The 57671-nt window shown below is 40.9% G+C and carries 63 protein-coding genes (2 of these 63 running past the window's edge); 55 read left to right on the top strand and 8 right to left on the bottom strand.

Annotated elements, in window-relative coordinates; all coding sequences use genetic code 11:
- The 13 genes from AC0VXY_RS16555 to AC0VXY_RS16495 form a co-directional block, all read left to right on the top strand.
- Window positions 1–348, top strand: the 3' portion of a protein-coding gene (locus AC0VXY_RS16555; RefSeq protein WP_475525910.1) for a hypothetical protein. Its footprint begins 48 nt before the window's first position; the window shows 348 of its 396 coding nt (coding positions 49–396); its start codon lies off the left edge, out of view; the stop codon is at window positions 346–348.
- A 249-nt stretch (window positions 349–597) separates the two neighbouring features.
- Window positions 598–879, top strand: coding sequence for a hypothetical protein (locus AC0VXY_RS16550; protein WP_475525909.1), 282 nt, complete (start codon window positions 598–600; stop codon window positions 877–879).
- Window positions 855–1055, top strand: coding sequence for a GNAT family N-acetyltransferase (locus AC0VXY_RS16545; RefSeq protein ID WP_475527887.1), 201 nt, complete (start codon window positions 855–857; stop codon window positions 1053–1055). The genes AC0VXY_RS16550 and AC0VXY_RS16545 overlap by 25 nt, the downstream gene beginning before the upstream one ends.
- 330 nt (window positions 1056–1385) lie before the next feature.
- A complete protein-coding gene (locus AC0VXY_RS16540) occupies window positions 1386–3086 on the top strand; it encodes a M3 family oligoendopeptidase (protein ID WP_475525908.1) in 1701 nt (566 codons plus the stop codon).
- A 90-nt stretch (window positions 3087–3176) separates the two neighbouring features.
- On the top strand, window positions 3177–3812 hold the full coding sequence (locus AC0VXY_RS16535; protein ID WP_475525907.1) for a hypothetical protein: 636 nt from the start codon (window positions 3177–3179) through the stop codon (window positions 3810–3812).
- 472 nt (window positions 3813–4284) lie between these two features.
- A complete protein-coding gene (locus tag AC0VXY_RS16530; protein WP_475525906.1) occupies window positions 4285–5211 on the top strand; it encodes an alpha/beta hydrolase in 927 nt (308 codons plus the stop codon).
- A gap of 76 nt (window positions 5212–5287) precedes the next feature.
- On the top strand, window positions 5288–6046 hold the full coding sequence (locus AC0VXY_RS16525) for a serine hydrolase (protein WP_475527886.1): 759 nt from the start codon (window positions 5288–5290) through the stop codon (window positions 6044–6046).
- 40 nt (window positions 6047–6086) lie between these two features.
- Entirely contained in the window at window positions 6087–6515 is a 429-nt protein-coding gene (locus AC0VXY_RS16520) for a hypothetical protein (RefSeq protein WP_475525905.1), read from the top strand.
- Between the two features lie 84 nt (window positions 6516–6599).
- Entirely contained in the window at window positions 6600–7127 is a 528-nt protein-coding gene (locus AC0VXY_RS16515) for a cysteine hydrolase family protein (protein WP_475525904.1), read from the top strand.
- A 48-nt stretch (window positions 7128–7175) separates the two neighbouring features.
- Window positions 7176–8165, top strand: a complete 990-nt coding sequence (locus AC0VXY_RS16510) for a S66 family peptidase (protein WP_475525903.1) — start codon at window positions 7176–7178, stop codon at window positions 8163–8165.
- 76 nt (window positions 8166–8241) lie between these two features.
- Window positions 8242–8763 carry a P-loop nucleotide/nucleoside kinase family protein gene (locus AC0VXY_RS16505; RefSeq protein WP_475525901.1) on the top strand — a complete coding sequence of 174 codons (522 nt, stop codon included), beginning with the start codon at window positions 8242–8244 and terminating at the stop codon, window positions 8761–8763.
- 472 nt (window positions 8764–9235) lie between these two features.
- Window positions 9236–10030, top strand: a complete 795-nt coding sequence (locus tag AC0VXY_RS16500) for an aminoglycoside adenylyltransferase domain-containing protein (protein ID WP_475525900.1) — start codon at window positions 9236–9238, stop codon at window positions 10028–10030.
- Between the two features lie 154 nt (window positions 10031–10184).
- On the top strand, window positions 10185–10652 hold the full coding sequence (locus AC0VXY_RS16495; RefSeq protein ID WP_475525899.1) for a GNAT family N-acetyltransferase: 468 nt from the start codon (window positions 10185–10187) through the stop codon (window positions 10650–10652).
- 74 nt (window positions 10653–10726) lie between these two features.
- On the opposite strand, the gene AC0VXY_RS16490 is transcribed toward AC0VXY_RS16495, so the two are convergent.
- Window positions 10727–11299 (bottom strand): dienelactone hydrolase family protein, encoded by a 573-nt coding sequence (locus AC0VXY_RS16490; RefSeq protein ID WP_475525898.1) that lies wholly within the window; start codon window positions 11297–11299, stop codon window positions 10727–10729.
- Between the two features lie 427 nt (window positions 11300–11726).
- On the opposite strand from AC0VXY_RS16490, the gene AC0VXY_RS16485 reads away from it, so the two are divergent.
- From AC0VXY_RS16485 to AC0VXY_RS16390, 20 genes are all read left to right on the top strand, one after another.
- Entirely contained in the window at window positions 11727–12221 is a 495-nt protein-coding gene (locus AC0VXY_RS16485) for an AAA family ATPase (RefSeq protein WP_475525897.1), read from the top strand.
- A gap of 148 nt (window positions 12222–12369) precedes the next feature.
- A complete protein-coding gene (locus AC0VXY_RS16480) occupies window positions 12370–12753 on the top strand; it encodes a hypothetical protein (protein WP_475525896.1) in 384 nt (127 codons plus the stop codon).
- Window positions 12675–13142, top strand: a complete 468-nt coding sequence (locus AC0VXY_RS16475; protein ID WP_475527885.1) for a DUF3108 domain-containing protein — start codon at window positions 12675–12677, stop codon at window positions 13140–13142. The genes AC0VXY_RS16480 and AC0VXY_RS16475 overlap by 79 nt, the downstream gene beginning before the upstream one ends.
- Window positions 13143–13160: 18 nt before the next feature.
- The gene (locus AC0VXY_RS16470) at window positions 13161–14051 is read left to right on the top strand and encodes a hypothetical protein (RefSeq protein ID WP_475525895.1); all 891 of its coding nucleotides are present in this window, start codon (window positions 13161–13163) and stop codon (window positions 14049–14051) included.
- 243 nt (window positions 14052–14294) lie between these two features.
- Window positions 14295–14666 (top strand): VOC family protein, encoded by a 372-nt coding sequence (locus tag AC0VXY_RS16465; RefSeq protein ID WP_475525894.1) that lies wholly within the window; start codon window positions 14295–14297, stop codon window positions 14664–14666.
- 138 nt (window positions 14667–14804) lie between these two features.
- On the top strand, window positions 14805–15122 hold the full coding sequence (locus tag AC0VXY_RS16460) for a PadR family transcriptional regulator (protein ID WP_475525893.1): 318 nt from the start codon (window positions 14805–14807) through the stop codon (window positions 15120–15122).
- The gene (locus AC0VXY_RS16455) at window positions 15109–15675 is read left to right on the top strand and encodes a DUF2812 domain-containing protein (protein ID WP_475525892.1); all 567 of its coding nucleotides are present in this window, start codon (window positions 15109–15111) and stop codon (window positions 15673–15675) included. Before AC0VXY_RS16460 ends, AC0VXY_RS16455 begins: the two co-directional genes overlap by 14 nt.
- Before the next feature lie 158 nt (window positions 15676–15833).
- On the top strand, window positions 15834–16025 hold the full coding sequence (locus tag AC0VXY_RS16450; RefSeq protein ID WP_475525891.1) for a hypothetical protein: 192 nt from the start codon (window positions 15834–15836) through the stop codon (window positions 16023–16025).
- A 23-nt stretch (window positions 16026–16048) separates the two neighbouring features.
- A complete protein-coding gene (locus AC0VXY_RS16445) occupies window positions 16049–16525 on the top strand; it encodes a hypothetical protein (protein ID WP_475525890.1) in 477 nt (158 codons plus the stop codon).
- A gap of 112 nt (window positions 16526–16637) precedes the next feature.
- A complete protein-coding gene (locus AC0VXY_RS16440; protein ID WP_475525889.1) occupies window positions 16638–17135 on the top strand; it encodes a hypothetical protein in 498 nt (165 codons plus the stop codon).
- Between the two features lie 306 nt (window positions 17136–17441).
- On the top strand, window positions 17442–18308 hold the full coding sequence (locus AC0VXY_RS16435; protein ID WP_475525888.1) for a GNAT family N-acetyltransferase: 867 nt from the start codon (window positions 17442–17444) through the stop codon (window positions 18306–18308).
- 59 nt (window positions 18309–18367) lie between these two features.
- On the top strand, window positions 18368–18853 hold the full coding sequence (locus AC0VXY_RS16430; protein WP_435989804.1) for an NUDIX hydrolase: 486 nt from the start codon (window positions 18368–18370) through the stop codon (window positions 18851–18853).
- A gap of 67 nt (window positions 18854–18920) precedes the next feature.
- Entirely contained in the window at window positions 18921–19739 is an 819-nt protein-coding gene (locus AC0VXY_RS16425; RefSeq protein ID WP_475525887.1) for an SDR family NAD(P)-dependent oxidoreductase, read from the top strand.
- Between the two features lie 90 nt (window positions 19740–19829).
- The gene (locus AC0VXY_RS16420) at window positions 19830–20363 is read left to right on the top strand and encodes an HAD-IIIA family hydrolase (protein WP_475525886.1); all 534 of its coding nucleotides are present in this window, start codon (window positions 19830–19832) and stop codon (window positions 20361–20363) included.
- A gap of 332 nt (window positions 20364–20695) precedes the next feature.
- The gene (locus tag AC0VXY_RS16415) at window positions 20696–20980 is read left to right on the top strand and encodes a hypothetical protein (RefSeq protein WP_475525885.1); all 285 of its coding nucleotides are present in this window, start codon (window positions 20696–20698) and stop codon (window positions 20978–20980) included.
- A 5-nt stretch (window positions 20981–20985) separates the two neighbouring features.
- A complete protein-coding gene (locus AC0VXY_RS16410) occupies window positions 20986–21408 on the top strand; it encodes a GNAT family N-acetyltransferase (protein WP_475525884.1) in 423 nt (140 codons plus the stop codon).
- Between the two features lie 330 nt (window positions 21409–21738).
- Complete coding sequence (locus AC0VXY_RS16405; RefSeq protein ID WP_475527884.1) at window positions 21739–22134, top strand: NUDIX hydrolase; 396 nt, start codon at window positions 21739–21741, stop codon at window positions 22132–22134.
- A 140-nt stretch (window positions 22135–22274) separates the two neighbouring features.
- A complete protein-coding gene (gene plsY / locus AC0VXY_RS16400; RefSeq protein WP_475525883.1) occupies window positions 22275–22847 on the top strand; it encodes a glycerol-3-phosphate 1-O-acyltransferase PlsY in 573 nt (190 codons plus the stop codon).
- Window positions 22848–23218: 371 nt separating this feature from the next.
- Window positions 23219–23641 (top strand): FosM family fosfomycin resistance protein, encoded by a 423-nt coding sequence (gene fosM, locus AC0VXY_RS16395; RefSeq protein WP_475525882.1) that lies wholly within the window; start codon window positions 23219–23221, stop codon window positions 23639–23641.
- Between the two features lie 11 nt (window positions 23642–23652).
- Window positions 23653–24762: a serine hydrolase domain-containing protein gene (locus AC0VXY_RS16390; RefSeq protein ID WP_475525881.1), complete on the top strand. Its 1110-nt coding sequence runs from the start codon at window positions 23653–23655 to the stop codon at window positions 24760–24762.
- A gap of 29 nt (window positions 24763–24791) precedes the next feature.
- On the opposite strand, the gene AC0VXY_RS16385 is transcribed toward AC0VXY_RS16390, so the two are convergent.
- The gene (locus AC0VXY_RS16385) at window positions 24792–25154 is read right to left on the bottom strand and encodes a hypothetical protein (RefSeq protein WP_475525880.1); all 363 of its coding nucleotides are present in this window, start codon (window positions 25152–25154) and stop codon (window positions 24792–24794) included.
- Between the two features lie 113 nt (window positions 25155–25267).
- Here AC0VXY_RS16385 and AC0VXY_RS16380 point away from each other — a divergent pair, with 113 nt between their 5' ends.
- From AC0VXY_RS16380 to AC0VXY_RS16370, 3 genes are read left to right on the top strand one after another with little or no spacing between them, the layout of a single operon-like run.
- Window positions 25268–25891: a class I SAM-dependent methyltransferase gene (locus AC0VXY_RS16380; protein WP_475525879.1), complete on the top strand. Its 624-nt coding sequence runs from the start codon at window positions 25268–25270 to the stop codon at window positions 25889–25891.
- Window positions 25892–25934: 43 nt separating this feature from the next.
- The gene (locus AC0VXY_RS16375; RefSeq protein ID WP_475525878.1) at window positions 25935–26666 is read left to right on the top strand and encodes a GNAT family N-acetyltransferase; all 732 of its coding nucleotides are present in this window, start codon (window positions 25935–25937) and stop codon (window positions 26664–26666) included.
- Between the two features lie 23 nt (window positions 26667–26689).
- Complete coding sequence (locus AC0VXY_RS16370) at window positions 26690–27229, top strand: GNAT family N-acetyltransferase (RefSeq protein ID WP_475525877.1); 540 nt, start codon at window positions 26690–26692, stop codon at window positions 27227–27229.
- A gap of 154 nt (window positions 27230–27383) precedes the next feature.
- Here the strand turns inward: AC0VXY_RS16370 and AC0VXY_RS16365 are convergent, their stop codons facing one another.
- Window positions 27384–28253 (bottom strand): DMT family transporter, encoded by an 870-nt coding sequence (locus AC0VXY_RS16365; RefSeq protein ID WP_475525876.1) that lies wholly within the window; start codon window positions 28251–28253, stop codon window positions 27384–27386.
- A 442-nt stretch (window positions 28254–28695) separates the two neighbouring features.
- On the opposite strand from AC0VXY_RS16365, the gene AC0VXY_RS16360 reads away from it, so the two are divergent.
- Window positions 28696–29028 (top strand): MazG nucleotide pyrophosphohydrolase domain-containing protein, encoded by a 333-nt coding sequence (locus AC0VXY_RS16360; protein WP_475525875.1) that lies wholly within the window; start codon window positions 28696–28698, stop codon window positions 29026–29028.
- Between the two features lie 358 nt (window positions 29029–29386).
- On the opposite strand, the gene AC0VXY_RS16355 is transcribed toward AC0VXY_RS16360, so the two are convergent.
- Window positions 29387–29860 (bottom strand): hypothetical protein, encoded by a 474-nt coding sequence (locus tag AC0VXY_RS16355; protein ID WP_475525874.1) that lies wholly within the window; start codon window positions 29858–29860, stop codon window positions 29387–29389.
- A 120-nt stretch (window positions 29861–29980) separates the two neighbouring features.
- Between AC0VXY_RS16355 and AC0VXY_RS16350 the strand changes: the two genes are divergently transcribed.
- From AC0VXY_RS16350 to AC0VXY_RS16300, 11 genes are all read left to right on the top strand, one after another.
- Complete coding sequence (locus tag AC0VXY_RS16350) at window positions 29981–30592, top strand: CGNR zinc finger domain-containing protein (RefSeq protein ID WP_475525873.1); 612 nt, start codon at window positions 29981–29983, stop codon at window positions 30590–30592.
- 76 nt (window positions 30593–30668) lie between these two features.
- Window positions 30669–31106, top strand: a complete 438-nt coding sequence (locus tag AC0VXY_RS16345) for an NUDIX hydrolase (RefSeq protein ID WP_475525872.1) — start codon at window positions 30669–30671, stop codon at window positions 31104–31106.
- A 400-nt stretch (window positions 31107–31506) separates the two neighbouring features.
- The gene (locus tag AC0VXY_RS16340; RefSeq protein WP_475525871.1) at window positions 31507–32361 is read left to right on the top strand and encodes a DUF2785 domain-containing protein; all 855 of its coding nucleotides are present in this window, start codon (window positions 31507–31509) and stop codon (window positions 32359–32361) included.
- A 12-nt stretch (window positions 32362–32373) separates the two neighbouring features.
- Complete coding sequence (locus AC0VXY_RS16335) at window positions 32374–32661, top strand: hypothetical protein (protein WP_475525870.1); 288 nt, start codon at window positions 32374–32376, stop codon at window positions 32659–32661.
- A gap of 36 nt (window positions 32662–32697) precedes the next feature.
- On the top strand, window positions 32698–33237 hold the full coding sequence (locus AC0VXY_RS16330; protein WP_475525869.1) for a DinB family protein: 540 nt from the start codon (window positions 32698–32700) through the stop codon (window positions 33235–33237).
- An 18-nt stretch (window positions 33238–33255) separates the two neighbouring features.
- Complete coding sequence (locus AC0VXY_RS16325; protein WP_475525868.1) at window positions 33256–34086, top strand: GNAT family N-acetyltransferase; 831 nt, start codon at window positions 33256–33258, stop codon at window positions 34084–34086.
- An 86-nt stretch (window positions 34087–34172) separates the two neighbouring features.
- The gene (locus AC0VXY_RS16320) at window positions 34173–34448 is read left to right on the top strand and encodes a hypothetical protein (RefSeq protein WP_475525867.1); all 276 of its coding nucleotides are present in this window, start codon (window positions 34173–34175) and stop codon (window positions 34446–34448) included.
- Window positions 34449–34516: 68 nt separating this feature from the next.
- The gene (locus tag AC0VXY_RS16315) at window positions 34517–35002 is read left to right on the top strand and encodes a GNAT family N-acetyltransferase (RefSeq protein WP_475525866.1); all 486 of its coding nucleotides are present in this window, start codon (window positions 34517–34519) and stop codon (window positions 35000–35002) included.
- A gap of 389 nt (window positions 35003–35391) precedes the next feature.
- Window positions 35392–35862, top strand: coding sequence for an N-acetyltransferase family protein (locus AC0VXY_RS16310; RefSeq protein ID WP_475525865.1), 471 nt, complete (start codon window positions 35392–35394; stop codon window positions 35860–35862).
- 40 nt (window positions 35863–35902) lie between these two features.
- The gene (locus AC0VXY_RS16305) at window positions 35903–37123 is read left to right on the top strand and encodes a GNAT family N-acetyltransferase (RefSeq protein ID WP_475525864.1); all 1221 of its coding nucleotides are present in this window, start codon (window positions 35903–35905) and stop codon (window positions 37121–37123) included.
- A 17-nt stretch (window positions 37124–37140) separates the two neighbouring features.
- Window positions 37141–39033, top strand: coding sequence for a S9 family peptidase (locus tag AC0VXY_RS16300; protein ID WP_475525863.1), 1893 nt, complete (start codon window positions 37141–37143; stop codon window positions 39031–39033).
- Between the two features lie 89 nt (window positions 39034–39122).
- Here the strand turns inward: AC0VXY_RS16300 and AC0VXY_RS16295 are convergent, their stop codons facing one another.
- Window positions 39123–39758 (bottom strand): class I SAM-dependent methyltransferase, encoded by a 636-nt coding sequence (locus AC0VXY_RS16295; RefSeq protein WP_475525862.1) that lies wholly within the window; start codon window positions 39756–39758, stop codon window positions 39123–39125.
- A gap of 116 nt (window positions 39759–39874) precedes the next feature.
- Here AC0VXY_RS16295 and AC0VXY_RS16290 point away from each other — a divergent pair, with 116 nt between their 5' ends.
- Window positions 39875–40771 carry a LysR family transcriptional regulator gene (locus AC0VXY_RS16290; RefSeq protein WP_475525861.1) on the top strand — a complete coding sequence of 299 codons (897 nt, stop codon included), beginning with the start codon at window positions 39875–39877 and terminating at the stop codon, window positions 40769–40771.
- Between the two features lie 25 nt (window positions 40772–40796).
- On the opposite strand, the gene AC0VXY_RS16285 is transcribed toward AC0VXY_RS16290, so the two are convergent.
- On the bottom strand, window positions 40797–41153 hold the full coding sequence (locus AC0VXY_RS16285; RefSeq protein WP_475525860.1) for a VOC family protein: 357 nt from the start codon (window positions 41151–41153) through the stop codon (window positions 40797–40799).
- A 312-nt stretch (window positions 41154–41465) separates the two neighbouring features.
- On the opposite strand from AC0VXY_RS16285, the gene AC0VXY_RS16280 reads away from it, so the two are divergent.
- Entirely contained in the window at window positions 41466–42308 is an 843-nt protein-coding gene (locus tag AC0VXY_RS16280) for an alpha/beta fold hydrolase (protein ID WP_475525859.1), read from the top strand.
- A gap of 373 nt (window positions 42309–42681) precedes the next feature.
- A complete protein-coding gene (locus AC0VXY_RS16275; RefSeq protein ID WP_475525858.1) occupies window positions 42682–50229 on the top strand; it encodes a carboxypeptidase regulatory-like domain-containing protein in 7548 nt (2515 codons plus the stop codon).
- Window positions 50230–50315: 86 nt separating this feature from the next.
- Here the strand turns inward: AC0VXY_RS16275 and mraY are convergent, their stop codons facing one another.
- Window positions 50316–51272 (bottom strand): phospho-N-acetylmuramoyl-pentapeptide-transferase, encoded by a 957-nt coding sequence (mraY, locus tag AC0VXY_RS16270; protein ID WP_475525857.1) that lies wholly within the window; start codon window positions 51270–51272, stop codon window positions 50316–50318.
- A 175-nt stretch (window positions 51273–51447) separates the two neighbouring features.
- Between mraY and AC0VXY_RS16265 the strand changes: the two genes are divergently transcribed.
- Window positions 51448–52257 carry a class I SAM-dependent methyltransferase gene (locus tag AC0VXY_RS16265; RefSeq protein ID WP_475527883.1) on the top strand — a complete coding sequence of 270 codons (810 nt, stop codon included), beginning with the start codon at window positions 51448–51450 and terminating at the stop codon, window positions 52255–52257.
- A 16-nt stretch (window positions 52258–52273) separates the two neighbouring features.
- Entirely contained in the window at window positions 52274–52699 is a 426-nt protein-coding gene (locus AC0VXY_RS16260; protein WP_475525856.1) for a VOC family protein, read from the top strand.
- 177 nt (window positions 52700–52876) lie between these two features.
- On the opposite strand, the gene AC0VXY_RS16255 is transcribed toward AC0VXY_RS16260, so the two are convergent.
- Entirely contained in the window at window positions 52877–55909 is a 3033-nt protein-coding gene (locus AC0VXY_RS16255; RefSeq protein WP_475525855.1) for an efflux RND transporter permease subunit, read from the bottom strand.
- 422 nt (window positions 55910–56331) lie between these two features.
- Here AC0VXY_RS16255 and AC0VXY_RS16250 point away from each other — a divergent pair, with 422 nt between their 5' ends.
- Window positions 56332–57000 (top strand): HAD family hydrolase, encoded by a 669-nt coding sequence (locus tag AC0VXY_RS16250; protein ID WP_475527882.1) that lies wholly within the window; start codon window positions 56332–56334, stop codon window positions 56998–57000.
- A 28-nt stretch (window positions 57001–57028) separates the two neighbouring features.
- Window positions 57029–57671 carry the 5' portion of an AraC family transcriptional regulator gene (locus AC0VXY_RS16245; protein ID WP_475525854.1) on the top strand. Its footprint extends 20 nt past the window's final position, so only the first 643 of its 663 coding nucleotides appear in the window; the start codon lies at window positions 57029–57031; its stop codon lies off the right edge, out of view.

Genomic DNA, 57671 nt, shown 5'->3' with positions numbered 1-57671 from the left:
GGGTTGGTCGGTACCTTTATCGGATCACATATGGCCGGGCAAATGGACTATGCTTTAAAACCAATTCATGCACACATTTTGCTGGTCGGCTGGCTTTCGGTATTCGCCTGGGGAATTTTTTACAAGGTCTATACAATAAAATACAAAAAGCTGGTAGCAGTTCATAGCATTTTGGGAATGGTGGGAGCACTGGGGCTGACAGTAGGCATGTGGATGTACAACTTAAATCCATTTCAACTAGATGAATCATTCGTCACCGTGTTTTTTATCGTTGGGGGAACCCTCCTGCTGCTGGCATTTTTGTTATTTGTGGTCATTACGTTCATGGTAGAAAGAAGGACAGTATAGGAGTTATTCCTATGCTGTTTTTTTTCGAAAGTGTCTTTCTTCGGTTCCTCTAACTATGTGAATGGAGAAAATGAATAGGATGAATTTAAAAACTATATGCGGGGGTCAACCTTGCCAGATGAAATCTTACTGCTTTGTTCCGTTATAGGAGACAATTACTTATGTTCAGCTAATGATCCGGCTATTGCTTTTCTTCAATTAAAGGAGCAGTATAGCCGAATAAGAAAAATATATAAGAGGTGAATTTAAGTGAATATTAGACTTGCTGAAGCAAAAGACATTAATCAATTAATTAAGATGAGATGGGATAATACCATTGAGTTTGATGAGAGCAAAAAAGACGAGTCCTATGAAGAATTTGAAAGGGAATGTCAAACGTTCTTAGAAAATGCACTAAAAAGTAGTCAGTGGTTTATTTGGGTTGCAGAGGATAAGGGGAAAATTGCTTCTCATATATATATAGAATTAATACAAAAAGTGCCAAGGCCTGGTAGGGTTACTCATCCATTTGCATATATGACCAACGTATAACCCTTCCAGAATATCGAAATGGAGGCGTTGGAAGTAAAGTATTAAGTACAATAAACGATTGGATAAGAGAGAAAAAATATGAATTTGTAATAGTATGGCCGAGTGATGAAGCTATTAATTATTACAAGAAAAATGGTTATGTTCATTGTACTGAGCCAATGGAATACTTTCCTTGATAGTAGGTGTGTTCTAAGTAGATTGCCTTGCACCTTTATTTATTGGGTTATTTAATGAGGATTCTGAAAAACAAGCACGTATTGAGTAGTAGTATATATGTTTGCTCGACAGAAGAGATTGAATTGTTGTCCAGTAACTAATCCATAGGAAAATAAAAAAGGGAACTTTCAGCTTAAGAAAGTTCCCTTTTGCGTTCAAAGAAATTATGGGTTGAATAAATATATTCCTTACCTTATATCGCTAGTATACCATTCAATTTTTTGAAATATAAGACTATTATTACACAAAATTGTCCATTACCATTAATTTGAAGAGATAGGGGGAGTAGAGTGGATTTTGATAATCTTAATTACGAAAGATCGGACATTGCAGAGTTTGAAGGAAAAGTACTTCAACTTTTAGAAAGGTTCAAAGCAAGTGATTCCCAGCTGGAACAGTTCGAAATAATAGATCACATCAATTCTCTTAGGAATGATGTGTTAACGATGCTTACTATAGCTCAAATCAGGAGTCACTTGAATACTTTAGATGTTACATATCAAAAAGAGCAGCAGTATATTAATGAAAATTGGCCAATCTATGAAAAAACAGTAGCTCTTTTTCATGAGCACGTTTTCTATTCTTCTTTCAAAGATGAAATCAAAGTGAAATTTGGTGAACAATTCGTTTGTCTAGCTGAGGCTTCTCAACATACAGTTAGTTCTGAAGTCATCGAGTACTTAATTAAGGAAAATAATCTCATAAGTGACTATACAAAATTGCTGGCTACATCAACCGTTGAATTCAGTGGAGAGAATAGAACCTTATCTCAATTAGACGCATTTTTGAATTCAGCCGATCGTTCAATTAGAAAGCAAGCTGGTGAAAAAAAGTACGAGTTACTCAGCCAGCTAGAAGATAAGATCGATCATATTTTTGATGAATTAATTAAAGTAAGAAACACCATGGCAATGAAGCTGGGACATGATTCCTTTGTGGAGCTTGGTTATGCCAGGTTATCAAGAGTCGGTTATGATCAAGCAGATGTAGCAGACTTCCGGAAGTTAATCTTAAAATACATCGTTCCCATTGTTGAAAAAGCGAGAGAGAAACAAAGGATCAGGTTAGGTCTGAATAAGTTAACCTTTTACGATGAGGACATTCGCTTCAGGACCGGCAATCCAAGCCCAAAAGGTGACGTTGAGTGGATGGTATCTAGTTTTAAAGAGATGCTTAATGACATGTCATTGGAAGCCGGGGAATTCTTTCATTCGTTGTGCACGAATCATCTACTCGATTTACTTCCTAAAGATGGCAAAGCAAGAGGTGCCTATGCTACATACTTATGTAATGAAAAAACACCCTATATTTTTGCGAATTTGAATGGTACAAGAAAAGATATCAAAGTGTTAAGTCATGAATTTGGACACGCCTGGCAAATGTATCTTTTTAATCAACGAAACAGTATTCCGGAATATATTCTGCCTACAAAAGAAGCTTGCGAAGTTCATTCCATATCAATGGAATTCCTTGTCTGGCCCTACATGGAGAAAATATTTGGTAAGGATGCTGATAAGTATCGATATGCTCATCTTGAAGATGCCTTATTCTCAATGCCTTATAGGGCAGCAATCGATGAGTTCCAGCATGTCATCTATCAAAACCCTTTATTATCCACTTCAGAGAGAAAAGAAAAGTGGAGTGAGATTGAGAGCAAATATATGCCTTATAAGGCAGATTACGAAAGCACCTATTTAAAGAGAGGGGCTTTCTGGCAGCAACAAGCACACATATTTACAACACCCTTTTACTATATAGACTATGCCCTTGCCCAAATGTGTTCTTTGCAGATCTGGAGCATGGCACAAACAGATGAATCGACGGCTTGGGAGAAATTTATGAATCTTTGTAGACTGGGTGGGAGCAAATCATTTCTCCAATTAATAGAGGAGAGTGGAATCACCTCTCCATTTAAAGAACAGGGGTTTACTTTTATAGTAGGTGAGATTGAAAAGTGGTTTGAGTTGAACGAGAAAATGATTGAAGAATGAGCCAATCAAAAAAGCGGCTATGTGGGACTCACATTTTTACTCAACAGAAATAAGGGTTTTAAGCACTACTATTATAGAGGATGTGTAACTATGTCAGTTGTCGGTATCTTAGGAATGACTCACGATGAAGAAATGCAAAAAAAGTACCATTTTCCGTTGTCACTGTTGGAAGAATTAATAGAAGAATTTCAGCCTGATGTCATTTGTGGAGAAGTTCACCCATCAAGCTGGGAGCTCTATTTAAATACAGGTGAACCATTTGGCATTCTCGGAGAGACACAAAACGAATATCCTAATTTGATATTCCCTGTATGTAAGAAAAAGGGTATTACGTTTGTTCCAGTGAATTGGTTTGAAGAGGATGTATTTGAAGAAGGTCCTTTTGATAAATATGACGCAGAAACTAAGAGTAAGTTGGAGCAAGAGTTAGGGAGTTGGAATGATAAAAAACTATCAGCATGGAATGAAGGGATTATCCCATTTAATTCTTTTGAATACGATGCGATTACAAATGAAATGTATAACTGGCTACATTCAGTTAATTCTGCCGTTCAGAATATTGTATGGAATGCACGACACTATATTATGACTGCACGGGTTAAAAAGGTTACCAAGACGTATGCTGATAAAAGAATTCTCTGCATCCATGGAGCCGACCATAATTACTGGTATTATCAATCGCTAAAGGATGAGGAAGGTATTGAGTTGGTATATCCACTGAAATAATATCTAATATTCTCTTCGTTAGCAATGAGGACAGGTCTCTTGTTTCTAAAATAGGGGTCGCGTACCTGTCCCTGTGGTGTCTAGGTACTCACAAATAAAGAGAATTCGACACTGCAGCTTGAATATCGGAAATCTCGCATGATTGTCTCTGAAACTGGCACGATTGTTATGTAAGCCGCATGATTAATTTATATCCAGCATGATATTTGTAAGTCCGGCATGAATCTACTCCATCCCTCTTTTAAGGGAATGAGAAGGAAAAGCTGAACGATTGAAAAGAGTATGTGATGGAGAAAACTTCAAAAAAACGTCCCTAAGGCTGACCAAGGAACGTTTTTTTTTATGAAAATGGGAACATTTCACCGATTAACTAATGTTCGGGAGAAAATCTAGTATGGGAACTTTAATAAAACCCGAGCATTGCTCAAAACTGCAAAATTTGAAATAATTAACATTAGAGATAGCGAAAGGATTGAGAGCTATTAACCAACTGATTAAAATCAACGACCACAAAACGGAAGTTCTTCTAAAAGGGAATAAAGGTCCGCTTGTTATTGTCCTTACAGGGATGGGCTGCTCATTTGAAGAGTGGCATGAGGTAATACAAACATTAAGTAGAACGTATAGAATCCTAACGTTTCACCGGCAGGGACTGGGGCAAAGTGAGATCGGGGCTGGGATTCAAAATACAGCATCGACCGTTCGTGATTTAGCAGAAATACTCAATCACTTTCAAATCGACGAGCCGGTTTACTTGATAGGGCATTCTTATGGTGGTCTATGTGTTCAACACTTCGCTAAAGTTCATCCTGATAAGGTAGCCGGAGTGATATTAGTAGACTCGACCTCTGTTGAATTGAAAGAATTAGAGAAGCTTGATCTACCTATTTTAAATCAAGAAACAGATCAATTATGGATTGAAAAAAGCTTGGAATATTCAATCAAAAGTGAACAAGAACTATTGGAAATACTGAAACCTTCACTTAATGAAAAACAACGTCAATTTCCAAAGGCCATTCAGCAAGAACTGTTGGACTTCCAGGTGAACCCATTACTCTATAAAGCGATGGCATCAGAGATCAAGGAATGGACGAAAGATGCAGAAGTAATCAGGAGTTTAGGAGATTTTCCTGATGTTCCAGTTATCGTAATAGGACGGGATAAGGAATATACGATTCAATCTGAATTGGAAAATGGCATACCTGAACGGGAGTTACGAGTATTTGAAGAGAAGTGGGAAGAGCTTATCACCAACCAGAGTAACTTGTCTTTACAGGGAGAATTAGTGTTTGCAAGTTATTCGGGCCATTCTGTGTTCCTTGATCGACCGGATTTGATTATTGAGTGTGTACATAAGCTGGTACAACGGGTGGAACATGTCAGGCTGATAAAAAACTAGATACTTAATTTCAATAAGGCTTTGATTGGATTCTACTAAGAAATATCTGTCCAAGAAAAACGAAGCAGGTGAAAAAGTGAATATAGCAATAGAAAAACTGAAAGAAATAGATGTAGGAGAAGTAGGAATAACGATCTATTCCACTAAAGAAAATAAAGAATGTATCTCTTTAAATAGCGAACTCACAATCCCCCTTGCTTCAGCAGCAAAAGTGGCAATAGCATTTTGTGTAGCGAAATGGGTAGAGGATGATGAGGTTAAGTGGGATTCCATTGTTGAAGAAGTATCCTTTAATCCAGAAGAAGATAGCAAAGAACTTTATCCACATCTACAAAATAGACAAACCCTTCCTTTAAGGGAGGCGGTTGAAGTAATGATTGCTTGTCACGATAGTTATATTGCTAGATGTATTGTGGATTTTTGTGGTGGTTGGGAAAAGGTAAATGAGTCTCTCCAGTCTTATTATCCCTCCATACAGGTTACTGAAAACCCAAGGGATATTAATAATATGGGTCAGCTTAACGAATTGCTAGATTTGATGATACATATTTATCAAGGGTACAAAATACAGCCTCTCTTGTGGACACCTATCATTAATGGCTTGGTGAGACAAAAGGGAGATATAAACCAAGTTCCACCACACCATTTAAACCATATGACAGGTGGACTGGAAAATGCAGCTGTTGATATCGGTATAATGGGTGACTTCAATGACAACCCTTATCTCTTTGCATTAGGGGCGATTAACTTACCTAATCGACTAAACAATCAGGATTCTGACGCTAAGGTTATTGAAGCGATGGAGTTGCTTTATGGTGAATATGTAAAGCAGTAAGTAGCTTTATTCAGCTATCTGGAATGATGGGGGAATGTCCGTGCATCCAATAACGATAATAGAAATAACAATGTGTGCTGCATTTATCCTGGTCCTCTTTGCAACTGCATTTGTATTGCATAAAAAGAGAAGAAAACTGAGTTTTATTATCACGTGCTCAATAACTGCATTAGTCCTTTCATTCTTCGTGATTCGACCCTATTGGATAGATTATCAAGTGTCAAATAAGACACAACAACTAGACCATTTTCTTGAGGAAAAATACCCCAATCAAAAGTGGGAAATTGATCATCAAACAGGGAGGCAATACAACCCTTATCATTTAAGAGTTGAGTTTGAAAACGAAAAAGGCTGGACTTACACATACTCAGTGGTAGATGAAAAGACTATTTGCCAAAATGCTTGGACACCGCCAGAGGGCAGTTTGCCGAAGGAAGGGAAGCATTATGAACGGGTTCAGTGTGAATAAGTATGGATTTAAGAAGGTCGAATGTAAAAGTCTCTTATTTTAAAAGAAGGCTAGTATCCAACGTACGCTTATTCAAGGAGGAAAATGATGAAGAATGCACTATTGATTATAGACGTTCAAAATGGGATGTTTCAGGAAGGTAATGTTGTTTACCAAGGAGGTAAGCTACTACAAACTGTAAAAGGTCTAATCGAAAAAGCACGCTCTAACGAGACAACGATATTCTTTATACAACATAATGCACCTGCAGGAAAACCATTAGAGCATGGGACAAAGGGTTGGGAGATTCATCCTAAAATCACTCCGCATCCTCAAGATGTCATCATTCAAAAAACGACTCCAGATTCATTTTATAATACTTCTTTAGATGATGAACTGAAAAAACAAGGGATCGAACATGTAGTCATTGCGGGAATTCAAACAGAAGCATGTGTGGATACAACGTGTAGAAGAGCCTTTAGTTTGGATTATAAGGTCACTTTAGCTTCAGACGCACACAGCACTTGGGATTCGCAAGATATTACGGCCCAACAAATTATAAACCATCATAATGGAGTGTTACGTTGGTTTGCAGATGTATACCCAAGTAATGAAATTACATTTGATAGTTGAGTATGCAACTATACAGGATTGTTTAAACAATAAAGGACGGTGGATTCCATGAATAAATTAAACCCAGGTGACAAAGTGGGGATCTTCACTCCATCATCACCAGCGACAGTTACAGCAAGAAAACGATATGAACGGGCAAAATCATTCCTGGAAAGCAAAGGTTTGTGTATAGTCGAAGGAAATTTGACTGGTAAGGCTGAAGGGTATCGCTCAGGTACCCCTAAAGAGCGAGCAAATGAGTTAAACGAGTTATTGCGAGATCCAGAAGTAAAAATGGTGATGTCCACGATAGGTGGCACCAATTCTAATAGCCTTTTACCATATATAGATTACGAAGCGTTGATAAATAATCCGAAGATCGTAGTAGGTTACTCAGATGCGACGGCTATACTTCTTGCTCTTTATCATAAAACGAATATCACTACTTATTATGGTCCTGCACTTATTCCTTCCTTTGGTGAATTTGAACCATTAGTTAATGATACGTACCAATACTTTGTTAACTATTTTATGACAGAAAGCAGTCTTCCTTATGAAGTTCCCATGCCTACATATTGGTCTGATGAACCTGTTAATTGGTTAGACAAAACAAAAGAAAAAACTTTATATAGAAATGAATGGATAACAAGAAACACCGGAGTCGCAGAAGGTCGATTAATAGGTGGAAATGTTAATGCGATGTATGGTTTTATTGGTACGGACTATTTCCCTCCTATAAAAAATGGGGATGTCTTACTGATAGAAGATTGTGCGAAAGATGCGTCGGTAGTGGAAAAGAACTTTGCAATGTTGAAAATGCACGGAATCTTTGAAAAGGTATCAGGAATCATTTTGGGGAAACATGAGGGATATGATGATTTAGGATCGGGTAAGAAGCCAATCGATATTCTTATGGAACAATTAGATGACAAAGAGATTCCTATTTTAGCTGAGTTTGATACATGCCATACTCATCCCATGCACCCTTTGGCTATAGGAAAGAAAGTGAAAGTAGATACAAAGACAAAGTCAGTCCATTGTATTGAAGCGTGGATCTAGATTATCTAGATTCATAAACTTTAATTAGTTATCTGGAATTTCAAATTAGATTACAATTATAGCGAGGGATTCAAGTATGTTTTTCATTCAGATGTCCGGTTTTCCAGGGTCAGGAAAGTCTACACTATCTAGACAGATTGCAAAGCGAACAGGAGCTGTACTCATTGATCACGATATTGTTAAATCAGCTTTATTAGAAGCCATTGAAGGCGAAATCGATAACAGCTTAGCTGGGAAGATTTCGTACAATATTGATTGGTCTTTAATTGAATTTCATTTATCCCAAGGTCACGATGTTATTTTTGATAGTCCTTGCTTATATGATGAATTGGTTAGTAAGGGCACGAACTTATCTACTAAATATAATGCTACGTACAAATATGTCGAATGTTATATCGATGATGTAAAGGAAGTTAATTTTCGATTAAAGAATCGAGAAAGAATGACCAGTCAAATAAAAGAAATTACTTCAGAAGAAGCATTTAGATATACAATCAATAACAGTAAAAAACCAACCGATATCAAATGCTTGTTAGTAGATACAAGTAAACCTCTGGAAAGCTATGTTGAGGATGTTTTGGAGTATGTGGAGGACTGACTTTCCTACTTGAATAAACTTGGTCAATAACTACAGTTCAATAACCGGTACGGCTATTGAACTTCTTGAATTAATGAGCAATTAACCTAACGAGTCTTCAACAAAATTTCCAATCAGGACCCATCATAAACCTGGTACGTTAGAAGAGGGAAGGATTTTTTATTTCGGGATCCTTCCAAGAGAAAGAGGGATAGGGAAAAGCAAACTTCTCCACCAACAATCACTAGAAATCTTAAAGAAAGACTTTAAAGCTTCTTATTACATTGGCTCAACTGGACACAATAACCTCCCGATGCTTAAGACATTCCAGAGTAATGGTTGCACGGTGATAGAACGAAATAAAGTGTTCAAAAGGAAGAATTGAAACATGGTGTCGAGTAGTCCTTAAAGTAGCGGGGACAAATACATAAGATGAGCTTCAACCAGGTATTGTCTTGTAATGGGTGGGATAACGAAAAAAGGAGAATAGTAAATGGGCTTAATGCAGTCTTTCCCAGCTGAAGTTGAAAGTATTATTGTAAGTATACAAGAAGAACTCACTACTATATTAAACGATGACCTTGCTGGATTGTATATTCACGGTTCCTTAGCAATGGGGGGATTTAATCCAGACAAAAGCGATATAGATTTATTGGTCGTCACGAAAAAAACGATTCCAGTTGAAACGAAAAGGAAGTTGGCTGAATTCTTTTTGAATTGTTCCAATTCCCCATACCCAGTCGAAATCAGTTTCATTAATAAGGAACAATTAAAAGATTGGCAGCACCCTTGTCCATTTGATTTCCATTATAGTGAGTTTTGGAGAAAGCGGTATGAACATGATTTGGTAAGGAATACACACGAGTTTTTAAGTGGAGGTAGTAGCACTGATCCGGATTTAGCAGCCCATATCACTATTTTGCATAAGAGGGGGATTTGTGTGGCAGGCGAACCTATAGCTGAAGTTTTCCCCATAGTTCCGCGTTCAGATTATCTATCGTCAATAGTCGGAGATTTCCAAGAATGTCTAGATCATATTCAAGAGGATCCTATTTATTGCACGCTAAATATGATTAGAGTGTTCTGGTTTGTAAAAGAAGGAGTCATATCTTCAAAGGAAGAAGCTGGGCGTTGGGGTTTAGCAACCTTGCCGAAAGAATTGAGCAGCACCGTCAATAAAATAATTGGTTGTTACTCGAGTGAAAAAGATGATTGTCAATTTGAGAATGATGAACTAATGAGGTTTAGAGATTATGTTGCTAATAATGTTCAGGTCATTTTAAGCTAAGCCTTTAATCACTTAAGATCAGCTAATTGTGCCATTACTCACCTTATTTAACAAATGGGTACGTTAGTGATAGAAAAAATACATTAAGTTCGAATTGAGATACCGATTCAGAAAGCACATAGAACAATGATTTTCTTATTTAACAGGAGGCATTATGACTTATAGATTTAATGTTATGACACAAGAACAGGCAGAAAATATTGCATTTAAATGGCACTATGATGGTGACTATTCATTTTACGATATGGAAGCTGATGCAGAAGATTTAGATGAATTTTTAAACCCGGAAGAACGAGGGAATACAACGTTTGCTGTTTCAAAAGATAAGGAACTGGTTGCCTTCTTCAGTGTTAATAAAATAGCTGAAGGAATTTTTGATATTGGGTTAGGGATGAGACCGGATTTAACTGGAAAGAGTAATGGGATCGAATTTCTAAGGGCAGGTATTAGCTTTGTACAATCAGAATTCAAATCTGAAAAAATCACATTATCAGTAGCAACCTTTAATCAAAGAGCAATAAAACTGTACAGAAAAGTTGGATTTAAAGATGTAGAGACTTTTATGCAAGATACAAATGGCAGCACATTTGAGTTTCTAAAGATGGAATATACATGTTATTAAAGCATGGGGACGGTTCTTCTGCCACCTTTTTATCGAAAAGGGAGCACAGGAACCGTCCCCGCGCTTCCTGATGATTATGCGAGAAACTCGAGAACCCTTTTGATCACAAGCTGCGTCGCGTCAGCATCGTAAGAGGGTATACTGCTGTCGGTGAAGAGGTGTTCCTTGCCCTCATATAGAAAAAGCTCAGCGTGATTTGCTGACTTCACTAGTTCACGTGCTGCATCGATGTCGCCGTCTTCCACGAAGAAAGGATCTTCATTCATGGCATGTATTTGCACAGGCAAGTCGGAGGGCCATGGAGATTCGAACTCCGAGGTCGGGAGGCAGGCATGGAAAAACAGTGCGCCTTTTGCGCCTTCGCGCGTTTGAGCGAGCTGCTGTGCTGCTGGAACCCCAAGTGAAAACCCAGCATAAACGACATCTCGCGATAGATCGCCGGCTGCCTGAATACCACGCGCCGTCACTTCTCCAAATCCGATTTCTTTCACAAATCCCAAGCCTTCTTCCAGCGAGGAAAATGTGCGGCCATCAAATAAATCCGGCACATGCACTGTATGCCCTGCATCTCTCAGCTGATCTGCGAATGCTTCGATCCCCTTCGTTTTGCCCAAAACATGGTGGAACAATAAAACTTCTGCCATCATTTACGCCCCCATTTAATACGTCTTATGTATAAATTTCGACATAAATACTGTTTGACCTGCCGGAGCCTTAACTTCTTCTCCAAGGTTATAGCCTTGGAAGCCATTGTTAAATTTTTCTTGCATTTTATAAGCTTCATTTGAAATAATTGGGATTAATAGTAGATGAACCTATTCTGGGTCGTGCTCTTCAAGAATACGAGCTTAGTCCAGAAATAGACATTACAGACAAAACAATCATAAATTCTTCTGCTTGTATTTACTTAACGAATGTGAAGCTAACACCCTTAGCATCACCGAATTCAACTATGTATCTAGAAGAGTCTATCTTGTTTTCAGATCATATATTAGGGTTATCAATTACATAAGATGTTCTACTGAAGGCGCATACCAAATCTGGAGAATATGTTTTTGAAAGGAGGCTTTAACAATGGGCGTTAAGAATTTTCTAATTGAAGGGGTTTCCTGCACCGGTAAAACTACCGTCTGTAATGAATTGCAGCGGCGCGGCTATCAAGCCATTCATGGTGACCGGGAATTGGCTTATCAGGGCGATCCAGAAACTGGTAATCGGACCCATACTGCCTCCCATGAGAACCATATATGGGATGTAGAGAAAGTGAAAGACTTGATCAATAACAAGAGTGAACCAGTAACATTTTTCTGTGGTGGGTCTAGGAACTTCTCGAAATTTATCGATCTATTTGATGGTGTGTTTGTTCTCCAAGTCGATATTGAAACATTGAACCGACGACTGGACGCTCGACCGGAAGATGAATTTGGTGGTGAGAAATCGGAACGGGAGCTCATTGTTCGTTTGCATGAGACGAAAGAAGACATTCCAAGAAATGGGATGATCATTGACGCAACTAAACCAATTGAACACATAGTCGATGAGATCGTCCGTCAAAGCGAAGGAAACTAGCTGCGGTAAAGCATTGCTCAACCAACTGAATGGTGGTCAATTTGTCACAGACGATGGTGATCAAATTAGAAAGAAATAATTCTTCTTTTTATAGAATATCTGTGTAAAGGAATGAGTATGGAATAGGTCCAAGCTGGGGGCAGAAAATTTGAGTGTAGCAGTACATAAAACAGTAGAACTACTGATTAAGAAAAATATAAGAAAAGACACAGAAATAGAGATAAAGAACTTACAAACAAATAAAGATGGGTTTAACAATAACATTGCAATGTTTCATCTTACCTATTCCCATGATGAGGGGGTATTTAGTGATGATGTTGTCCTAAAAGAATTTAGCGAAAATCTGAAGCTTACTAAAGAATTAAAACTTCTAAGGAGTAATGCTGTAAATTCCTTAATTAGTACTCCAACTGTCTATTTTGTAGATATTGAAAAGGGAATAATGCTGATGGAATTTGTGAAAGGGGATACATTGGACAGATACATCACATTGAAAAGGCAACGTTTAAACCTTCATTCACTGATTACTTAAATGGTAGTCAATTTCTGAAAGCCGAATATAGTGATGAAGAAGTGCATATCTCGATTAAAGATAGTGAAAAAACCTTCAAGCTAAAGGGATACTACGTAGACACGTTTTCTGTTGAGCTGCTATTGCGTGTGCTGCCGTTGAAGTCTGGTTATTCCCTGCGGTTAAATGGTTTCAATGCAACGCTTGAGTCAGAAGTCGATATTCACACTCAAGTAGTCGGTTCAGAGCGTGTCAATAGAGGGTTTGATGATTTTGTTGATGCTTGGAAGGTGAAAACGTATTTTGGAGAAACTCTTCAATACTATTGGATTGATCAAGCCAGCAAAGAGCTGCTGAAACAGTCTTCTCAGGTTGGAGATGGACTGATATTGGAATTTCGCAGAGAATGACGTCAGAGGTGAATAAAAATGAAAAGAAAGCTCCAGCCAACACCAGACATTTTAAAGCATTGGATAAAGGCATATGTACCAAATAAAGACCTTTTTTTCCTCCCAGAGAGCAACCTTGCCAGTTTTAAAGAATATCTAAGTAATGTCTTAGTGGTTCCCCACGAAGAGTTCAAAAACCATTCCTCTTATAAACAGGTACAACTTGCGAACAGCTTTGAGTATTGGAATCTATCAAAGGACGTTGACTATGTACTCGTAACACCTCCAGGCTGGGTGAATCATCTACCAGTTGAGAAGAAAATCGAGCTTTTTCAGATTCAAGTGGCAGTGGGCAGGGGCTTGATTCATCCAACCTCTGACTTCTCTGTAGACATATCCTCCCTCCGTAACAATGTTGTTGAAGTGAATGGAGAGAAGTATCTAGTTCTTCATAAAGCGATATGGGAAGACCTCTCTTATACTCGTAAAGAAGACCTCATAACAGATATTGCCCAACAATGGGAGGAGTGGACTTGCTATGATGTTCCGACCCAAACTTCTCCGCACTTGCTACGGTTTGCCAACACCTTCTCATCCAGAGCGGGAAGTAATTGTTTATCGGCTACACTCTTCGCCATCACTCAACAAGAATGGATGATACATGAATGGGTCCATCCTCAAACGTTTCTTCAAAGTTTAGAAAATGAGAATTATCACTTGATCACTTCTGAAGATATAAGAGCAGGTGATGTGCTTACATGGGAAAATGCAGACGGAATTATTCAACACGCCTCTTACTGCATAGATGGTCACTTCTTTTTTAACAAACGGGGACAGACCTTCTTTAATGCCTGGAGTATTGTGCATAGTGATGATCTTAAAGAAGACTGGGGTCACTATCCTATGAAGATCTTCCGGAAACATTCATAGGGAGGAGCAATCCATGACTACATTCAAAGAACTGACCTCAAGTTTTTTACTGATCATCAGTTGGTTTCTGTTTGCCATAAGTGCGTATCTCCTTTATTGGACGATCATTATGCCCGCATATGTCATCATTCCGTTCCTTCTTTTTGTAGCTACTGGTTTGGTGTGTTTTTATAGTTCTAGAAAACTTGATAGTAGAAAAAAAGCTAATAAGTAAAATTTTGAGATTGTAAGGGAGAGAAGAATATGAGCAAATCATTCATTGAACAAGTCCACTATATTAGGATTCCTGTGAAAGATGTGGAACAATCTGCACACTGGTACAGAGATGTATTAGGACTCCAGTTAGTAAACATGACGGAGGAACTTGCCGCTCTTAAAGTGAATGAAGGACCTTTCCTACTGATCCTCATCCCAACAGAAGATGAAACCTTTGCCCATTTTACAGTGAATCATGAACAAGAGTTCAGCATCGGCTTTGCTAGTCTGGAGCTTGCTAATTTTCATCAACACTTGATTGATCACGATGTGAAAGTCGATGAGATGAAAGAAGATGCCGGCCACGCCTTTTTCCACTTTTATGATCCTGATGGTAATAAGCTGCAAGCACATTGGTAATAAGTCATGCCGATCTCCGAATGTAACGGAAATCGGCTTTTTTAATTTTTTCAAAAATATGGTTTACTATTCAGTTGAACTGTAATAAACTGTTATTAAGCTGAACTATATAGTTGAACTGAATAAAAGGGTGAGAACATGAAACATAAATTATTGCCATTATCAGAAACGATGCATTACATTTTATTAGCTCTCCGTAAGCCACTTCACGGTTATGCCGCCATGCAGAAGATTGAAGAAATGAGTAATGGGACCGTTATGTTAGCGGCGGGTACATTATACGGTGCGATTGAGAACCTAAGTAAACATGGTTGGATCGAACCTGTCGGACATTCAGGCAGGAGAAAAATTTACAGTATCACTTCAGAAGGTAGCGCCATTTTGAAAATGGAGCAAGAAAGGCTCGTGCATATTTTATCCTTGTATGAAGGAAGTGAAGCGAATGAAGAAGTTTAATTGGTTCATCAGTATTGAAAAGGAAGAACGTTGGCTGAACGAGCAATTGCAACAAGGTTATCGCTGCACTAACATCAGTGGACTGGGCGTGTATACCTTCGAAAAAACCGACAAGAGATATGTGATGCGCCTGGACTATCAGGATAATCTATCCAAGAAGAAGTTGGAGGAATACAAAGGGATCTATGAGGATTTCGGTTGGAGCTATCTGAAAGGGTACTGGCTAAGTAGAATACAGTATTGGCAGAAAGAAAGTGATGATCAAAATGAAATCTTCTCTGATCGAGAGTCAAAGCGTCATTATTACAAACGAATCATGCGCTATTCCTTTTGGTTCGGTATGATGTTTCTGATTTATTCATTTAGGTACTACAGGGAGCCGGGATTATATCATGAAGGTCTTTGGAGTATGGAGAATGATCTATTTTGGAAAGCGTTTATCTTTGAAACTCCCTTTGTTCTGTTGAAACTGTTTCCTGCTTTTATGGTGGCTTTATTGGCTGGGAGCTATTATAAGGCTTATCGGAAGTATTCGGTGTTGAAAGAGCAATAGATGGAAAGGGGCTTATCCTGGGAGGATAAGCCCTTTTTATCTAAGTTTTTCTTGAGTAAGCTGCGCGATTTTGGAATAATTGGTATTAAGTTACATAATTTCAGCTTATCTTCTCCGTCACGCATTGTACCTTGTCGTTCTTAATGGGAGGTAATTAGATGGAAACAATAAATAGAATACAAGAACTATTAATGAGTGGATTTGCTTTTGTTGTTTATATTGCTATACCTGTGTTTATTTTGATAAAAGCTGTTAGGAGAAAGAAGCTCCCTAATAATGCTTATACTCCTGTAGATGATATACTTGATGGTAAAGTTAACGATCGTGAGGATGATGACTGGAGAGGTTAATTCAACCCATGAGGAGGAACATTATGAGAAAATTCTTCTTTTTGATAATCGCAGCGTCATTACTTTTAATAGGCTGTAGCGAGTTCGGTAATGGTAAGAGTTTCGTGACATATGATCATAACGAACTGGCAAGTGATTTAGAAAGCGAGGGAATTGAACCTAAATTACCGACTGAGCTTCCGGTGGATATTACAGAATATGAGATTGTGAAACCTCCGCATGAATCGGCTAGACACGAGATACAACTAACGGGTGAAAATGGTGAAATATTTAATTTGGTCGTCCATTCATCTCCAGTAACTTACGATGGAAAATTGGAAAATCAAGAAGAAGTGAAGATAAACGGAAATGAAGGTTTCTATGCTGTAAACGATCTGACTGGTCCATCTGTACATTGGACAGATGGCGATTATCATTACATTTTAGAATATCAAACGATTGGATTAGAGACAGAAGTGAACAAAGAAACAATGATGGCAATAGCAGAATCATTTAAATAGATGATTGGATCAGAAATTCGTGAAAATTCTCTTAACCGGTTTGGGGCAATAAAAAGCTCAGCCTGGTTAACGAAGTAATGAGTGAAAATAAAACGCAGACAAGAGGGATGATTTGAAGAAGGTAGTGTGTGTTTTATGCATCCTTTTATTATTTGGTTGTAGCAATGACATGGTGGACAATGAACGGATAACGATCCTCGAAAAGGAATCGTATGTAGCTTATTCTGATAGTCAAAATGTATTAGCACCCAGGGTATGCTTAGAAAATCAACAGGAAGAACAATCAAATGAACCGTTTTTAGTGACGTTTGAAGTAACCAGTGAGTTAAAGTCTATAGTTGAAAAAGAATCTAACGTTTCGATTGATAGTCGAAATCTGATGAATGGGAGTGAAGAAGACATTTCAATCCTACCACCAGATGGAAGATCATTTTGTATAGGGAAAACTTTTGCGCTAACTAAAGAGGTTGATCAAGATGAATTAGAAAATATGGTCGCTCAAGGTGATCTTAAGGTATCCGTTACTGAATTAGATGATGAATTGATATCATCATATACCTTAAAGGAGTTTGTGGTTGGAAAGCCGGATGGTTCGATAATTAAGCCGTAGGGGTTCAGCAATCAAGTAATCCGAAATCTTTTATTTACTTTCAGAAGAGGAATATGGAAAAGGCAGCCTACACATACAAGGCTGCCTTTTCTGTACGTAATTATATTGTAACCTCTACTTCCAAATGATATCAGTTTAATAGATGTAAGGTATCCCGAGTTGTACATCGCTTTAAATACCCTTGACTCAACACTTTAACTAGCATAATTATGTTAATATTGAAAATAATGGATATTACGTTAATGGACAGCTGGTGGTGAAAGAGATTACCACTCTCAAAATGGAATAGATAAAGGAGAAAAATAGATGAATACAAGCAACAAATCAACGTTAACTTTAGTCCGGTTTGACGAAGGAGACATTCCAGGTTTGATTGAGCTTTCTGAATCAGTTGGGTGGGACTATGATAAACACGAAATTGGTACGGTGATGTCAGCGGGGAGCGTTTTCGGTCATAAAAACGCTCAGGGGACCATTGTGTCAAGTGCAGCCATTATCTCTTATGAAGCGAGGCTCGCCTCCATTGGAATGGTCATAGTCAATAAGGAATATAGAGGATTTGGATTAGGGAAGGAAGCGACTCAACAATGTAGCGATTCTCTTTCAGGTGATACATCAATCATGTTGATTTCGACTGAAGACGGGAAACCTCTTTATGAAAGAATGGGATTCAAATCAGTTGATCGGGTGCATAAGTATATTTGCGACACCTACTCAACTTCAAATTTCGCTAACAGTTCAATTACAATTGAATCATTTCATGAAAGCTATTTTCATGAAATGGTGAAGCTGGATGAAGCGGCTTTTGGTGATAAGAGAAGTCATTTTTTGAAAAATAGAATAGCGCAGTCAGAACAGTCTGTAGTAGTGAAAGATAAAAATGGGGGCATGATAGGTTTTGGTATATCCATAAAAGGACCGGTCAATCTCATCATAGGACCAGTGGTAGCACATGATGCTCAGATAGCATCTATTATTTTAGATAAACTGGCCAGTGGACACCAAGGCAAGTTAAGGATCGATATACCATCAGGCCAGGAAGCATTTATGGAAGTATTAGAGCAATGCAGCTTTGTAAACGTGAGTAATCCACCCATTATGATGTTACATTCCACGAAGATGCCGCCGAGGAATGATGAATTATTTGGAATTGCTGCTCAGGTGTTTGGATAAGATGCAGGGATATCAATGGAAATGTCAGAACAAACACTTCTTTAGGAGGACAAATAAGTATGTCAGATAAAAAGTATCATAGAGCTTTTGGAGTATATGGCATCTATATAGAAGATGGAAAACTCTTAGTTATACATAAAAATGGTGGCCCTTATATTAATCGGTTTGACTTACCTGGAGGAAGTTTGGAAGAAGGTGAGAGTTTAGCAGAAGCGATGAGGAGAGAGTTTCTAGAAGAAACAGGTATAGAGATTGAAATTGAGAAACAAATCGGGGTTATTGATTTCAAGTTTCCCTCAGTGTGGAGAGATTTTACGAATGTTCATCATATTGCCGTTTATTACTCTGTGAGAAAGACCGGTGGAGAAATAGGCATACCGGAACAGTTTGAAGGACAAGACTCACTAGGAGCTGTGTGGGTATCCGAGCATGAGGTATCTCGGGAAAACGCTTCCCCTTTAGTGATGAAAGCTTTTGAGTGTTTGAAAACCAATGAGTTGGGGTTGAACGCAGAGGTTTATGAAGAGTGGGAAGTTTTGAAATGACTGGAATATCACGGAATGAACTACTATTTTTCTGTATCTAAAAAGTAGGTAAGGGAGCTAGCAAATTATGAAACCACTACAAGGAAAAATTGCTGTTGTCACAGGTGCATCCCGTGGAGCTGGTAGAGGGATTGCCTTGGAACTGGGCAGTGCAGGAGCGACGGTGTATGTGACGGGGCGAAGTGTAAGGGGAGCTACAACCGATGATCGCCCCGAAACGATTGAGGACACGGCCGATGGTGTCACTTCACGTGGAGGGAAAGGTATCGCCGTACGATGCGACCATACAAATGACAATGATGTGAGAAATCTGTTTGAGCGAATCGAAAGGGAACATGGCCGGATTGATATCCTAGTTAATAGTGTATTTGGTGGTTCCGAAAGTTCTCTACCTTCAGGAGAAGGAAGACATTTTTGGGAACGTCCACAAGAACATTGGGACGCAATGATGGTTGCTGGACCGCAAGCTTATTTACTGACCAGTCGCTACGCTGTCCCCTTGATGCAGCAACACCAAAGAGGGTTGATTGTAAATGTCACATTTTTTATTAAAGACAAGATATCTGGTAATTTATATTATGATTTAGCAATGAATGCCATCAATCGGATGACATTGGGGATGGCAAAGGAATTAAAGGACTTCAATGTTTCAGCCGTTGCGGTTTGTCCAGGCTGGATGAGGACTGAAAGAGTGACCGATTCAGGATTTGGACCGGAAGATGGAGCAATGGAAACGACAGCATATGTAGGCCGTGCCGTAGTGGCATTAGCAACAGACCCAACGGTATCGAGGTTTTCAGGCGACGCCTTGATGGTGGCTGATCTAGCAAAATTATATGATTTTACAGATGTGGATGGAACTCAACCATTGCCGTTTGGAGGATAAGCAGCAACTAGTTATTTAAAGATTAGCGAATGGTATTCGAATATTAAATGATAATACACACAGGAGTATATGGGGAAGGGGAACCGTTACATGAACATTGAAGCCGTTTTCATTGACCGTGATGGAACGATTGGTGGTACGGGACACTTTATTCATCCGAAAGATTTCTCCACATATTCGTTCAGTCGAGCTGCATTACAAATGTTAAAGGATCATTCTATTAAAACCTTTGCCTGTACGAATCAACATAGAATTAGCAAGGGTGAAGCTACTCTCGATGATTTCTATAAGGAATTTCAATCATATGGATTTGATGATGCCTTTATTTGTCCTCATCGTTCAGATGATGACTGCCATTGTCATAAGCCAAGACCAGGATTGCTTTTAGAAGCATCACAAAAATATAAGCTGGATTTAACCAAAACTGTATTTATCGGTGACGTTGGTTCAACAGATATGTTGGCAGCTCATTCTGTTGGAGCCATGAAGGTTTTAGTGCTTACGGGATGGGGACATGGTTCTCTAAATCAATACAGGGAAAACTGGGCAGATATTGAACCGGATTATGTTGCTAAAAATCTTTTAACTGCTGTTAAATGGGTCATAAGTAAAAATGAAGAATAATATATTAATGCACAACAGGGGGATTATCTAATTGATCTCCTTTTCACCATTCAGCGGACAAACAGGAGGTGTTAATGATTTGAGCTTACCTTTTATCCTTTATTGGATTCTACGTTGGCTTTATCCTACTGGCTTCCCTTGCAGAAAACTACGACATCTCATCCTTGTACGTTGTACATGTAAAAGAGGATGGGGTAGAGATTTTCCCAATGATAAATCCTTTCATCATCATGTTTTTATATGTATTAGGTTCTCATAAATTGATTTCCAGAATGAAAAAGAAGGCTTGAAAATCGTGATATCCTAATCGTTGTCGGAAGGGGATAAATACTATGAATTCCGCCAAACAAGATAAAAATCAGCGGCTTCGAATAGCGCAGGGTTTATACAGAAAGAAGAAGCATAGAAATATAAAATATAAAGAAAGCAAACTGTGGTCAGCGGTTCTTGTTATTTCTGTCTTGCTGGCACTCTGCATTCTTATTATTACGGAGTTGTACTATATTGATAGTGGTGCATCATTGCCTGGATTTTTAAAAAAGATGGCTGAAGCTTTTAACCTTATTTTTTGGAAGAAAGAATTAATATTTGAGATGAAAAATATGAATTTGGAGTGAATGGAATGATAAAAGAATTAACAGAAGAGAAAGAATGGCTTGAAGCATTTCCGGTATTAAACGAATTAAGAACCGATCTGAACAAAAGCACATATCTTGAACTTCTCCAAAGTATGAGAGAAGAAGGATATAAGCTGTTTGCGATATATGTTAATGAAAAAGCTGTTGCAGTAACAGGAATAGCAATTCGAACCAACTTTTATTATGGAAAGCATGTTTTTGTTTATGACTTGGTTACTCAATTTTCACAACGTTCCAAAGGATACGGTGAACAATTACTTTCATATATACACCAATATGCTATTCAAAACGGGTGTGGGATCGTCGCGTTAGAATCAGGCTTAATTCGCGAAGAAGCACACAGATTTTATGAAACTAAAATGGGTTACGAAAAATTTTGTTACTCATTCAAAAAAGTAACTATATAATTCATTTCATTATTTGTTTTTGTCTATTACGTTTATTCAATAAAAGGTGTTTGACATGATTAATTTTGAAACTAACAAAATTAATAAATGGAAGATTGAATTAGAAATTATGAATTCAAACTCTTCTTAAAATCAGATGTCTAAAAGTAAAAGCACTATTAACTACGATGATTATTTCATGAACATCAAAGTTGGGCAGTTAATGAAGCTTTAAAGAAAGTGTGGGTCCTCAACAAAGGGGGCATTTGCTAAACAAGCTGCCGCCCCCTTAATGTTAAATTATTAAGCTAAAAACTTTAATAAGACTTTATTGACTAAGGGATGATGGGATTGCGAGATAGAGCTTCGGTAGTAATTGTAAAAAACAATAGGGTTGCACTAATTAAAAGAATTAGAGAGGAAAATGTATATTATGTTTTTCCCGGTGGTGGAATAGAAAATGGAGAAGCACCAGTAGATGGGGCGAAAAGAGAAGCGTTGGAAGAATTGGGTGTAGAAGTGAAGGTGAATAACTGCATTGCAGAGGTTGAAATCAACGGAACCCAATACTTTTTCCTATCTGAAATAATTGATGGGAAATTCGGAACTGGACAAGGCGAAGAGTACATAGATGAAAATAGAGATAGAGGTACATATTTGCCTATGTGGGTTAATTTAAATAAATTATCGTCTATTGATGTCAAACCTAAAGAAGTTGCTTTAAAGGTTCAAGCCTTATTCAAGTAAAGGGGGTTTTGCTTATTGATCTCAGGCTATTATCCAACTTCAATTATCAGACAGTTTAACTCAAAAAGGATAACAGGAAATAATATACAACAAATAGAAATACTTAAAATAACAAACTAAGTGAGGAGATAATACTTAATTTGAACATTCTAACTCTGATTTTAAGTTACTTAATAGGCTCCATTTCATTTGCTTTAATAATCGGTAAAGTATTTTATAAGAAAGATATTCGCGGATTCGGTAGTGGAAATCTTGGGGCAACGAATGCTTATAGAGTGTTAGGCATAAAAGCAGGAGTCATTGTTGCAATTGCTGATATATTAAAAGGTACACTTGCTTGTTTACTTCCACTAATCCTTAGTTCTGCGATTGACCCAATTGTTTGTGGCTTATTAGCTATATTAGGACACATATTTTCGGTATTTGCTAATTTTAAAGGTGGAAAAGCTGTTGCGACAGCAACTGGTGTTTTTTTATTTTTGACGCCTGTAGGTGTTTTGGTTGGTTTTGTAGGGTTTGTACTAACTTTGTTATTTACTAAGTATGTATCCCTAAGTTCAATGTTGGCAAGTATAGCATTATTTATTTATAGTCTACTATTTGAAGATAAAGTTATCATAGCACTTTCGCTACTAATAAGCGTGTCAATAATCCTTCTTCATCGACAGAATATAAAGAGAATCCTAAGTGGCATAGAGAACAAAATAGTCTAAAAATATTGAGTATACGTGGGCTATCGCAGAAGATTAGGTAGCTGTTCTTCGGGCAGGATAAGGGAATAACGATACAAAATATAAATAAGTAAGGGGACCTTCACAGAGGTTCCCTTTTTTAATTTGTAAAAAACAAAAAAATTGTGAAAGTACCCAGCAAAAAGAACGTTTAATAAATATAAATGTTTTTCGGGGGGAGAAGGAATGAGAAAAGATTATGAAGTAAAAGGTTAAAGGTTGGTGGGGGCTTATCCACAAAAGGATGAATGCCTATTTTGTTTACGAATTTTTCTTGAGAAAGTCGCTCTAATTTGAAATAATTGGTATTGAGTTGAGTGAAAGATTAATAAAACGAAGTAGAGGTGAATCTCATGAAAATTAAAGGACTTAATCATTTTCTCTTCTCTGTTTCAGACTTGGAAAAATCCATCCGCTTTTACCAGCAGGTGTTCAATGCAAAGTTACTCGTAAAAGGGAAAACCACAGCCTACTTTGATCTTCATGGCCATTGGCTTGCCCTGAATGAGGAAAAGGATATCCCGAGGAATGAGATCTCACATTCTTATACTCACATAGCCTTTTCTATCGAAGAAGAAGATTTTGAACAGGCGTATAAAGAGTTAACTGATTTGAATGTAAACATTTTGCCAGGTCGAAAGAGAGATAGTCGTGATAAGAAATCAATTTATTTCACTGATCCTGATGGTCATACATTTGAGTTTCATAGTGGCACCTTGCAAGATCGAATAGATTATTATAAGGAAGCTAAACCTTATATGGAATTTTATGAGTAGGGGGTGAGTCTATGCCAGATTCTAGTAAGAAAGTACGAAACATGCCGCTTGTAGAAGGTACAGTTGGCCGCGGCTTGATCCTTGATCGCAAAGACAATCCAATTTTCACACCGGTATTTGACCACGTAAAAGCAACTTTTAACAAGGTCATCTGCTCAGGAGCCTCCACTCTTATCATTCATCAAAATTCTATTGTGTTCGAGCAGTACATAGGGAAGCAGTCAGGGAAAGAAAACGCTAGAACAATTCAGGCTGATACTCAGTTTCACGTGGCTTCAGTTAGAAAAAGCTATATCGGTTTTGCGGTTTCTTATGCAGTGTACTATGGCTGCATAAACAGCATAGATGATCCGGTTTTATCCTATTTGCCTGAACTTGATGAGGACATTTGGAAAGGCACCACGATAAGACATTTACTTACTCATACACATGGATTAACTCAAGAAGCAAATGAAGACATTCGGGAGTTTACTCCAGGTTCAAGCTGGTCTTATAAACAAATTGGGATCGAGGCATTGACTCAGATTGTCAAACGAACAACAGGTAAATCAGTTGCAGCCATCATTCATGAAAGTGTCTTTACCCCTTTAGGGTTTACCGAATCGGATTGGTATTCACAGAAGCACGAAAAGTTGGTTGATGTCGTGTTGCGTTATAAAGGGGATGAAGACTGGAAGACCAGTGAAAGCACTGAAGGGGACAAAATGAATATGTATGTATCGACCAGGGAGCTCGCTTACTGGGGGTATCTTCATTTGAAGAAAGGAAAAGTGAATGGAAAGCAAATTGTTCCGAGAGAAATAATAGATATGGCCACCTCTTTTCAAAGTCCTTCCACACTACATAAAGACTTACCTCAAAATGGTTTCTTATGGTTCGTTAAAGATTTACCTGCCAAAAAGACAGAGATTGATCATCAAGTCCCTAAAGGATCCTACCAAATACTTGGATTTACAAATGTAACCCTATTAGTTATTCCGGAAGAGGATATTGTGGCAGTTCGTATGTTTAATAGCTTTGGCTCTCCTGAGGGTTATGATTACTTATCCGATGTACGATCGTTTGGAGATACGGTTATGGCTTGTGTAAAGAATGCATCCAAATGTAGTTTAGAGGAGTAAGGAAATGAAGAGCCGGCATGCCAGCTCTCTTAGTTGCCCTCATCATCCAAATAAGAAATAGCTATCTGAAACGCCTTTATCCTCCTCTCAATATAGGTCCGCTGCCCACTCCCGGGCTTTGTCTTCTCAAGAAAAGAAGGAAGCATCAACAGCAAGCCTTCCAGCACCTCTTTTGCTGCTAATAACTCATCTTTGCTGACAACCAGCTCCTTACCTTCCAACCGTGCATGAAGAACGTCTTCGCCAATCCTTGCTGCTTTCAATCGTTTCTCAAGCAAGTTTGTCTGCGGTGTGCCTGGTTTCATGCGAGCAAGAGCATTTTCCGATTTACGGATGACCGAACGAAACGCTTCAATCGATTGCTCCTGTTCTTCCGGAGTGAATTGTTTCATGACAATCACCTCCATTCTCTAAAAATGAACTATATGTAGTGTACCAAAAATCAATCCCCAACACTGACTTTTGATATAATGACGACAAAGAATCTTAAATAGGAGCGTGACCGATGGAACAGAACGTTTTTGAAGAAATGGCCAAGCGATACGATACAGATGAACGAAAAGAACTTGCTCGGATTGTCGTGAAGGAAGTGAAAAAAGAACTGCAAGACAGTCAATCTAAATCCTTAATCGATTATGGGAGCGGTACAGGGCTTGTTGGTTTGGTTCTTGCCGATATGGTCGAATCGGTTTTGTTAATCGATTCATCGGAGCAGATGTTAGAAGTGGCGAAAGCAAAGATCACCCAAAGAGCAATCCCCAACGCAGATGTCCTTCATTCCGATTTTACACAGGGAACACCTGATGTGAAAGCAGACATTATCCTCATGTCGCTCGTCCTTCTCCACATCCCAGATACCCGAAAGATTTTACAAGAAATGTGCACGATCCTTAATGACGGTGGCAAACTGATCATCGTGGACTTTGACAAAAACGAAGAAATCAACCACCCAAAGGTTCACAACGGATTTGTTCATGAAGAGTTGAAAGACATACTCTCTGAAGTAGGATTTACTTCTACTGAAATTAAGACATTTCATCACGGAAAGCGTATGTTCATGAAAAAGGATGCTTCGATGTTTATCACGAGCAGTACGAAAGAAGTGAACAGTAATCATTCAGGAAACTGAGTTTTCTCGAATTTACTGAGTAAGGATGGAAGGGAGAAAATAGATGGTTAAGAAAGATATGACATATCGAGTGTATGCCAATTGGGCTGAGTTTCTTGGATGTGACTATTCAGACCTACTTGTTCCTAATGTGAAGGTGTTGCAGCATTCCAAGAGTTTAGATGGGTATAACGGTATTTACGCTTTCTCCAATGGAATCTCCAGTATCATATCTGCACCATCAAAATACGTACCAGTGATGGGCGAAGCGGTAAGGAATTTAAGACCTGCCGTAGTATTTGATGGTGAATGGCTAGGTCAATCAATAAATGGAAAATATGCGAAAAGCATCGGTCCGGCATTTCAAGGGTATGTAGAGAATGACTCACTCCTTCAACCATCTTCTTCATCCGTGGTCGAATACAAGAGTGAGCACCACAGAACGTTATTGGGGGATTTGCGTGAATCATGCTCAGAAATCGAATGGCAGCACAGTTCCATTGATGAGCAGAAGAGGCCTATCTTATTGAAGATCCTTAATGGGAAAGTAGTGGCAGCAGGTTCTTGGAGAAAAGGAGAATCAGGATTTCTGAGTGTCGGGATTATTACCCATCCTGCTCATAGAGGGAATGGCCATGCGAAAACAGTTGTAAATGCCCTCACAAAACGAGGATTAAACAGTGGTGGGACTATGCACTATCAAACGCTTGAATCCAATACCCCATCCGTTTCCATTGCCCAGTCCTTAGGATATAAGCGTTTAGGAAGGACGATCGCTATTAGATTGAGTATGTAGAACTTACCTTTGGAGGTATATGAATGAAGATAAGACCCGTAAAAAAAGAAGAATATCGTTTTATTGAAGATTTTGTATATGAGATATTCAGTAACACCACTTTTTCAGATGGAGTCATTGAAAAAGCCTTGGTGAAGGAGATCCGGGAAAAACACTATTATATTCCGCAGCTTGAGCTGGTCGTTGAAGAAGAAGGAAGGATCATCGGTCACTTTATCCTTTCCAAACTTCCAATTAGTCATAGACATGAACATGAAATCTTGATGTTATCCCCCGTTTCAGTAGCAATAAATAAACAACAACAGGGCGTTGGCACGTTTATGTTAGAGGAAGGTATCACATTAGCTGCTGAAATGGGCTTCAAAGGAATCATTGTTGAAGGAGATGCTCGGTACTATCAACGTTTTGGATTTAGGACATCAACTGAATTCGGAATCTATGCGTCTGAGAAAAACCTCCCGCCTTCTGATGAGAACTTAATGGCTTTGGAATTGTGTGAAAATGGGCTGGAGGATATATCGGGTGAAGTAGATTATTCGATTTATCGTGCGTTGAGACATTAGTATTAAAAATAGTTAAATTACGATCATAGACCCAAGAAAAAAGGAGGCAGGGGGATATACACTCACTTCCTTTTTCCTTGGGTAACTAATTTTTTACTGGGAACGAAATTACATGATATCGATCATTTCAATTAGTTAGAGAAAATAATCTTTCTCAGTTGGACTGCTTCACGCTAAGTATGGTGATCGTCACCAGGATGACCGCCATTCCCAAAATTTGAATCGTGTTCAAGTGGTCTCCGATTACCAGAACTCCAAATAATGATGCTGTCACCGGCTCTACCATAGCAACCATTGAAGCATTTGCAGGTGTAGTCCTTCGAATTCCAATCACATACAATAAAAATGACAGTCCAGCACCCAGGAGCCCTAATAGCAAGAACAACCCTAAATCCCTTGACCCCAATACAGCTGCTGCTTCACCTTTGTCCGTAAAGAAGAAAAGGATGAGACAAAATGAAAAAAAAGCAATGGTTAACGTGGTGGGTGGTTTTCCGAGTGAAGACGCATTTTTAAACCCGAATATAAACAAAGCATAGGATAGTCCAGCGGCAAGCCCAGCTGCCATTCCTACAAAACTCACTGAAATCGATTCAGTATTGTAGGCACCTGTAAGGAGGATAATCCCCACAAGAACACCGGTAATGCAACACCATTTAAACCAAGTAGAATGTTCTAATCGTAATAAAAAGGAGATTAATAGGACGAATATAGGTGCGGTGTACATTAAAGTAGCGGCAATGGCAACGCTTGAGGCTTGGATACTTAGAAAATAAAAAGTGAAGTTCCCAGCAACGCCAACACCCGCTAAAAAAGACCATATCCAAATACGAGTAGTGATGCCTCGGTTTTGTCTAAAGCGAAGGAGAAACCACACGAAAAAACATATAAACCCAACAGCCCCTCGGTAGAGTGAAATCACAATGGGATCCCACCCCTTATCCATTAAAATATCGGCAATCCCACCACTAATGCCCCAACATATAGCAGCAAGAATAACTAAACCTATCCCTGTATATTTCATCGTGTGCCTCCTAAAGATAAATTTGGTACGAAAAACCTTAGCAAGATTAATAAAGTTGTTAAGGGTAATTCCTTTAATCTTCCTTGCCTAAACCTATGGAAGGATGGTTTCTATTAAATGGGAAAAATGAAACAACAAAAATAAAGGGTTACAAGAGGAATGGTACATAGCAACAGCGGGGAATATAGAAGTTATCTTAAGTAGTATTTTTTAAAAGAAGTGTATGAAGAAGCAGGTATTCATTTCGTTATCTCGAAAAGGATTGTTAGAGAAGTAATGAGTTTAATCATTATCTATGCTTAATATCGGAGCAGGTTAGTAGAATTTGAAATATTAGGAAGTGGGGTGATATGTGATTAGAAAACTATGAAATCAATTATTTTCTACGGTGGCATTCATGCGAAATTGAAAAATTATTTTAATAAGAAATGTGAGGATTCATATGACTCTACTAACATTCCAGGAGTTACAGAGCTACTTAGCACTAAAATACAAAGAGGAACGCACTTCATCTGCTTTGTTTATGAAGCTAGTAGAAGAAATAGGAGAGGTAGCAGAAGTACTAAATCAGTTAGAAGGTCGAAAAGAAAATACAGGGAATACTTCATTAGAAAAAGAGTTAGTGGATGTTATACATTACGCAGTAGCCATTGCGAGCATAAATGAGATTGATCTAACAAAGGCCATTCTGAAAAAGGATAAACAAGCTTCAGTTAAGTATAATCAATCTCCAAATTTAGAAGAATTTTTAGGGGTACATAATAAAGAGGATTAGCATAAAAAGCCAAAGGTCAGTTCAGCTTCTCCTTTATTCATATGAAAGACAGTTTTACGGAATATGAAGGAGAACAGGTTAAGCGCCAGAGCTGATAAATAGACGGAAAAATTCCGCTTAATTAGAGATTTCTATTAAAAATGATTGAAAGAATTCCGCCTATTTACTCCAATAGTTCCAATGATGGGCGATTTTTCAGTGCATAAGCGGAAAACCTCCGCTTATTTAACCCAAAAACATGTTACATCTTAAATGTAACCGGAAAAATTCCGCTTATTATGTATTCCTCTAATAAAGAGACTCGCCAAATACGGCGAGTCCTTCAATTCAAAATAGTGGCCAGAAGCTCATTTTAGATTTATGGCTTGCTCGGAACTTTAATCGCTTTAATCATCTGTCGTATCGAACCAAGATGGTACGCGGAGTGGGCGATCACCCCGAGCAGACCCGTTACTGTCTGTTCATCTAAGGAGTCAAGTGAATCAATCGTTGTAAGCAGTTTGGAGTATTCTTGTTGAAGTTCAGAGGTGAATTGTGTCCATGTGATGGTGTCTACGCTCGTAATTTTCCAGGATGCTTCCCAGTCTTTGACGGGTTCTTCTCCATTCAAATAGGATCTTGCCACCCATACATAATAGCGGGTGTGATCGGTTTGGGCGGCGATTGTCGTTCCGTTGACCGGTAACGACGCGTCTGTTGCCGATAATCCTTCGAGTGTTCCGAATAAACCACTTCCAGGCTTCGATTCTGTGTACCAGCTTCCGTTTCCTTCAGGTCCTTCAAATGTTTCCTTCAACAACGTATTAACAGCTGTCAACATCGGATTCTCCATTATAGTACCTCCTGAAATTGTATTTAACTACCTAAAACAATTTAGCTGGTTATAAGTTTACTCTGGTTGTTTCTAACTGTCAATATGTATTATGATGGTTAAAGTAAAGGAGTCATGATTATGTCGGAAATAAACCCTTATATGATGGTCGGAGAACGACTGTGTATGGATTTCATCAATACCGTCAGCTGGCGGGAAAGTACGGAGAAAAGGCGGGAATGGTTTACGAGTTACGCCAAATTGGTCGACTGGTCGGTCCATGCTGAAGTTTTGACTGGTCAACAGGCACAAGAGCTACTTGGTGAAGCAGAGAAAAACCCCTCAAAAGCAGAAGAAGTCCTGAACCAGGCAACCGAATTGCGTGAAGTGATGTATCGAATGTTCAAGAGCATTTCAAAGAAAACCTCGCCCAACAAGCAGGATCTGACACGCTTTAATGAATCAGTGAGCCACTTTTATCGATCTTTACAAGTCATCCAAGATGAGGAGCAATTCATTTTAAAATTCAAACAAACAAAGAAGAACCTAGACGCCATGCTGCCTCCGATTCTCCAATCAGCTGTCGATTTACTCGTTTCAAAAAATGAGTTGGAGAGGGTCAAACAGTGTGAGGGAGACCCTTGCGGATGGTTATTTTTCGATACGAGCCGGAATAAAAGTCGCCGCTGGTGTTCCATGGCGGATTGTGGGAATCGTGCGAAGGTGCGACGGTTTTATCAAAAAGGGAAGTGACCACATTCGGTCACTTAAAAAAGCATTTCCTCAATTTATTCGAAAAATAGGTGAGAACAATCTGTCACAGAAAACAATGGAGCGTGAATCGATGCCCCCAATAAAAAAAGCATACGCCTACATCACTAGAGTAAGAGATGGAAGGCCGCAAGTATTGGTATTTCAACACAAGAATATTCCTGACGCAGGTATCCAGATACCTAAAGGCACAGTAAAAGAAGATGAAGACACATACACCGCAGTAATAAGAGAAGTTAAAGAGGAAACTGGAATTCAAACATTTGAAATGGAAAAATTGATAGCATCTGACTATTGGAAAAATGATGACGGCGCTATGCACAATAGGTATTTCTATAAGATCGTTTGTAATGAAATGGCTGATGAGTGGGAGTATAACCCAACAGGTGGAGGAGAAGAAGAAGGACTTACCTTTCAATTCTTTTGGGTATCATCCGATGAAGAAGTTGAACTAATAAGAGGTCACGCCGACTATTTGAAGCTGGTTTTTGATTAATAAGAAGTGAATCATTTCAAATGGAAAGGGCTTATCCAAAACAGGGTAAGTCCTTTTTAGAGAAACTGGGAAGGGAATAATGAGAATTTGTTATAGCTCATTTAAAAATATGGATTCAGGATGAGATATTTTGAAAATTCAAATCTCTAATTGCTAAAATAATCCAGTTTGTTATAATTAAATAGGAAAGAAATTGTTTAGTGAAGGAGGTTGCAAATCGTGCGTTCTATGAAACTTCATACAAGAACAATTACATTACGATATCCAAACCTTCTTATCGCATATAGTTTATCCTGAGATTTCTTAATCTTATTAGTAAGTGGGGACTATCGTATATTGATAGTCCCTTTTTTATTCGAAAAAAGAACAATTGAATGAACATCAATAGGAGGAATTGTAGATGGTGGATTTTCGATCGACGGAGTTGGTAATGGAAGAACATGAACTGAAAAAATACTTACAAGAATATAAGAGCGGGCAAAAATCATGGGACGTAGAGAATCATGCTCGTCTTGTGACATCCATGATTCATTTTATCGGATCTACGGATAGTGAGCTTAGGGACAAATTGATTTACAGCACCTTTTGTCAGTTAGCCATAGACAACCAGTTGGAGCATGAATTATTGAGTGGTTTATTGGATTACTGTTTAAGTGACGATATGTTATTCAAAGGGATAGGTGAAAATGGCACGGATACCGTGTTTACAAGGGCGTTTAGCTCACTTGTCATCGCCGTTATTTTATACAAGGATAATGAGGATGATTTTCTCCCCAGTGACGCTGTCTATAAAACAAAAGATCACTTAATCAACTACATCAATTCGGAAAATGACCTGAGGGGATTTGTCCCTGTGAAAGGCTGGGCACATAGTATAGCTCATGTGGCAGACGCGTTTGACGAATTGATTCTCAATAAAAAAATTGATCAGAAAGATCTTTTCGAGATGCTGCCTCCACTTTGGGAGAAAATCCTTGTATCTGACAGTGTCTATGTACATGGTGAAGATGAGAGAATGATCACTCCGATACTCGCCATGTTAGAAAAGGGATTGGACCTAGTGGAAATAGAGCACTTACTAAAAGGGATGCCTGCCGAACTGAAACGTAGGAAAGAACAAGTAGAGGAAGAGAATTATTGGTTTTTAGAAGCGAACTGTAAGACATTTTTAAAAAGCTTCTACGTAAAGATAAGTTCACGTGAAGAGTTGATTTCTCTTCGTCGGAATATTGAGTTGTGTTTATCTGAATTGTAGAGGAGGCAGGGGATGAAAAAGAATAAAATGGTCAGAGAATTCGTTGATTCCGAATTCAAAGTAGAAGAGGGATATGAAGATATTCTAGATTTATCCCGGGCGTGTAAGTATTCGAACTGCACTCATTTAACCGAGGAAGACTGTGCGGTTCTAAGAGCCATCCAAGAAGGCACTCTTTCAGAAGAAAGATTCAACGCCTTTTTTAGAGATAAAAACGAAGCAGAATATGTTACTAAACAAAAGAATAAAACCAAGGCGATCGAGTACATGAAGAAAAGGGATCTATTTAAAAGATCTTAGGTCAAAGTTGCTTAGTTGAAAAAGGGAGATGAAGGTATGTTGAAGAAGCCAGAAACAAACGAATATCCCCCGTATTATAAAGAGTATGTAAACAATGTCCCGGATGGAGATCTGCTCCAGATTCTCGAAGATCAGCAAAAGGAAACCAAGAAACTGTTAAAAGACTTAAGTGAGGAAACGGCAGAATATCAGTATGCTCCGGGAAAATGGACAATCAAGGAAGTCATCGGCCATATAACCGACACGGAGCGAATAATGTGCTACCGCCTTCTAAGTATTTCCAGAGGAGAAAAGGGAATGCTGCCTGGATACAATGATGATGAGTATGTGAGGAGAGGGAATTTCAATCGGTTCTCATTATCGGACCTTCTACATCATCAAGCTCTTGTCCGCCAACACACCATTCTTCTTCTAAACAGCCTGGATGAAGAAGCTTTGCGCCAGCGTGGGAACGCAAATGGTTCAGAGGTGACAGCCCGTGCGATTGCGTACATTATTGCAGGGCATGAAAATCACCATCGAAGGTTGATGAAGGAACGGTATTTGAGTGACACATTGACAAATAAAAATAGTTAGTAGAAAGGATGAAACCGAATGATTTCAGAGCTTGATCCGACTGAATTTTATAAATGCAAACCATTATTAGTTCAGAGGGGACTATTGGAATCCAAAGCCGCCATTGAAGGTATGCATTCCGACCGCGTATTTGTCGATGATCTTTTGTCTCCTACTTCTGGATTCATATGGCTGGGAAGTAATAATGGTTTAATCTTTATTGGGAACGAAGAAAACGCAGGCTTTAATAGCCAGTTGAACCATCATTTTAATACAGTCATCAAACCAGAAGCCAACAGAATGGATTTAACAGGTTTTGAAGCGATAGGAGATCATCCAAAGTGGAATAAGACGATTAAAAACGTATTTGGTGAGAATCTGAAAGGGTACAATCAGAAGGTGTACGGATTACAGATGGATCATTATATCCAGAAACATGAACCTTTTTTAGATCAAGGATATGAAACTGTTAAAATCACAAAAAGTATTTTAGAAAACAACGGATACATAACATATCAAAACATTGAATTTTTACATTCAAAACTATTACAGTTTTGGCCATCGTTTGAAAAGTTCTTACATCATGGTGTTGGTTACATGGTTGTTTATGAAAATGAAATTGTAAGCGTTTGTTTCTCAGGGGTTGTAGCCGGAAACGTGCATGGAATTGACATTGAAACGTTACCCCATCATCAAGGGAAAAAGCTTGCGCAGAAGGGAGCTCATGCCTTTGTGCAAGACTGTTTAGAGAATGAGATTACACCGTATTGGGATTGTATGGAGATTAATGAAGCTTCTATTGCAATTGCAGAAAAGATAGGGTTTCGGAATAAGCTTAATTATAGTTGGTATAGTGTCCCGTTTGAATGATCTTCTTCAGGAACTGAAAGAGGAATATATGTGACCCGATCTTTTCTTAGTAAAACGTCGAAAGGTAATACGAAAGGGGAATTCCCATGTGGTGGCAGTACTACGGCGATGCAGTGATTTCAGTGTCAGTGTTGACAGCAATATTGATTCTGAGTTCGATTCATTTCTTCAGCGTGAAAAGTAAAAGAGGGTTCATCATTCCATTAACCATATCCACTATAGGTTACATATCCTTTGTAATAGGTATCGTCTTTATCAGAGGATTTGAAGGATTAGGATTTATTGTCTATGGGGTGATCATTATGGGAATTGGTCTCTTATATTACCTGGGAGTGGGAGTCTTTCGGAAGATTAGATACTAATAACAATATGGGATATAGCTGAATCGCTTAACAATTATCAGCCTACATAATAAAAAGGGGTGAAGCCATTGTTATCCACAGAAAGATGCGAGTTACACAGGTTAAAGGAAAGTGATTCTCACCATATAAAAAAATTATACGACAACGAGCAGGTACGAAAATATTTAGGTGGCACCGTTAATGAAGAATCATTTAAACAGAGATTTCATGACATGATCCATTCACCCAATAAGGAACATTATTGGACTATTTTCAATAAAAGCTCTCAGGAATTTGTCGGGATGGTCTTCCTGGATACCTATCATGACAAAATTCACACTGAAATCGGCTATCAATTGTTACCTGAATTCTGGGGGAGAGGCATCGGCAGAGAAGTAATTAATAAGGTATTGTATTATGGGATTCATACCATGGAATTAGACAAAGTCATGGCTGAAACACAGTCACAAAATAAGGCGTCTTGCAAACTATTATTATCAGTAGGGATGAGGTTGGAGAAGAAGATTCAACGCTTTGGAAATGAGCAATCCGTTTTTGCCATTTCGGGTTCTTGAAGAGTCTTCTCTCTATGGAGAAAATGCAGAAAATTTTATTGTGTCAAAACGTCAACCTCCCAAAAAGAACATAAGTAAAAAAGATACAGCAGAGGGGTTAATGGAGTTACTTGCAGGTCATGTAAACTAAATAATAAGTTATGTTCAAAAGAAAATGAATATTGCCAGAAGTGAAATGGTTTGAAATAATGGGTATTTGTGGCAGGTTATTTCTAAAAAATTATAGTCAGATATGATGAACATCAGTGATAGGTATAATGAAGTCATTAAACAGCTGAAGGTTATGTCAATGACCTTCAGCTTTTCAAAAGCAACAACCCTTGGCGAAATGAGCCAAAACATAAATATTATTATACTAACAGTTTTCAAAACATCCAGGAGGAAATGCAATGCAAACACATATCCGAGAAGCCACCAAAAATGATTATGATGCAGTTCATCGAATCCAAAGACAAGTACACGAAATGCATACAACGGAAAGACCGGACCATTACAAGATGGCAGACACCACGTTAGACCAGGAGTATTTTAACAACTTAATAGATGGAGAAAATACAAAGGTATTCATATTAGAAGAAGACCAGCCCATCGCCTATACCATCATCACGATCAAGAATCCCGTAGAAAGACCGATTCTCATTCCTAAGAAAGTGGTCTATATGGACGACTTTGGTGTGGATCAGACGTTTAGAGGAAAAGGCTTGGGTAAAAGATTCTTCGGGGAAATAGTGGAGTACGCCAAGACAATTGGTGCAGATTCATTGGAATTAGGCGTGTGGGAGTTTAACGAAAATGCGATTAAATTCTATGAATCCATGAATTTAAGGACTAAATCAAGGCTGATGGAAATCCGTTTATAAGATACTCTCAAGCTTTCAGAAATAGGGGAGGGACTTCAAGTTGAAAGAAATAAAGGAGATCAGTCTTTCTACATACGCATCATTCTGTTCACTTGCCAATGGGGCGTTCCCTGGTTTAAATGCCGATCAATGGCTGCAGGGGCATATCGAAGAAACACCAAGCGAAAGCTTATATGGATTGTTCAAAGGGAATGATTTAGTGGCTGGAATGAGGACATTTCTGTTTGAAATGAACTTGAACCAAACCACCATACCAGTGGGCGGAGTTGGGATGCTAGCTGTTGATTTGTTACATAAGAAAGAGGGAAATGCGTATCAACTAATCAAGTATTTTTATGAACTTAATAAGTCCCAAGGGCATCATCTTGTGATGTTATATCCGTTCAACGTTGCATTCTATAAAAGGATGGGATTTGGAATGGGGACACAGGTTTATCAATATTATGTCAGCCCATCGTCTTTTCAGAGTCCTTCCCGTAAAGAACATCTAGAACAATTAGGCTATGAAGACAAAGAACTCATTCTTGATTGTTACAACCGTGTCTATCAAAAAACGCATGGGATGACGAAACGATTTCCAACGGAGCGGGAATTGAATCGACCATTTAATTTTGGAAAAGTGGTGGGTTTTAAACAGGATGGTCAAGTACTTGGCTACGTGTTGTACGAAGGTAAGGGGAAGGATCTTTACATCCATGAGTTATTCTTCGAAACAAGGGAAGCGATTGAAGAATTATCTACTTTTTTACATCAACAGGCTGATCAATTTAAACGAATCATCATTAATTCTAACCATGATGATCTCATTCACTTTCTGAGTGCACCTGAAAGTGGGATGGACACCATGCTCGATACGGCGCCTTCAGTTGACAATAAGCATATGGTGAACATTGGGGTTGGTGTGATGTACAGGGTTATCGATTGTAAAGGGTTATTATTGGAGCTGTACGAGAAGAAGCACCGATTCGGCAGCGTTTCATTAACGATTGAGTTTGACATAAAGGACGATCTGCAAGGTGACGAGTCAAAGAACTTCACCGTGACGTTTTCAAATGGAGAGATTAAACATTTTGATGAACAGGCAGTCGATACTGTCGTGCGATTGGATATCTCCAAGTTTTCTTCGATGATTATGGGGGCCGTGACTTTTTGCTCTTTATACAAATGGGGAAAAGCAGAAATATCGAATCCAACCTGCGTGAATCAAGTCCATGACCTTTTCCACACGCATGAAAGGCCGGTGTGTACGAAAGCATTTTAAGATGAAGGGGTATCTGAATGAATAAGAGTGATACATATTTAAATATTGAAGAGCTTCTTTCCATACCTGCCATATCAGACTTACACATAAGTGAGGACGGACAACAAGTAGCATTTGTCAAAAACACGGCTGACTGGGAAGAGAATACATATAGGAATTCCATCGTGATATATGAAAAAGACAAGAGGGAATGCACCCCATTCACAGAGGGCACCTCCCCACTCTGGTCGCCGGATTCCAATCGATTGGCTTATCTTTCAGCTGGTGACGGGAGTACAAAGAATCAAATCTTTATGGAGTCGATCGATGGTGTTGGCAGGATTCAAGTTTCGGATGAGGAAGAAGGGGTCATTCAATTCAAATGGGATCCTTCTGGCAAGGGGATTTACTATGTTGCACCGTCACCGGAATCTGAGGAAATCAGGATACGCAGGGAGAAGTTCGGAGAATTTCACTATGTTGGCAAGCACTATCGAAATCATTGTTTATGGTACGTTGAATTAATTGAACAGGTTTCATATCAACTGACGGAAAGCAGGGATTTTCACATCCAGGAATTCGATGTTTCATCCGCTGGGGATAAGGTGGTGTTCATGGCTACGCCAAGCCCGGATGGGGAAGATGGTCAGAATGGAGACCCCTACCTCCTCGACCGTCCATCTGGAGAGTGGCGGAAGCTGAGTAGAGATAAGGTAGTGGGAGGGAGCGTTTGCTTTTCTCCTCAAGCTACGAAAATCTGTTACACGTCAAGCTTACGTGAGAAGGATTACTATAAGACTCATATCATGGACAGTACACTCGAAATCTATGATTTAACGAGTGGTGAGCGGATTCAACCATTGCTGGATTTTGACCGTACGGTTATTCCCATACGCTGGACAGCTAAAGGGATTCTACTGATGTGGCAGGATAAGACGAATTATCGGGTCGGGTTGTTATCTGAAGATGGGAAGCTTGCCATATTGGCGGGAACTACGAATGGCTGCATCATGGAGGCTTCTATAACAGGAGATGGAAATCATCTCGCCTATCGTAAGGCTGCATATAATGAAACATTCGAAGTCTATGCTGATGGTGAAAAAATCACCAATGAAAATGCTCTGCTCCAGGGGAGACGTACAAGTAACAGGGAAATCATCTCATGGAGCAGCCGTGATGGCCTTGAAATAGAAGGGGTATTAACAACCCCGAAAGACATGGATTGGAATAAAAAACACCCTTTATTGGTCTTCCTCCATGGCGGGCCGGCGTGGGCTTCTTTCCCCATCCACTCAAGCTGCTTCAATGAAAAATATCCAGTTGAGTCGTTTATTGAGAAGGGCTTCATCGTTTTGGAACCAAACTACAGGGGAAGCTCAGGATATGGGAATGACTTCTTGAAGGCAAACTATCGAAACCTGGGAATCGGTGACTACGAGGATGTAATATCCGGTGTCGATGCACTCGTGGCCCGGGGGATTGCAGATCAAGATCGAGTCGGAGTGATGGGCTGGAGTCAGGGCGGATTCATCTCAGCATTCTGCTCTACCTATGGTGATCGATTTAAAGCTGCCTCAGTTGGAGGTGGGATCAGTAACTGGATCACGAATTATGTGAATACAGATCTGCCTTCCTTTATCAGGATGCATGTAGGAGATACACCGTGGAACGACCCGGAGATCTATGCCAAAGCATCACCCACGACCTATATTCAATCAGCCTCTACGCCAACCCTGATCCAACATGGGGAAAAGGATGCGAGAGTTCCACTACCGAATGCATATGAGCTCTATAAAGGACTCAGGGATATGGGAGTCGAGACAGAATTAGTTGTATTTGATGGCATGGGATATAGCTCTGACAAGCCGGGAATACACCAGGCCATTATGGAGCAGAATTTGGGTTGGTTTTTAAAATGGTTGGTTGATTAGGGACGAAATTTATATAAAAAAAGCCATGGGGACAGTTCCGTTGTGAATTAACGGACCCGCTCCATGGCTTTCTATTTCTGAAAAACGAGTCATCGAGATGCTGATTTAACTCCACATATAGCCACCGTATGATACCCACGCGACAAGGGCCCTTCCAGTACGCGAAGTTCCTTAAACTTCAATTGTTCCATCATCGGGAGTAATTCACTTTGGATCATCTTCTTGATGGAACCCCAATCTTCTCCGTCTTTTCCATCGCAAAGCGTGATTAGGACGGTTCCGTCAGGAGTCAGCACCCTTTCGATTTCCTTTAATGATTTGAACAGGTCCTCCCAGAAGTAAACAGAATGGATGCTGAACACGGCTGTGAATTCTTCATTAGAGAAAGGCATTTCTTCAACCCTTCCGTGAACTAGTGCCATCTGCTTTTGTCTGATGGCTTTTTTGTTGCGCACTGCTGCTGATTGGAGAAGGGTTTCTGACAAATCCAAGCCGGTGACAGTGTGACCTCCATTCAACGAAGCGATCTGTTTCATCGCGAATCCTGCCCCGCATCCAATCTCAAGGATCCGTTCATTTTCCTGAAGCTGGAGGTTTTCAATGGTCCACAGCGTTTCAGGCTTATGCTGGCGAATCATCTTCTCCCCGATGAACCATCCGAGCACTCCAGCGGGCCGGCTGTACTGGGTGTCCATGAGGTTCTGTAATTTTGCTTTCATATTCATTAAACGCCCTCCTTTTATTCATTGTGTATTTACACTATAATTTTCTTATAACTATTAAACAATCCTATATTACTTATACTTACTATAAAACATTTTTATGGATTGGAGGAATCAGGGTGGAAATTAATCAGCTGATTGCATTTGAGCTTGTTTCGAGGCTCGGTTCATACAGCAAGGCTTCGAGATACCTGGACGTATCACAGCCTACTGTCAGTTTGCGGATTAAAGAGTTAGAGAAAGATGTCGGGGGATATTTGTTTGTCAGGGAGGGTAAGCAGATGAAGCTGACGGATTTGGGGAAAGGGTTCCTTCCCTATGCCAGGCAGGCTCTCGATGTGCTGCATAAAGGGAGAGAAAGGGCGTTGTCGATCAAAGAAGGTAAAAGAGGGGAGATCACGATCGGAATCCTTCCCACATTTACATCCGGACATTTTACCTCGATCGTAAGGGAAATGTACACCACATTTCCAGATATCCAGATCGCCATCCATACCGGTCATAACCAACAAATCATCGATATGCTTTATGATGGAAGTATCAAGCTGGGAATGATTACTTCTCCCTACTTTAATAAAGATTTGAAAAAGCTTTTTAGTATAAAAGAACCCCTGATCCTCGTTGCCCGTCGTGATCAGCCATTAAGCAGGATGGAGGATGGAAGTTATAGAGTAGAGGACATTTTTGAAACGAGCAAACCATACATCATGACGGATTGGAGCGAGGAGAGCAAGCATTGGCAACGAACCCATATGTCACTCGGGAGTGATACCATCGAATTGCCGCCTGCTACTGCACTTGAATTTATCCAAAACTACAGGGGAACCGCGCTTCTTACAGAATCAATGGTTTCTGCATTCTTAGAAGAAGGAACATTGGTTCAGCTCAAACCAAATGGTATGCCGGCTCTCTTTAGGGAAATCGCCGTAGTAAGCCTGGATAGCGAGCAGTCCCTGCCTTCAGCTGCCCGGCGCTTTTTGGAAACGGTGAGGACCGGGGCATGGGGACAGGTATAGAGCGGGTCCCATCCCCGCTCTGCTGTTATCCATCTAATTCCTCAAACAACCCAACTGAATTACCATACGGATCGCTAAACGTACACCAGGCTGCTGGAACTCCTTCCCGGGTTTGGACTTCCTCGATCATCATATTCAATGATTCTATCAATCTCTCACGTTCAGAATGGATATCGTGAACACCTAAACGCAAAGGACCATTCCCGACTGCCGGCTCTCCCTTTGCCACCTGCAGCCAGGTATCTTTCACGATTTCCCACTCGGCAAAGTCTTCATGTGGGATGAAGTCAGGGTTACGGTTGAAGAATGTTTTGTACCAACTAAGCCCCGCTTCGAAATCTGTGACTCTAACTTGAAAGGTGACTCCTGTATATTTCTTCATTCCGGTTCCTCCTCATAATTATTATGCTTTTTCGAAACCTTTATCTTCTATTAGACGTATAAAGTACTAGGACGCTCGCTTCTAGAGTCGACTCAAACAGATGCAATATAAATTCTAAAGGAAGCGATTATTATAAACAACTATAGATGACGATCTGCAGTTGGACCTCTTAAAATCAAATTAAAAGAAAAGTTAACAGAATAATTGAAACTATTCCATTTTGGCTCCCGTCTAATAGGTAGTAGTGTTCAAGATAAAATACCCAGTTAATCCCAAATAATGATACAGACAAAACAGAATGGGGGAAAAAGTATGTGGCAACAAAAACTGATCCAAACAGATCGAGGGGATTTTGAAATCTTTGAAGCAGGGAATGGTGAGCCGTTATGTGTGACGCATCTATATAGCGAGTTTAACGAGCGAGGCTATCACTTTGCCGATCGATTTGTGGACGACTATAAAGTGTACCTTGTCAATTTGAAAGAAACCGGGAATAGCACTGAGATCCAGGATGAGGATGAGTTAAGTATGAGTGAAACCAGCAAAGATCTGGAAGCGATCCGATTAGCTTTAGGATATGATAGATGGAACTATGCAGGCCATTCCACAGGGGGGATGTTAGGGTTGGTTTATGCTGCTGATCATCCGGATTCTCTAAACAGATTAATTGTAGGCGGTGCCTCAGCCACCAATGAGTATGTGAATGATCAGGAAAGTATTTACTGCCATGAAAATCCTTATAACGACCGGTTGAAAGAAATATTCTCTATCCTTCGGTCCGATGATGCAACAAAAGAAGAACGGGTACAAGCAGGCAAGGAGTGGGCGAAAATGTCATTGAATGAACCGAGCAGATATGACGAGTACTTTTCTAAGCCAAGCAGGGGGAAAGTGGTTCCAAAACGGTTGGAGTATTATGCTTCGAACGAACTGCCAACATACGATATCAGAGAGGAGATTTCGAACATAAAAACCCCGACAATCGTTTTTTGTGGGAAACACGACTCTCAATGTCCTTTTGTGTATTCAGAGGAAATTTTCAATCTTGTTCCGAATTCAACATTTTATATTTTTGAGAATAGTAATCATTCCCCTCATGTAGAGGAGAAAGAAAAATTCAATGAAATGGTGAAGGATTTTAGTTGTTTGGTCTAAATACTTATAACATTGGTGCATTTCTTTATTGGAAATGCACCTTTTCTATACTTTATTAAGGGAAAACACCATTTTAGTAGTATGTAATCACCCAAGGTCCGTTTTGTTCTAATGGAAATAGAAGTCTGTTTATCACGGCTTTAAAAGAGGAGGATCGTTTGTTGGAAATTTATTTTACCCGTCACAGGGCAACAGAATGGAAGAGGGAAAAGGCTGCGGGGATTTTAACTCAGACTTACAAGAAAGCAGGGAAAGTAGATTTTTAGGGGGAAAAGTACTAATTAGTTTCACTCTATTAGACGTTTGAACAGGTCACTTCTCTTACCTCTCCATACGATAGTAAAGACAATATCATGTATAGGAGGTTTTTTCTGTGACATTTCCCAGTAATTCGCAGTATACCCCTGTTATAGTCGGAGGTACACCCTTATTTGATGTCTTAGGAGATGAGAGTCCCATTTCAACGGACATTGTAGGAAACTCCACTTTTCCTGTGGGTTTTTTTGCATACGACGGGGAGAATGTGTATTTTCGTTTGAGACTAAACGGGGATCCCCGAAATAATCAATTGACAGGTTTCAGAAATTTTTCATGGGGAGTATTAATAAATACTACCGGTGTCGCCGGGACATACGACTGGCTGTTTAACCTGGACGGGTTGAATAACCGAGTCAGCTTGGTTCAGAATACGGTGAAACTGGTCAACTCGTGGAATGATCCAGCCGAAGGGACCGGTGGGGGGAACCCTAACTTTGCTCAACCGATCACCAACTTTGATTTTGCCAGGGTCACGCCTGCCGATTCAAGCATAGGAGGAGATCAGGATTATTTCCTTGATTGGTTCCTTCCTGCAAGCACAGTATTTTCTTTCTTAGGAATCAATGCTTCATCCGCTATACGTGCTGTATACTTTTCATCAGCTAACTCTAATAACTATAATAAAGATTCGCTTCGGACCAGTGAAGGATTTTCTTTCGCCAATGCATTCACAAACCCAATTACTCCAAATCAAGCCGATATCAGGGCAAAGCTTTCAACGAACAAAGTAAGGAACTCAGGTCCCCAGACAGTTCTACTTGGTCAGCAGTCAACTTGGACAGGTACTGTCACTGTGACGAATACCGGCCTTTCTCAAGCCACGTCGGTCTTTCTGGATGATGTCATCGGTCCAGATACCGTAACCGGCTTTGTGGTGAATACGACCTCCCAAGGGCTCACCACGTATAATCCAGCTACTAAGTTATTGACCTGGAACATTGGCAACCTGAATCCAGGGGCGACGGCTACATTGACATTCACACTTAGTGGTGCCTATACAACCAGTGGATCAAGAAACCTAGATCGGGTACAGGCATCAGGCTTTGATTCCTCAACAGGTACCGGCCTTCAGTCCAACACTTCCGTGGTTACGATTAACGTACAACAAAGCTCAACCGTCAACGGGACCATCACGGATCAGACAACCGGATTGGTACTTCCGAATGCTACTGTTTCCCTTCTCCAGGGAATGAGTGTCATTGCGACAACACAAACCAATACAAGTGGTTTTTATTCGTTTACAAATGTAGTGCCGGACAACTATACAGTTCAAGCGGCATTAACGAATTACGTAACGGGGACAGTGAATGTGACTGCGACGGCAGGGGCTTCAACAACGGCGAATATTGCCCTCGTACCTCAGCCAAGTACGATAACAGGGAACGTCTCTAATGGTGGTGCCATTAATAATGCGACCGTTCAGCTTCTTAATAATTCCAGTACGGTAGTGGATAGCACGAACACCAACGTAGTCGGTAACTATTCCTTCACGAATGTGACACCCGGACTCTATAATGTTTCTGTCGTTGCCGCAGGATTCCAATCTCAGACGAAAGCCGTGGTGACAGAACCGAATCAGGCATCTGTGGTCAATTTCACACTGGTTGCCAATCCCGGTGCAATATCCGGTACGGTCCGTGATGCATCTACTAATAATGCGATCCCATTTGCCAATTTAGAACTTCTGGACTCCAATGGTGTGCTCATTGCTTCCACGCCGGCTGACGGTAGTGGTCAATATACCTTCAATAATTTAGCACCTGGAACGTATCAGGTTAGGTCCTTTGCTGTTAACTATAGTTCAACGTCGGTCTCATCGACTGTCACCGCTGGAAATACCACAATCACTAACCTCTTCCTGGACCCGAATCCAGGATCCATTCAAGGGACGGTCGTTGACGCCGACACCATGACGGCTATCTCTGGTGCATCCGTTCAGGTCATCAATAGTCAAAATGTCATCGTAGCGAGTACCACTACGGATGGAAGTGGGCAATACTCTTTCACCAGTCTTACTCCCGGTTCATATTCTCTCTTATTTACAGCGAGTGGTTATGCGACTCAAACACTCGGTGCAATCATCCTATCGAATACAGTCACCATTGTAAATGCTGCGTTATCGAGGCTCGCTGGTGTGCTGAATGGTACTGTCCAGGATCCTAATGCTGCAGCCATTCCCGGAGCAACAGTAACAGTATTTCAGAACAATATCCAGATAAGTTCAGTGATCACGGATGCAAATGGGCAATATATGGTGGCCGGCCTTCCTCCTGGAAGTTACACCGTTGTCGTCAGTGCACCAAATTATACGACGGAAACGGTTGCGGCCATGATTGAAAATGGTCAGACTACAATAGTCAATGTCACCTTAAATGAGAATCCCGGTACATTGACCGGTTTTGTCAGGGATACCAATAATAATCCGATTGCAGGTGGAAGTGTCACCGTACAAATCAACACAGGAACGGGCATCATCGTTGCCACGACTGTTACAGCATCTGATGGCTCCTATACGGTTCCGAACCTTGCTCCCGGAAATTATATAGTCCTCGCTGCAGCCGCCAATTATCAATCAGCCACTCAGGGTGTGACGATCACATCCAATGTCACGAGTGGTGTGAACTTTAATTTGGCATCCGACCCAGGATCCATTGCAGGAAACGTAACCAATGCTCAAACTGGAACACCGATCATAGGTGCAAACGTGCAGGTAAGGGTGTTAAACTCCAGTGGGGCGCTTATCGCTACTGTATTAACTGACAATAACGGTCAATATGTGGTGAATGGGTTGGCCCCAGGAGTATATACGGTCGTTGTATCGGCACTGAATTTCCAGACCAACGCTGCATCTGTGCAGGTATCTTCAAACCAAACCGTTGATGGCAGTTTGGCCTTGGAGCCTGATCCTGGAAGGATGACCGGAACCGTTTTGGACAGTCCGGGAGGCAACCCCATTGCAGGAGCTAGCGTGAATATTGTCAACAGCTCCGGTACTCTGATTACGACGGTACTGACGGATTCAAATGGACTATTCATCGTAGAAGGTCTTGCTCCGGATAACTATATAGTGAACGTATTCGCTGCCAATTTCCAGAACGGTACAGTCGGTGCTCTCGTTTCTTCAGGACAGACAACACCTGTCTCGGTTTCTTTGCTTCCTAACCCAGGGTCGATTACAGGAACCGTTACTCCTATCGTTCCAAACACAATCATTCAGTTAAGGGACGTAAACAATGTCCTGATCGATTCTGTCGTGGCCAATCAAGATGGTACTTTCTCTTTTAATAACTTGACACCAGGCACATATACAGTGTCAGCTACAGCTCCCAATTATTCCACAGCCCAGGCTGGAGTTTCGGTTCTCGCCAGCCAAGCATCTTCAGTCTCGTTAACACTGACACCTAATCCCGGCTCTGTATCCGGAGTTGTAACCGATAATATGGGAACTCCAATCGGGAATGCCACCGTTCAAGTATTTGATCAGAGTAATATCCTGATTGGTACTGGGTTTACCGACGCATCCGGTCACTATGTTATAGGAAATTTACCGAGTGGTTCTTTTACGGTGGTGGCCAATGCGCCTGGATTTGGTCAGGTGATCACAGGAGTCAGTCTTGGAGTGGGGCAGGATTTAACCGACGTCAATATTTCATTGATTCCGAATCCCGGAAGTATCAATGGGCAGATCACCAACCTGACGACTGGCAATGTCATTGCCGGTGCAACAGTAGTGATTATTGACGGGATATCCCAGATCCCTGTAGCAACGACAACGACATCCGAATTCGGTAACTATTCTGTCAGTGGGCTGGCTCCGGGATCCTATATCGTCTCTGCCTCGAAATTGAATTTCACTACAGAACAGATCGGAGCCATCGTCCAAAGTGACTCAGCTACGAGAGCGGATCTTGCCTTAGGGGAGAATCCAGGCACGCTGTCAGGAAACGTGGAGGATACAATCGGAAATCCTATAACGGGTAATAACATTCAAATCTCTGTCTTTAATGAAAACAATGTGCTCGTTGTCAGTTTTTTTGCCAACTCTGATGGGACGTATTCAGTACCTTCTCTTGCACCAGGCACGTATTTCGTTACAGCTGCAGCCCCGAATTATTCGTCGTCCACCGTATCGGCAATTATTCATTCCAATCAAACCACAACTGTTACCAACGTGTTAGCCGCAAACCCTGTGACCCTCTCAGTGCAGGTGTTGATTCAGAATACCTCAACTCCGATAGAAGGATCGACCGTCACCATTCGTCATTCGAACAATATCACGATTGCCACCGGGATTACGGATGCGAACGGATTCGTCACTTTCACCTCCTTGCCGGCAGGTACGCTGAATATTACGGCAGATGCCGCCACATTCGGGACAGATACGAAGTCTGTTATCGGGGGACCTGGCGACATTCTCTTTGCTGAACTCAGTCTTTCTCCAAATCCTGGACAGATTCAAGGGTTCGTTACGAATCTTGCAAATGGAGATCCCATTCCCAATGCCGTCATCCAACTATACGATGTCACAAATGTACTCGTCCAAACCACTTTATCCAATCAAAATGGGGAGTACACGTTTTCCGGAGTCACCCCTGGAGTATATACGGTGGTGGCAAATGCAGCCGAATTTGGTCCGGAGACGGCAGGAGCGATCGTCACATCTAATCAAACCAGCTTCCTGAGCTTTGCTTTACGTCCAAACCCTGGAATCGTTCAAGGATTCGTAAGGGATTCGGTTACTCTCGCTCCAATAGCAGGAGCCACTGTAGTCGTTCGTGAACTTTCCGGATCCGGTCCGATCATTTTTACCACCATCACAGATTCGAGTGGATTCTTCCAGACAACGACTCTATCCCCTTTGATGTATGTACTAGTGGGAAGCAATCCGAATTACGGGTCTTCCTCAGTTTCAGCAGAAGTCATGAGCGGAGGGGTCACCAATGTTGAAATTTTTCTCACACCGAATCCCGGTTCATTAACGGGGACGGTCAGAGATGCGCAAACCTTACAACCTTTATCGGACACCTTGGTAAGGGTCATTGACAGCCAGGGTACCGTTATCGCCACAGTTCAAACGGATGTGAACGGGGAGTATGTCATTCCTGGTCTGGCAGAGGGAAGCTATACCGTTGCGGCGATCAATACTGGTTATCAGGCTTTGCTTCAGCAAGTCAACATTCAACCCAACACTACCACTTTGTTAGACTTCAATCTTCTGGCTAACCCTGCTACCCTCAGTGGAAATGTCGTGGATGCCGTTACAGGTTCTCCTTTGACAGGAGTCATCATTGAAGTTTATGCAAGCGGCACAGGCATATTAGTAAGGAGGGTCCTTACGGATGAAAACGGAAATTATTTAATAGAAGGGCTGCCTCAGGGAGCGTTTGATGTCATTGCCCAACTTGAAGGATACGCCATCAATGTTAATAATGTCTTCTTAACACTTGGTCAAGCTGAGGTGTTGGATATCGCTCTGATCCCGTTCCCGGCAACGATTCAAGGGACGATACGAGATTCTGTTACAATGAACCCGATCAGCGGAGCACTTGTCAAAGTGGTGATACCAAATACAGATATCGTCGTTGGAAGCGCCCTGACATCGAGCGGTGGAACGTATTCCCTCGGCAACTTACCAACCGGTAGTTACAATGTGGTCATTTCTGCAGACGGTTATGGAACAGTCGTCATTCCAGTCATCCTTATTCCGAATGAGACAGAAACAGTGAATGCAGCGTTAGATCCTAATCCTGCTGGAATTACAGGTACTGTCTTCAATGCACAAACTGCGACTGGAATCCAAGGCGCATTAGTAAGGATCTTTAACTCAGACGGTGTGTTTATTACCAGCACCCTGACGGATGAAGATGGAGCTTACGTGATTACCGGGTTAGCGGAAGGTCAATATACGGCCATAGCAAGCGCAGTTGGGTTTGGGGATCAAATAGCGGTTGTGACGTTATCACCAGGTGAAACGGAAATTCTTAATTTTAGTCTATCGAACCAACCGGCAGTTCTTAGAGGAACCGTGAGGGACAGAGTCAATCATCTCCCCATTCCATCAGCCCTTGTCCAAGTATTCAGGGTGGGGACGACAATCCCCGTAGCTTCTGTCCTCACCGATAGCTTAGGGGAGTACCTGATTACTGGACTTGATCCCCGTGAGTACCGGGTGGTCTTCTCTGCAGATGACTATACCAGTGAAGTATTCAGGATCTTCCTCACAAATGGAGAAACGAGAACTCTGGATGTAGAACTTGGCCGACAGCCTGCCACCCTGAAAGGCACGGTCACGGATGGTGGGGCAGGAACACCAATTCAAGGTGCCGCTGTCGTCACAGTCATCAGTGGGTCTGGAATTGTGGTGGCATCAACCTTGACGGACCAAGAGGGAAGGTATATTCTGACCGGGCTACCTGCAGGTGACTATAATGTTATTTTCTCCGCAGACGGATATGTCAGCCAGACAATCCCTATCACCCTCAGTCTAGGAGAAACGGAGATTCTTAATGCAGCGCTAGAATCAAATCCGGCTACGATAACCGGAAATGTCAGGGATGCACGTACACTGGCGGCCATTGACGATGCCCTTATCCAAGTCTTTACAACCGATGGAAGGTTACTGGGTGTGACGCTTACGGACAGGGATGGGAACTATACACTTTCAGGACTGCCTGGAGGAGAAGTGGTCATCGTCGTTAGAGTAAGAGGATATCAAAGTCAATTCCAAACGGTCACACTCATCAGGGGGACCACAAGAACGCTCAACTTCTTGCTAAAAGACAATCCTGCCAGTATCAGAGGATATGTTACAGATATTCAGACGGGAGCACCGATTTCACAAGTACTTGTACAGATTTTTCCCGTTGGATCCCAAGTCCCGATACGATCCACCTTAACTGATCCCAATGGATTCTATATCTTGTTAGGGCTGCCGCCTGGGAATTTCATCATCAGGTTTACGGCACCGGGATACCCGGTGAAAGAGGTGAGCATCACTCTGCAAGAAGGTGAGGATCGGGTGCTGAATGTTCAGTTAGGAGAAGTACTCCCTCCACCATCAAATTTGAGACCTGAATGCATCGCAGTAGACAAGGTATATGATTGGGTCATTGCTACCCATAACGCAACGCAACATATTTGGTTATCCGAAGGCTGCAGTGAGCTGGTTGATGAACTCCTAAGAAGGGGAGAGGGCATAAGTGTCTCTTGTCAGCTAACGCCCGACGGATGTTCAGTCATCGGATTTGAAAGAGGGACACCGGGATATGTGGAGATTCGTGGGCAAGCAGCGCTTCAATTGACCATCCAATCCCGGGTAAGTGAAGCAGAGTCCTGCACGATGGATATACCGGTCTACTTTGATAAAAAGATCGCCGTTTGCTTACCTGAAGGAATTAATCCCGGAAATGTGAACTGCTCCATAGTAGATATTAAATGTAGGGAAAAGAAGGGAAGTCTGACCCAGGAACAGGTACAAATTCAACTCATCGCCTGCCTGGAAATTGAAATCCTTCACCCGGTCATCCTCGAAGTCCTTGGTGGGTTCTGCACTCCAAGAACCACGGTGGAACGGGTAGAAGAAGAGGATGATATGTGTTACTAAGAAAAAGAGGTGTTCTCCGAGAGAGAGCACCTCTTTTTTTATCCATAATGCAGCAGAAAGGACAATAGTCCATCCTCCGTTTTCTATTAGGGATAGAGAACAAACTTCCAATAAGCAAAACAGATAAACGTACAAATCCATGACACAAACCCAAAAGCGCTAACAATGGTCGTTTCACCCCAGCCATATTTTAAGCCGTAGTGATAATGAATCGGAGTCATCCTGAAGATTCGCTTACCCCTCGATTTGAATGAAGCCACCTGTAAAATGACCGAAAGCTGTTCAGCAAAGTAGATAAAGAATAGCAGTGGAATGAGGATCTCCACTTTTTCAATAACGGCAAGAAATGAAAGGGAGCCCCCTATCGCCAATGACCCTGTATCCCCCATAAAAGCACGGGCAGGAAAGATATTATAAATAAGAAACCCGAGTAAGCAGCCAATCATCACTAAACAAAAAAGCTGGACCTCACTACTGTCCGAAATCATAAAAAAGAAAAAATAGGTCGGAATCGCGACGACTCCTAAAAGGCCGTCCAAGCCGTCTGTAAAATTAATCGCATTGGCAGAACCGACGACAAATAAGGTGATGACAATGAGATATAAGTACATTGGAAGATCAATAGAGAAATTTTGATAGATGCCAATGGTCGCATCTATTCCTTGTGCATTCATCAAGTAGTAAAGCAGGGTACCCGTGAATAGAAATTGGAAGATAAGCTTCGTTCTACTTGAAACACCGCCGGGATCTTGCCGGGACGCTTTCCAAAAATCATCCAAAAATCCGATGAAGCTGAATAGAATGTAGGTAATGGCCAAGAAAAACATCAGGGGCGTAGGTGAAAAAAATAAGGATACGATTATACCGATAAAGAGGATGATTCCAAACATCAGGGGAGTCCCTTTTTTGATTTGATGATTGGAAGGAAGCTCTTTTCGTATCGGTTGCAGAAGCTTTAATTTTCTTAGGAGTGCAATGAACAGAGGGGATAAAGCTGAGACTAAAACAAACGCAATAATGGCCGGGATTAATTGATCTCTCACTTCGTATCTTCTCCTATTCTATTTAATTATCTATACATAAGTTCTATGAAGAGTGTGGATATCCTCTAATCAATTACATAATCAATAGCTGCTTACAAAAAAAGTGGGTAGTAGGCAGGATTTGACATAAATTGCAGCGAATATATAGGTAAAAAGTGGAATGTGGGTGGAAATGCTGAGTAAGATCATAGAGTATTACAATCAATTTGATGAGTGGGGAAGACTTGAACGTGAACCTGTTGAATTTCAGGTGAATTGGCATTACATGAGAAAATATATGCCCCTTACAGGATCTGTTCTTGACAATGGAGCGGGACCGGGGAAATATTCAATGGAACTGGCCAAAGCTGGTTATAGGGTGACACTGACCGATCTGACCCCGAGGTTGGTTGATATCGCCAAAGGGAAAGCAGAGGAACTTCAATTAGAAGGACAATTTGAAGGATTTCATGCAGCAGACGCCAGGGACCTTCACATGATCGAAGATGAACAGTTTGACTCTTCCTTCATGCTTGGTCCCATGTACCATCTGCAGGAAGAGAACGACCGCATGAGGGCAGTAAAAGAACTAAATCGAGTGACCAAAAAGGATGGACTGGTCTTTGTTGCGTTTATGCCGAGGATCAGACACATCCTCACATCGCTCCTTTCACCTGACAATTGGAAGCCTCACGATGAGATGGACAACATTAAGCAATTTTCCCAAACAGGCTGCTTTAATCACGCTGATGAAGGACGATTTACCGGTGCCTATTATTTCGAAATAGAAGACATCAATCCTTTTATGGAAGAGAACGGTTTTGAAACGATCGAGCTGATTGGATCTAATGCAGGCACTGTTTTGAATCCTGACAACTGGGACTACTGGAGAGAAAAGGGAGATGAAGAAGTAAGGAAAATCATTGATTTAATTATCGAAAGAGCAACAGATCCTTATATTCTTGGCATTTCTTCTCACCTGCTTTATATTGGCCGGAAAAAATAAAACGGAGGGATCATAGATGAACGAAAAATTGTTAAGAGTAGGAACGACTTATATTCCAGTGGCTGACGTGGAACGTTCTTCGGAATGGTACGTAGCGAATTTGGGGGCAGAATTAAACTATAAAGATGAGGATAAAGCCATTTTGAATCTTGCCAACCAAAGCATCTTTCTTGTTAAATCAAAAGAAAACGAGAGTGCTAACTTTATAGATGTCCATGGTAAGGAACGCTTTTCTTTAACATTTGAAGTGGATGGGTTAGAGGCTCTGGAAAATGTGCGCGTGGACTTTATCCGTCGCGGGGTGAAGGTTGGAGAGATTGAGGACCGAGGTCACTCAGGCAGGAATTTTGTTTTTTATGATGTGGATGGTAATACGTTCGATGTGTGGAGTGAACTTAGTCCGATTTTCAGAGAGAAATATTTGATTTCGGAATCAAAGTGATATAGGTGGGTGGGCCACATCTGATGGGTGTGGCTTTTTTTTATGGGGTCGGTTTACGGTTCAGCTGCTGAATATTGGAGGATAATCAGTAGCTGAATGAACCAATATCCAACTTTCCCCCACCAAAAAAGGTGCTTATCCTGTCCTGGATAAGCACCTTTTACATAATAATTAAAATTACTGAGCGACTTTCTCCTCACTCTCCAACTGCTGAGCACGTTGGCGCTTCGACTTCCTGAAATACAGCAATTCATAGAACACAGGAACGACCACAAGTGTCAGCACCGTGGCACCGGCAAGACCTCCGATGACGACAACGGCAAGTGATTTCGATACTAGACTTCCATCTTCCGTATGACCGAAGAGAAGCGGAAGCATGGCACAGATGGTGGCAATCGCCGTCATGACCACTGGACGGAGACGGGTTCCGCACGCTTCCAGGATCGCGTCACGAATGATCATCGTTTCCTCATTCTGCTTGACGCGGTCAATCAAAACGATGGCGTTCGTCACAACAATTCCAATCAGCATCAACGCTCCAATTAGAGCCGTTGCGTCAGCAGGGACGCGGGCAATGAGCAGTCCGAGGACGGCGCCGATTGAGGCGAGTGGCAGCGTGATCAGGATCGCCAGTGGAGCTTTCAACGTCTTAAAGGTCAGGACCATGATCAGGTAGACGATCATGATGGAAGCAAGCATCGTCATGCCAAGGTCCTTAAAGTCGTCGGCCTGCTGGGCAGCGGCGCCGCCAGTGTCAAGAGTTACTCCTTTCGGCAGGTCGATATCCTTGATTTCGGTATCGATATTCTTCGAAATGACCGAAAGCTCTTCAGGTTTTACCTCTGCCGTAATTCGAACATATAAATCACCATCTTTATGCAGGACGGTACTTGGTTTTTCCTCTTCCGTGATGGATGCCACTTCCGTAAGAGGCTGGATGCCTGAGTTTGTGGCGATCGTCAAGTCATTCAAATCTGACGTTGATTCAGGATTGACGCCTGCGTCCAGAAATACTGGTGTCGTTACATCATCCAGGTTGATGGCTCCGATTGGCTGCGGGTTCAATAATGAACGGATTTGCATAGCCGTTTGCTGGGCATTGGCTTTCTCTGTGTTGACGTTCACGGTGAAGACCGGAGACGTTTTTTCCTGATTGCTGGAGACTTTCTTCACGCCGTCCACGTCTTTAATCTTATCTATGATTGTTTTGGATGTAGTCAGAAGTTCATTGGTGTCATTTCCGACGACATCATAGGTAATGCTTGAGTTGGAAGAGCCTCCGAAGATGGAAGATGGTGATGCTGTAATCTTTACATCTTTCTCATTCTTTTTCGTTTCATTTACTTTTTTGATGAAGGATTCCGCATCGGCTCCTTCTTCCAAGATAACGGTGTACACCGCCGTATCTGGATCACTCACGGCTCCGTATTGGGCATTTTCTTCACTTGCACCGTACTGGGTAATTAAGTAATCATATCCTTCAAACCCAGATAACGTATCTTCGAATTCCATAGTGCGCTCTTTGATCGTGTCTTCCGGTGTATCACTAGGGAACTCCATGGTGACAGCTACAAAAGAGGAGTCATTCGCGCTTGTTGCTGCTTTCGGTAACGTGATATAAAGTGCGATAGATCCTCCGAATACAAGAATGGCCAACAGGGTGGGAACCCATTTATGATTGAGTGACCAGCGCAGTACATTCACATAGCGGTGCGGCGTGTTGTGCTTCGGCAAAGTTGTATTTTTTAACATGCCTCGGCTTAACAATGGCACGACCGTAACGGCTACAAGCAGGGATGCAAGCAATGAATATGTAACGGTCAAACCGAATGGAAGCAGGAACGCTTTTAACGATCCATTGACCAGTCCCATCGGCAGGAATACGGCCACTGTGATGAGAGTGGACGACGTAATCGCTCGGGAAACTTCCTTTGTCGCAAGCAGTACATTCTGTTTGGACAGCTTTTCATTCTGGCTGCGGCGGAATATATTCTCTACGACGACGATACTGTCATCCACGAGTCGTCCGACGGCCACCGCGACTCCTCCCAGTGTCAGGATGTTCAGGGTGACTCCGGATAACCAGAGCAGGAATAGCGTAATACAGAGTGATAATGGAATGGACACAACGGTGATCAGGGTCGGCTTGAATTTTCTCAGGAATAAAAGAATGACAAGTGTTGCGAAAAGAGCACCCAGTGCTACTTCGCGAACCATGGTGTTCACCGAATTCTCCACCATATCCCCGGTGGTAAATAGTGCCGTTGCTTCGACACCGTCAAAGTCCTTATTGATCTGATCGACCGTGTCTTTTACATCTTCTCCAGCGGTAACGGCACTGGCATCGCTTTCTTTGAACAGGACGAATGCCAAGGCTTCTTTCCCATTTACACGGGTGATGGTGTTTTCTGGTTTTACTTTTTCAACGGTAGCAATGTCTTTCAATTTGACGACAGGAGCATTCGGAATCTGCATAGGTACAGGCAAGTTCTTCAAGGCGTCAACGGAAGTGAGATTGTCCGTGACGTTGATCGTACTCTTCTGACCGTCAATCGTCGTGCTTCCGGCAGAGGCGGAAACATCCTGACCTTGCAGCACGCCCATCACTGCGTTGACCGGGATATGTAACTTTTCCAGTTTGTCATGATCAAGATTGATTTGGACACGTGGGCTGTTTTCTCCAGCGAGGCTTACCTGAGACAGAGAGCCCTTATTTTCAAAGAGAGGCTTGAACTCATCATTGACGAGATCAAGATTCATTTTCGTCAATCCGTCATCAAATGTCACCGATACCTGACTGATTGGAATCATCGAAGTATTCAGCTGGGAGATTTGCGGTTGCCCGACTCCCTCTGGAAGCTGGATTCCTTTGATGGCCTCTTCGACCTTGTTTTTCGCTTCCTTCATGTCACTTTTTGAATCGAAGTTGATGGTCACCTGGGAATATCCTTCCCCGGTCGTGGACAGGATGGATGTCTTCCCTGAAATCGATGTCACGGCCTGTTCCACGGGTTCCGTGATGTTCGTTGTCATGGAGCCGGCGTCATACCCCTGACCAAGGGTGACGACTGTCACTTGTGGATTATCCGCTTCAGGCAGGAATTCCATAGGCAGACGGAAATAACTTATGATGCCGAGAAGCAACGTGATGATGATAAATAGTGTCATGGCTGCCTTATTGCGGAATACCCAATCGGTTAAAGCTTGCATGTGTTTTCCCCCTAATACTGTTTGGTTTTGAACCTTCTTTTTAAAGATACTGTAATCCGGACAACATCACAGCCACCTCCAGGCTAATATTTGCCTAGGTCTTGAGGCGGAGTTCACCTTGTCACAAAATTCATTTTACGGTGTAGCAGTCCTTGTTATTCTTAAAAACTTGTAAAACTTTATGTAAGGACCTACTCTGTGTAAAAATATTCCTGCCACAATATAGTATTATAGTATGAATGGTAAGAAGTGGGAATAGGGTATTTCATATTGGCAAAAGTTTTACAAACGGATTGTTTATTGGAAGAGTTTTTGGAATAATTGGAATTGAATGGAGAAGAGAAGATAGCCTTGTTGAAAAAGCAGCACGATCAAGCACGATTACGAAATTAACATTAGCCGTTGGGAAAGGAACAATGATTATGACACAAGCACTAATCTTCGATATGGATGGAACACTCTTTCAAACAGACAAAATATTAGAAGCATCCCTGGATGATGCTTTTGAACGGTTACGGTCACTAAACCAGTGGAATGCGAAAACACCGATTGAGAAATACCGGGAGATCATGGGTGTGCCGTTACCCAAGGTATGGGAGGCACTGCTGCCCGAGCATTCTCTTGAAGAAAGAGAGAGGACGGATGCCTTTTTCCTTGAGAGATTAATCCAGAATATAAGGAATGGAAAAGGTGCCCTATATCCTCATGTTCAGGAGGTTTTCAGCCATTTAAAAGATAATGGTTACAGCATATACATAGCCAGTAACGGATTAATTGAATACTTAAACGCCATTGTCGATTATTATGATCTGAACCAATGGGTATCGGAGACATTCAGTATTCAGCATGTAGAATCTCTGAATAAATCAGATTTGGTCCGGCATATTGTTGATAAATACGAGTTGACGAGCGGAGCTGTGGTTGGGGACCGGTTATCGGATATCCATGCGGCGAAGGACAATGGTTTGCTTTCCGTTGGCTGTCGTTTTGATTTTGCCCGGGAAGAGGAGCTTGTTCAGGCTGATGTGATTATTGAGGATTTACGGGAACTAAAAACGCTGTTTCCTGCAAAAAAGCAAGGTATTAAATGAAATCGTTCATTTAAAAGGGGGTATCCAAGTGATTCAGAATCAAACGATCCATATCCTGAATGGAACAGAGATGTACAAACGATTCAAAGAGACACAGTTTCTAGAACCAGAGTGGATGATCCCATTTAACGAAGCCATGTGTTATGGAGAGACGTGTGAAGACATATTTTCAGATGAGTTTATTGAGATGCGTTCGAAGGTTCATCATGTAACGCGCGATCAGTATGCTGACATCACACTCAAGCCGTTGCGTCCACTCTTTCAAGGGGCTGTTGAACATGTTTCTTTATGGTTTGATGAAGATATGTTCTGTCAAATGAATGTGCTGACGATACTTGCCTGGTTGGATCAGAGGGAGTATAAAGGGGCGATTGATCTGCTTCTTGTGGATCAACAATATAAGCCAGTGAGCGATTATAGCCTGGAGGCGAAGGGGTATGCGGCCCTTTACGAACAAGTGCTGATTTATCATACGAAGCCTGCGGACGTGGAGCTAAAGCCTTTACGTAAGGGGATTGAACTATATTTGAATTACCTTAAGAAAGATAGTGAGCTTATGGTGTATATTCAAAAACATCGGGACGTTCCTGCAGAGAAGCTGGTATCGCTTATGATTGAGAATTTTAGAGAGTATGGGTTGGGGGATACGCAATACTTTAAATTGATTGAGA

The sequence above is a fragment of the Rossellomorea sp. QJM3NY_18 genome (assembly GCF_056173145.1).
Note: the sequence above shows the minus strand (reverse complement) of the source record. Positions and strands in the feature narration are given on the sequence as shown.

Bases quoted from the DNA above. Each gene is read 5' to 3' on its own strand.
- AC0VXY_RS16250 (WP_475527882.1), top strand. From the start codon at position 56,332: ATGACACAAGCACTAATCTTCGATATGGATGGAACACTCTTTCAAACA.
- AC0VXY_RS16385 (WP_475525880.1), bottom strand. From the start codon at position 25,154: ATGAAACAATTCACTCCGGAAGAACAGGAGCAATCGATTGAAGCGTTT.
- AC0VXY_RS16295 (WP_475525862.1), bottom strand. From the start codon at position 39,758: ATGAATATGAAAGCAAAATTACAGAACCTCATGGACACCCAGTACAGC.
- AC0VXY_RS16390 (WP_475525881.1), top strand. From the start codon at position 23,653: ATGCCAGATTCTAGTAAGAAAGTACGAAACATGCCGCTTGTAGAAGGT.
- AC0VXY_RS16410 (WP_475525884.1), top strand. From the start codon at position 20,986: ATGATAAAAGAATTAACAGAAGAGAAAGAATGGCTTGAAGCATTTCCG.
- AC0VXY_RS16490 (WP_475525898.1), bottom strand. From the start codon at position 11,299: ATGATGGCAGAAGTTTTATTGTTCCACCATGTTTTGGGCAAAACGAAG.
- AC0VXY_RS16340 (WP_475525871.1), top strand. From the start codon at position 31,507: ATGGTGGATTTTCGATCGACGGAGTTGGTAATGGAAGAACATGAACTG.
- AC0VXY_RS16255 (WP_475525855.1), bottom strand. From the start codon at position 55,909: ATGCAAGCTTTAACCGATTGGGTATTCCGCAATAAGGCAGCCATGACA.
- fosM (WP_475525882.1), top strand. From the start codon at position 23,219: ATGAAAATTAAAGGACTTAATCATTTTCTCTTCTCTGTTTCAGACTTG.
- AC0VXY_RS16330 (WP_475525869.1), top strand. From the start codon at position 32,698: ATGTTGAAGAAGCCAGAAACAAACGAATATCCCCCGTATTATAAAGAG.
- AC0VXY_RS16495 (WP_475525899.1), top strand. From the start codon at position 10,185: ATGACTTATAGATTTAATGTTATGACACAAGAACAGGCAGAAAATATT.
- AC0VXY_RS16415 (WP_475525885.1), top strand. From the start codon at position 20,696: ATGAATTCCGCCAAACAAGATAAAAATCAGCGGCTTCGAATAGCGCAG.
- AC0VXY_RS16470 (WP_475525895.1), top strand. From the start codon at position 13,161: ATGAAAAGAAAGCTCCAGCCAACACCAGACATTTTAAAGCATTGGATA.
- AC0VXY_RS16485 (WP_475525897.1), top strand. From the start codon at position 11,727: ATGGGCGTTAAGAATTTTCTAATTGAAGGGGTTTCCTGCACCGGTAAA.
- AC0VXY_RS16460 (WP_475525893.1), top strand. From the start codon at position 14,805: ATGAAACATAAATTATTGCCATTATCAGAAACGATGCATTACATTTTA.
- AC0VXY_RS16375 (WP_475525878.1), top strand. From the start codon at position 25,935: ATGGTTAAGAAAGATATGACATATCGAGTGTATGCCAATTGGGCTGAG.
- AC0VXY_RS16430 (WP_435989804.1), top strand. From the start codon at position 18,368: ATGTCAGATAAAAAGTATCATAGAGCTTTTGGAGTATATGGCATCTAT.
- AC0VXY_RS16355 (WP_475525874.1), bottom strand. From the start codon at position 29,860: ATGGAGAATCCGATGTTGACAGCTGTTAATACGTTGTTGAAGGAAACA.
- AC0VXY_RS16515 (WP_475525904.1), top strand. From the start codon at position 6,600: ATGATGAAGAATGCACTATTGATTATAGACGTTCAAAATGGGATGTTT.
- AC0VXY_RS16320 (WP_475525867.1), top strand. From the start codon at position 34,173: ATGTGGTGGCAGTACTACGGCGATGCAGTGATTTCAGTGTCAGTGTTG.
- AC0VXY_RS16465 (WP_475525894.1), top strand. From the start codon at position 14,295: ATGAGCAAATCATTCATTGAACAAGTCCACTATATTAGGATTCCTGTG.
- AC0VXY_RS16425 (WP_475525887.1), top strand. From the start codon at position 18,921: ATGAAACCACTACAAGGAAAAATTGCTGTTGTCACAGGTGCATCCCGT.
- AC0VXY_RS16505 (WP_475525901.1), top strand. From the start codon at position 8,242: ATGTTTTTCATTCAGATGTCCGGTTTTCCAGGGTCAGGAAAGTCTACA.
- AC0VXY_RS16435 (WP_475525888.1), top strand. From the start codon at position 17,442: ATGAATACAAGCAACAAATCAACGTTAACTTTAGTCCGGTTTGACGAA.
- AC0VXY_RS16500 (WP_475525900.1), top strand. From the start codon at position 9,236: ATGGGCTTAATGCAGTCTTTCCCAGCTGAAGTTGAAAGTATTATTGTA.
- AC0VXY_RS16360 (WP_475525875.1), top strand. From the start codon at position 28,696: ATGACTCTACTAACATTCCAGGAGTTACAGAGCTACTTAGCACTAAAA.
- AC0VXY_RS16335 (WP_475525870.1), top strand. From the start codon at position 32,374: ATGAAAAAGAATAAAATGGTCAGAGAATTCGTTGATTCCGAATTCAAA.
- AC0VXY_RS16380 (WP_475525879.1), top strand. From the start codon at position 25,268: ATGGAACAGAACGTTTTTGAAGAAATGGCCAAGCGATACGATACAGAT.
- AC0VXY_RS16445 (WP_475525890.1), top strand. From the start codon at position 16,049: ATGAGAAAATTCTTCTTTTTGATAATCGCAGCGTCATTACTTTTAATA.
- AC0VXY_RS16280 (WP_475525859.1), top strand. From the start codon at position 41,466: ATGTGGCAACAAAAACTGATCCAAACAGATCGAGGGGATTTTGAAATC.
- AC0VXY_RS16450 (WP_475525891.1), top strand. From the start codon at position 15,834: ATGGAAACAATAAATAGAATACAAGAACTATTAATGAGTGGATTTGCT.
- AC0VXY_RS16455 (WP_475525892.1), top strand. From the start codon at position 15,109: ATGAAGAAGTTTAATTGGTTCATCAGTATTGAAAAGGAAGAACGTTGG.
- AC0VXY_RS16535 (WP_475525907.1), top strand. From the start codon at position 3,177: ATGTCAGTTGTCGGTATCTTAGGAATGACTCACGATGAAGAAATGCAA.
- AC0VXY_RS16300 (WP_475525863.1), top strand. From the start codon at position 37,141: ATGAATAAGAGTGATACATATTTAAATATTGAAGAGCTTCTTTCCATA.
- AC0VXY_RS16370 (WP_475525877.1), top strand. From the start codon at position 26,690: ATGAAGATAAGACCCGTAAAAAAAGAAGAATATCGTTTTATTGAAGAT.
- AC0VXY_RS16325 (WP_475525868.1), top strand. From the start codon at position 33,256: ATGATTTCAGAGCTTGATCCGACTGAATTTTATAAATGCAAACCATTA.
- AC0VXY_RS16365 (WP_475525876.1), bottom strand. From the start codon at position 28,253: ATGAAATATACAGGGATAGGTTTAGTTATTCTTGCTGCTATATGTTGG.
- AC0VXY_RS16285 (WP_475525860.1), bottom strand. From the start codon at position 41,153: ATGAAGAAATATACAGGAGTCACCTTTCAAGTTAGAGTCACAGATTTC.
- AC0VXY_RS16420 (WP_475525886.1), top strand. From the start codon at position 19,830: ATGAACATTGAAGCCGTTTTCATTGACCGTGATGGAACGATTGGTGGT.
- AC0VXY_RS16260 (WP_475525856.1), top strand. From the start codon at position 52,274: ATGAACGAAAAATTGTTAAGAGTAGGAACGACTTATATTCCAGTGGCT.
- AC0VXY_RS16350 (WP_475525873.1), top strand. From the start codon at position 29,981: ATGTCGGAAATAAACCCTTATATGATGGTCGGAGAACGACTGTGTATG.
- AC0VXY_RS16310 (WP_475525865.1), top strand. From the start codon at position 35,392: ATGCAAACACATATCCGAGAAGCCACCAAAAATGATTATGATGCAGTT.
- AC0VXY_RS16345 (WP_475525872.1), top strand. From the start codon at position 30,669: ATGGAGCGTGAATCGATGCCCCCAATAAAAAAAGCATACGCCTACATC.
- AC0VXY_RS16510 (WP_475525903.1), top strand. From the start codon at position 7,176: ATGAATAAATTAAACCCAGGTGACAAAGTGGGGATCTTCACTCCATCA.